General features: G+C 35.0%; 55 protein-coding genes and 2 pseudogenes (1 of these 57 running past the window's edge). 5 read left to right on the top strand and 52 right to left on the bottom strand.

What is annotated here, in order from left to right; genetic code table 11:
* The 3 genes in view from NC818_03115 to rlmN are tightly spaced (at most 4 nt apart) and all read right to left on the bottom strand, a layout consistent with a single transcriptional unit that may run on beyond the window.
* A protein-coding gene (locus NC818_03115; GenBank protein ID MCM8783754.1) for an insulinase family protein crosses the window boundary here: on the bottom strand, positions 1 to 202 show its 5' portion. 626 nt of this gene lie to the left of the window's left edge; 202 of the gene's 828 nt are visible here — the first part of the coding sequence; it begins with the start codon at positions 200 to 202; its stop codon lies off the left edge, out of view.
* A complete protein-coding gene (locus tag NC818_03110; protein ID MCM8783753.1) occupies positions 202 to 1,986 on the bottom strand; it encodes an insulinase family protein in 1,785 nt (594 codons plus the stop codon). Before NC818_03110 ends, NC818_03115 begins: the two co-directional genes overlap by 1 nt.
* A gap of 4 nt (positions 1,987 to 1,990) precedes the next feature.
* The gene (gene rlmN, locus NC818_03105; protein ID MCM8783752.1) at positions 1,991 to 3,046 is read right to left on the bottom strand and encodes a 23S rRNA (adenine(2503)-C(2))-methyltransferase RlmN; all 1,056 of its coding nucleotides are present in this window, start codon (positions 3,044 to 3,046) and stop codon (positions 1,991 to 1,993) included.
* A gap of 90 nt (positions 3,047 to 3,136) precedes the next feature.
* Here rlmN and NC818_03100 point away from each other — a divergent pair, with 90 nt between their 5' ends.
* The gene (locus NC818_03100; protein MCM8783751.1) at positions 3,137 to 4,546 is read left to right on the top strand and encodes a phosphatidylglycerol lysyltransferase domain-containing protein; all 1,410 of its coding nucleotides are present in this window, start codon (positions 3,137 to 3,139) and stop codon (positions 4,544 to 4,546) included.
* Here NC818_03100 and NC818_03095 read toward each other — a convergent pair.
* The 21 genes and pseudogenes from NC818_03095 to NC818_02995 all read right to left on the bottom strand — a co-directional run bounded on the left by NC818_03095 (position 4,540) and on the right by NC818_02995 (position 27,074).
* Positions 4,540 to 4,686, bottom strand: a pseudogene (locus tag NC818_03095) (peptidoglycan-binding protein). The gene NC818_03100 and the pseudogene NC818_03095 sit on opposite strands and share 7 nt — an antisense overlap.
* An 858-nt stretch (positions 4,687 to 5,544) precedes the next feature.
* The gene (locus tag NC818_03090; GenBank protein MCM8783750.1) at positions 5,545 to 6,471 is read right to left on the bottom strand and encodes an aminopeptidase; all 927 of its coding nucleotides are present in this window, start codon (positions 6,469 to 6,471) and stop codon (positions 5,545 to 5,547) included.
* 11 nt (positions 6,472 to 6,482) lie between these two features.
* Positions 6,483 to 6,956, bottom strand: a complete 474-nt coding sequence (locus NC818_03085; GenBank protein MCM8783749.1) for a BatD family protein — start codon at positions 6,954 to 6,956, stop codon at positions 6,483 to 6,485.
* The gene (locus tag NC818_03080; protein MCM8783748.1) at positions 6,956 to 8,023 is read right to left on the bottom strand and encodes a type IV pilus twitching motility protein PilT; all 1,068 of its coding nucleotides are present in this window, start codon (positions 8,021 to 8,023) and stop codon (positions 6,956 to 6,958) included. The genes NC818_03085 and NC818_03080 overlap by 1 nt, the downstream gene beginning before the upstream one ends.
* A gap of 41 nt (positions 8,024 to 8,064) precedes the next feature.
* Positions 8,065 to 9,837, bottom strand: coding sequence for a TIGR03960 family B12-binding radical SAM protein (locus NC818_03075; protein ID MCM8783747.1), 1,773 nt, complete (start codon positions 9,835 to 9,837; stop codon positions 8,065 to 8,067).
* 19 nt (positions 9,838 to 9,856) lie between these two features.
* A complete protein-coding gene (rodA, locus tag NC818_03070) occupies positions 9,857 to 10,933 on the bottom strand; it encodes a rod shape-determining protein RodA (protein MCM8783746.1) in 1,077 nt (358 codons plus the stop codon).
* Positions 10,930 to 12,648, bottom strand: coding sequence for a penicillin-binding protein 2 (gene mrdA, locus NC818_03065; GenBank protein ID MCM8783745.1), 1,719 nt, complete (start codon positions 12,646 to 12,648; stop codon positions 10,930 to 10,932). Before mrdA ends, rodA begins: the two co-directional genes overlap by 4 nt.
* Positions 12,645 to 13,118, bottom strand: a complete 474-nt coding sequence (gene mreD / locus NC818_03060) for a rod shape-determining protein MreD (GenBank protein ID MCM8783744.1) — start codon at positions 13,116 to 13,118, stop codon at positions 12,645 to 12,647. Before mreD ends, mrdA begins: the two co-directional genes overlap by 4 nt.
* Positions 13,115 to 13,735, bottom strand: a complete 621-nt coding sequence (mreC, locus tag NC818_03055; GenBank protein ID MCM8783743.1) for a rod shape-determining protein MreC — start codon at positions 13,733 to 13,735, stop codon at positions 13,115 to 13,117. Before mreC ends, mreD begins: the two co-directional genes overlap by 4 nt.
* Before the next feature lie 191 nt (positions 13,736 to 13,926).
* Positions 13,927 to 14,949 (bottom strand): rod shape-determining protein, encoded by a 1,023-nt coding sequence (locus NC818_03050; protein ID MCM8783742.1) that lies wholly within the window; start codon positions 14,947 to 14,949, stop codon positions 13,927 to 13,929.
* A 118-nt stretch (positions 14,950 to 15,067) separates the two neighbouring features.
* Positions 15,068 to 18,541 (bottom strand): DNA polymerase III subunit alpha, encoded by a 3,474-nt coding sequence (locus tag NC818_03045; GenBank protein MCM8783741.1) that lies wholly within the window; start codon positions 18,539 to 18,541, stop codon positions 15,068 to 15,070.
* Between the two features lie 43 nt (positions 18,542 to 18,584).
* On the bottom strand, positions 18,585 to 19,745 hold the full coding sequence (locus NC818_03040; protein MCM8783740.1) for a GuaB3 family IMP dehydrogenase-related protein: 1,161 nt from the start codon (positions 19,743 to 19,745) through the stop codon (positions 18,585 to 18,587).
* 3 nt (positions 19,746 to 19,748) lie between these two features.
* Complete coding sequence (locus NC818_03035) at positions 19,749 to 21,491, bottom strand: hypothetical protein (protein MCM8783739.1); 1,743 nt, start codon at positions 21,489 to 21,491, stop codon at positions 19,749 to 19,751.
* Positions 21,481 to 21,810: a hypothetical protein gene (locus tag NC818_03030; GenBank protein MCM8783738.1), complete on the bottom strand. Its 330-nt coding sequence runs from the start codon at positions 21,808 to 21,810 to the stop codon at positions 21,481 to 21,483. Before NC818_03030 ends, NC818_03035 begins: the two co-directional genes overlap by 11 nt.
* A 37-nt stretch (positions 21,811 to 21,847) precedes the next feature.
* On the bottom strand, positions 21,848 to 22,450 hold the full coding sequence (locus NC818_03025) for a type 4a pilus biogenesis protein PilO (protein MCM8783737.1): 603 nt from the start codon (positions 22,448 to 22,450) through the stop codon (positions 21,848 to 21,850).
* Position 22,451: 1 nt separating this feature from the next.
* Complete coding sequence (locus NC818_03020; protein ID MCM8783736.1) at positions 22,452 to 23,066, bottom strand: PilN domain-containing protein; 615 nt, start codon at positions 23,064 to 23,066, stop codon at positions 22,452 to 22,454.
* Entirely contained in the window at positions 23,067 to 24,158 is a 1,092-nt protein-coding gene (gene pilM, locus NC818_03015) for a type IV pilus assembly protein PilM (protein ID MCM8783735.1), read from the bottom strand. It lies immediately after the preceding gene.
* A 17-nt stretch (positions 24,159 to 24,175) separates the two neighbouring features.
* Positions 24,176 to 24,945, bottom strand: a pseudogene (locus NC818_03010) (undecaprenyl-diphosphate phosphatase).
* A complete protein-coding gene (locus NC818_03005; GenBank protein MCM8783734.1) occupies positions 24,946 to 25,461 on the bottom strand; it encodes a YbhB/YbcL family Raf kinase inhibitor-like protein in 516 nt (171 codons plus the stop codon).
* A 25-nt stretch (positions 25,462 to 25,486) separates the two neighbouring features.
* On the bottom strand, positions 25,487 to 26,104 hold the full coding sequence (locus NC818_03000) for an RluA family pseudouridine synthase (protein MCM8783733.1): 618 nt from the start codon (positions 26,102 to 26,104) through the stop codon (positions 25,487 to 25,489).
* Positions 26,091 to 27,074, bottom strand: coding sequence for a DNA recombination protein RmuC (locus NC818_02995; protein MCM8783732.1), 984 nt, complete (start codon positions 27,072 to 27,074; stop codon positions 26,091 to 26,093). Before NC818_02995 ends, NC818_03000 begins: the two co-directional genes overlap by 14 nt.
* A 162-nt stretch (positions 27,075 to 27,236) precedes the next feature.
* Between NC818_02995 and NC818_02990 the strand changes: the two genes are divergently transcribed.
* Genes NC818_02990 through NC818_02980 form a run of 3 tightly spaced genes read left to right on the top strand, consistent with a single transcriptional unit; the run spans position 27,237 to position 30,150 of the window.
* The gene (locus NC818_02990) at positions 27,237 to 27,962 is read left to right on the top strand and encodes a ComF family protein (GenBank protein ID MCM8783731.1); all 726 of its coding nucleotides are present in this window, start codon (positions 27,237 to 27,239) and stop codon (positions 27,960 to 27,962) included.
* A 13-nt stretch (positions 27,963 to 27,975) separates the two neighbouring features.
* The gene (locus NC818_02985) at positions 27,976 to 29,061 is read left to right on the top strand and encodes an LptF/LptG family permease (GenBank protein MCM8783730.1); all 1,086 of its coding nucleotides are present in this window, start codon (positions 27,976 to 27,978) and stop codon (positions 29,059 to 29,061) included.
* 6 nt (positions 29,062 to 29,067) lie between these two features.
* Entirely contained in the window at positions 29,068 to 30,150 is a 1,083-nt protein-coding gene (locus tag NC818_02980; GenBank protein ID MCM8783729.1) for an LptF/LptG family permease, read from the top strand.
* Between the two features lie 9 nt (positions 30,151 to 30,159).
* Here the strand turns inward: NC818_02980 and NC818_02975 are convergent, their stop codons facing one another.
* The 15 genes from NC818_02975 to NC818_02905 all read right to left on the bottom strand — a co-directional run bounded on the left by NC818_02975 (position 30,160) and on the right by NC818_02905 (position 47,297).
* A complete protein-coding gene (locus tag NC818_02975) occupies positions 30,160 to 31,428 on the bottom strand; it encodes an adenosylhomocysteinase (GenBank protein MCM8783728.1) in 1,269 nt (422 codons plus the stop codon).
* Positions 31,429 to 31,438: 10 nt separating this feature from the next.
* Positions 31,439 to 32,599 (bottom strand): methionine adenosyltransferase, encoded by a 1,161-nt coding sequence (metK, locus tag NC818_02970; protein MCM8783727.1) that lies wholly within the window; start codon positions 32,597 to 32,599, stop codon positions 31,439 to 31,441.
* A gap of 1 nt (position 32,600) precedes the next feature.
* On the bottom strand, positions 32,601 to 33,347 hold the full coding sequence (locus tag NC818_02965; GenBank protein MCM8783726.1) for a nucleotidyltransferase family protein: 747 nt from the start codon (positions 33,345 to 33,347) through the stop codon (positions 32,601 to 32,603).
* A gap of 1 nt (position 33,348) precedes the next feature.
* Complete coding sequence (locus tag NC818_02960; GenBank protein MCM8783725.1) at positions 33,349 to 34,413, bottom strand: bifunctional phosphoglucose/phosphomannose isomerase; 1,065 nt, start codon at positions 34,411 to 34,413, stop codon at positions 33,349 to 33,351.
* 9 nt (positions 34,414 to 34,422) lie between these two features.
* On the bottom strand, positions 34,423 to 36,159 hold the full coding sequence (gene ptsP, locus NC818_02955; protein MCM8783724.1) for a phosphoenolpyruvate--protein phosphotransferase: 1,737 nt from the start codon (positions 36,157 to 36,159) through the stop codon (positions 34,423 to 34,425).
* Between the two features lie 38 nt (positions 36,160 to 36,197).
* On the bottom strand, positions 36,198 to 36,476 hold the full coding sequence (locus NC818_02950) for an HPr family phosphocarrier protein (protein MCM8783723.1): 279 nt from the start codon (positions 36,474 to 36,476) through the stop codon (positions 36,198 to 36,200).
* A gap of 1 nt (position 36,477) precedes the next feature.
* On the bottom strand, positions 36,478 to 38,484 hold the full coding sequence (locus tag NC818_02945; protein ID MCM8783722.1) for a DUF1926 domain-containing protein: 2,007 nt from the start codon (positions 38,482 to 38,484) through the stop codon (positions 36,478 to 36,480).
* On the bottom strand, positions 38,481 to 39,719 hold the full coding sequence (locus tag NC818_02940; protein MCM8783721.1) for a YvcK family protein: 1,239 nt from the start codon (positions 39,717 to 39,719) through the stop codon (positions 38,481 to 38,483). The genes NC818_02945 and NC818_02940 overlap by 4 nt, the downstream gene beginning before the upstream one ends.
* 91 nt (positions 39,720 to 39,810) lie before the next feature.
* Complete coding sequence (locus NC818_02935; GenBank protein MCM8783720.1) at positions 39,811 to 40,731, bottom strand: cation diffusion facilitator family transporter; 921 nt, start codon at positions 40,729 to 40,731, stop codon at positions 39,811 to 39,813.
* The gene (locus NC818_02930) at positions 40,728 to 41,249 is read right to left on the bottom strand and encodes a chromate transporter (GenBank protein MCM8783719.1); all 522 of its coding nucleotides are present in this window, start codon (positions 41,247 to 41,249) and stop codon (positions 40,728 to 40,730) included. The genes NC818_02935 and NC818_02930 overlap by 4 nt, the downstream gene beginning before the upstream one ends.
* 1 nt (position 41,250) lies before the next feature.
* Positions 41,251 to 41,541, bottom strand: a complete 291-nt coding sequence (locus NC818_02925; GenBank protein MCM8783718.1) for a hypothetical protein — start codon at positions 41,539 to 41,541, stop codon at positions 41,251 to 41,253.
* Positions 41,538 to 44,666 carry an efflux RND transporter permease subunit gene (locus NC818_02920; GenBank protein MCM8783717.1) on the bottom strand — a complete coding sequence of 1,043 codons (3,129 nt, stop codon included), beginning with the start codon at positions 44,664 to 44,666 and terminating at the stop codon, positions 41,538 to 41,540. The genes NC818_02925 and NC818_02920 overlap by 4 nt, the downstream gene beginning before the upstream one ends.
* 41 nt (positions 44,667 to 44,707) lie before the next feature.
* Positions 44,708 to 45,592: an efflux RND transporter periplasmic adaptor subunit gene (locus NC818_02915; GenBank protein ID MCM8783716.1), complete on the bottom strand. Its 885-nt coding sequence runs from the start codon at positions 45,590 to 45,592 to the stop codon at positions 44,708 to 44,710.
* The gene (locus NC818_02910) at positions 45,589 to 46,851 is read right to left on the bottom strand and encodes a TolC family protein (GenBank protein MCM8783715.1); all 1,263 of its coding nucleotides are present in this window, start codon (positions 46,849 to 46,851) and stop codon (positions 45,589 to 45,591) included. Before NC818_02910 ends, NC818_02915 begins: the two co-directional genes overlap by 4 nt.
* Positions 46,848 to 47,297, bottom strand: coding sequence for a MarR family transcriptional regulator (locus tag NC818_02905; GenBank protein MCM8783714.1), 450 nt, complete (start codon positions 47,295 to 47,297; stop codon positions 46,848 to 46,850). The genes NC818_02910 and NC818_02905 overlap by 4 nt, the downstream gene beginning before the upstream one ends.
* A 157-nt stretch (positions 47,298 to 47,454) precedes the next feature.
* On the opposite strand from NC818_02905, the gene era reads away from it, so the two are divergent.
* Complete coding sequence (gene era, locus NC818_02900; protein MCM8783713.1) at positions 47,455 to 48,357, top strand: GTPase Era; 903 nt, start codon at positions 47,455 to 47,457, stop codon at positions 48,355 to 48,357.
* A gap of 58 nt (positions 48,358 to 48,415) precedes the next feature.
* Here era and NC818_02895 read toward each other — a convergent pair whose 3' ends face one another.
* From NC818_02895 to NC818_02835, 13 genes are all read right to left on the bottom strand, one after another.
* Positions 48,416 to 50,518: a sodium-translocating pyrophosphatase gene (locus tag NC818_02895; GenBank protein MCM8783712.1), complete on the bottom strand. Its 2,103-nt coding sequence runs from the start codon at positions 50,516 to 50,518 to the stop codon at positions 48,416 to 48,418.
* Positions 50,519 to 50,655: 137 nt separating this feature from the next.
* Positions 50,656 to 51,294, bottom strand: coding sequence for a DUF6062 family protein (locus tag NC818_02890; protein ID MCM8783711.1), 639 nt, complete (start codon positions 51,292 to 51,294; stop codon positions 50,656 to 50,658).
* Between the two features lie 125 nt (positions 51,295 to 51,419).
* Positions 51,420 to 52,259, bottom strand: a complete 840-nt coding sequence (ispH, locus tag NC818_02885) for a 4-hydroxy-3-methylbut-2-enyl diphosphate reductase (GenBank protein ID MCM8783710.1) — start codon at positions 52,257 to 52,259, stop codon at positions 51,420 to 51,422.
* Between the two features lie 3 nt (positions 52,260 to 52,262).
* The gene (locus tag NC818_02880; protein MCM8783709.1) at positions 52,263 to 53,072 is read right to left on the bottom strand and encodes a ZIP family metal transporter; all 810 of its coding nucleotides are present in this window, start codon (positions 53,070 to 53,072) and stop codon (positions 52,263 to 52,265) included.
* Between the two features lie 9 nt (positions 53,073 to 53,081).
* The gene (locus NC818_02875) at positions 53,082 to 53,507 is read right to left on the bottom strand and encodes a VOC family protein (GenBank protein ID MCM8783708.1); all 426 of its coding nucleotides are present in this window, start codon (positions 53,505 to 53,507) and stop codon (positions 53,082 to 53,084) included.
* 125 nt (positions 53,508 to 53,632) lie between these two features.
* Positions 53,633 to 54,454, bottom strand: coding sequence for a transporter (locus NC818_02870; GenBank protein MCM8783707.1), 822 nt, complete (start codon positions 54,452 to 54,454; stop codon positions 53,633 to 53,635).
* Positions 54,451 to 54,726 carry a hypothetical protein gene (locus NC818_02865; GenBank protein MCM8783706.1) on the bottom strand — a complete coding sequence of 92 codons (276 nt, stop codon included), beginning with the start codon at positions 54,724 to 54,726 and terminating at the stop codon, positions 54,451 to 54,453. The genes NC818_02870 and NC818_02865 overlap by 4 nt, the downstream gene beginning before the upstream one ends.
* Before the next feature lie 13 nt (positions 54,727 to 54,739).
* Positions 54,740 to 54,964 carry a 4Fe-4S binding protein gene (locus NC818_02860; protein ID MCM8783705.1) on the bottom strand — a complete coding sequence of 75 codons (225 nt, stop codon included), beginning with the start codon at positions 54,962 to 54,964 and terminating at the stop codon, positions 54,740 to 54,742.
* A 202-nt stretch (positions 54,965 to 55,166) separates the two neighbouring features.
* A complete protein-coding gene (locus NC818_02855; protein ID MCM8783704.1) occupies positions 55,167 to 55,838 on the bottom strand; it encodes a tetrahydromethanopterin S-methyltransferase subunit A in 672 nt (223 codons plus the stop codon).
* Position 55,839: 1 nt separating this feature from the next.
* Positions 55,840 to 56,109, bottom strand: coding sequence for a hypothetical protein (locus tag NC818_02850; protein ID MCM8783703.1), 270 nt, complete (start codon positions 56,107 to 56,109; stop codon positions 55,840 to 55,842).
* 238 nt (positions 56,110 to 56,347) lie between these two features.
* Complete coding sequence (locus NC818_02845) at positions 56,348 to 56,713, bottom strand: NifB/NifX family molybdenum-iron cluster-binding protein (GenBank protein ID MCM8783702.1); 366 nt, start codon at positions 56,711 to 56,713, stop codon at positions 56,348 to 56,350.
* Between the two features lie 2 nt (positions 56,714 to 56,715).
* The gene (locus NC818_02840; GenBank protein ID MCM8783701.1) at positions 56,716 to 57,186 is read right to left on the bottom strand and encodes a DUF134 domain-containing protein; all 471 of its coding nucleotides are present in this window, start codon (positions 57,184 to 57,186) and stop codon (positions 56,716 to 56,718) included.
* Positions 57,187 to 57,360: 174 nt separating this feature from the next.
* The gene (locus NC818_02835) at positions 57,361 to 57,582 is read right to left on the bottom strand and encodes a DUF167 domain-containing protein (protein MCM8783700.1); all 222 of its coding nucleotides are present in this window, start codon (positions 57,580 to 57,582) and stop codon (positions 57,361 to 57,363) included.
* Positions 57,583 to 57,671 lie beyond the last annotated feature (89 nt).

The raw sequence follows: 57,671 nt of genomic DNA, 5'->3' as shown, positions 1-57,671 counted from the left end.
TTTTAAGTTCTTTTAATACATCTTTTTTGTTAAAGTCTCCCCAGATAGCAATTACACAGTTTTTAGGATTAAATATTTTATGGTATAAGTTAACAATATCTTCTCTTTTAATCTTTTCGATGGTTTCTTTCTCTCCTAAGACATCCATGCCGTATGGATGAGTAGTGAAGAGAGTATGTTTAACAAGTTTAATTGCGTACATCACAGGGTCTTCTTCTCTCTCTCTTTTATTCTTGCTAGTATTTGTTTCTTTTCTTTTTCCAATTCCTTTTCTGGAAAATTTGCATATTTAATTATTTCTGAAAGCAAGCGAATTCCCTTGCGGATGTTTTTACTATTAATATTTATAGATATGCCTATACTATTTATCCCACTGAAGGTTTCTAAACTCCCCCCATTTTCTTCTATAAGGCGATTAATTTCTTCTGCAGTTTTATTATTTGTTCCTTTCAGAAGAAGATTTGCTAAAAGATTAAAAATTCCATTATTTTCTTTACTCTCTAATCTCAATCCTCCTAGAAAAACTGCGTTGATATAGATAGTGGGGGAAAAATGTTCTTCTTTAATCAACAGAGTTAATCCGTTCTTAAGATTAATTTTTTCTATATTTCCGATATCTTCGTTAGTTTTTTGATTTTTATCTCTATGTTCATAATTTCCTGAGGGTTTCAGAGAAACAACCACCAAACTATCTCTAAGTAGATATTTATATGTGATTATTTTTAACTCTTGTGGGCTAACTTTTTTAATTTTTTCTATGTAGAAAGAATAGAATTCCGGTTGGCCTGTAAATAATTCTCCAATTGCTAGCTGGTGTGCTTGATCCTCTACTGTTTCGTGGGCAAGATAAAATTGGTTTAATAATATGTTCTTCGCTTTATTAAGCTCACGGTAGGAAATGGTTTGTTTTTTAATCTTTTCTATTTCTTCCAACACATGTTCAATAATTTTTTCTTTGTTTTTGTATTCTCCAGTTACATATATTCCTAATATTCCTTTTTCCTTAGGAGTGTGATTAAAGCAAGAAATAGTATAGGCAAGATTTTCCTTAATTTTCATTCTGTCATATAAGCGCGAGCTTCTTCCTCCTCCAAGAATAGTAGCTAATAGGTCCAATGCGTAAAGGTCGGGATGATTAATTTCTATTCCGGGGAACCCCAGTATAAGATGCATTAGTTTTGTAGGGTATTCTTCCTCATAGTCGTAAGGAGATAGATGGAAATGTTCAGTTATATTTACAGGCTCTATTTCCTTAGCCCTTTCTATTTCGGAGAGTTTCCTTCTTACATTTTCAATAAAACTATTTTCAAAATCTCCAGCGATACTGAGAATAATGTTATTGGGGATATAATTTCTCTTGTGGTAAGTGACGATGTCTTCTAAAGTTAATTGTGAAAACAATTCTGGATAACCGATGATTGGATGTTTGTAGGGATGAGCTTGATAAAAGTTGTTCCAGAATAACCGATAGAGTTTCCGCTGAGGATCATCTTCTTCAATAAGCATTTCTTTTAATATTACTTGACGTTCTTTTTCAAAATCTTCTTCCTTCAGTTGTGGTTTTAAAACCGAATTGATTAAAATGTTTAGTGCTTCTTCTACATTGTTTTTGGGGACAGTTATACAAAAGGAAGTATAATCATGGCTGGTAAAACCATTTATTTCCCCTCCCAGAAGTTTTATCTTTCGGGCAATTTCTCCTGTCGTATAGTTTTCAGTTCCTTTAAAGATAAGATGTTCTAAGAAATGAGAAATTCCTGTGCCTAAATAGCCTCTTTCTCGTGCTGAGCCTGTTTTGACAAGTAGCTCTATGCTTATTAAATTATAATGGTGTGTTTTTTTAGCGACGATAGTTAATCCATTTTGTAGAATAAATTTATCTGCGGTATGGCACTTTTTTAACTCTTTGGTGGTTTTCTGATTTGGGAGACACCCTCCTAGTAATAGTAATGCGATTATAATAGGTATTATAATTTTTCTCTTCATGTTTTTATATTCTTAGAGCAAGTTGTCCGCAAGCCGCTCCTATGTCTTCTCCTTTAGACTGTCTTATGGTAGCGATTATGCCAGCGATTTTTAATCCCTTTTGGAACAAAATTGCTCTTTCCATAGAAGATGGTTGAAATTTCATTTTTCTAGAAGGATTATAGATTATCAGATTTACCTTCCATTTAAAACCTTGTAATAATTTTATCAATTCTTCTAAATTTTCTCTACTATCATTTACGTCTTTTATTAGCACATATTCAAAGGTAACTATGCGCTTCGTATCCAGAGAATATTTTCTACAGATAGGAATTAATTCCTTAAGGGAGAATTTTTTATTTATAGGCATTAATCTATTCCGTAGGCTATCGGTTGGTGCGTGAAGAGAAATAGATAGTTCCACCTGGATATTTTCCTGACTGAGTTTTTTTATTTCCTCAGGTAAACCGCATGTCGAAATAGTGATTTTTCTTGCGCCAATATTTAAACCATAAGGATGGTTGATAATTTTGATTGCTTTGATTACATTTTTATAGTTATCTAAAGGTTCTCCCATCCCCATAAACACTACATTATTAACCCTTTGATTTAGAATTCCTTTTTGTAAGTTATTGCTATTTTTTAAAATATAGATAATTGATTGTAGTTGATTTACAATTTCTCCGGTACAAAGATTACGGATAAAACCCCTTGCTCCGCTTAGACAAAATACACAACCAAATTTACACCCTATTTGTGTGGATATGCAGGCAGTGAGGCGGTTAATGTTAGGGATAAGTACGGATTCGATTAGACGGTTGTCTTTCAATTGAAAAAGAAATTTTCGCGTAGAGTCGATTTCCGAAATCTTTTCTTCGGTTAAGTTTATTTTCCCAATATAAAAATCGCTTATCAACTTCTCTCTTAGTTGTAGAGATATATCGGTCATCTTAGTGAAATCGTATAAATCCTTTTTGTATATCCAAGTAGCAATCTGTTTAGCATGGTAGGTTTTTTCTCCTTTTAAGGATAGATAGTTTACCAATTCCTCAATAGTTAAATTTTTTATATCCTGTTTCATATTTAAGCAATTTTTAGATGGAAAAACTTCTGTATTTAATTTTATAATATATAAAATATCTTGTAAAGAGTAAGTAATGAGACATATTATATGGAAACTTTCTTTATTCCTCAATTTATTCCCCAAGAAATCTGCCTAAAATGCGAAGTCTGCTGTCGTTTTATAGACGAATTTAGTCCATGGGCTCCTTTTATACTTAAAGGAGAGATTGATAAATATAAATGCTATAAATTTTTACCTTCTTTTATTAATTCTTATGGCATTAATTTAAGAGGTATCAAAAATAGAAACTTTTATGTCTGTCCATTTTTTAATTCTAATCAGAAAAAATGTTTAATCTATAATGAAAGACCATTAGATTGTAGGTTGTATCCTTTTGTTTTATTTTACAACGAAGATTATACAGAGGTTCACTTAGGGATAGATTTGCAATGTCCATATTTAAGAGATAAAGATATGAATATTTTTCTTAACTTTGCCAAAAGACTGAAATCTATTTTAGAAAATGAAGAAAATTTCGAAACAGTTTACCAAAATCCAGGATTAATAATGGATTATAATACAAATTTTTTTACTTTTGGTATCCTAGATAAAATTAGCTCTAAAATTTTTGGTAAAGAAACAAATTTAAAAATGATTTCTTTAAAAGACAAGGAACTCTTTAATAAATTCTTAACAGAAGATGGGAAAAATTTTAGTTACGCTTTTGAATATTTATATAGCTGGAGAAACATTGCTTATTTACTTTGGGAGGTAGTGGATAATAATCTTTTAGTATTTTGTAAGCAAGGAGAAAGTTCTTTTCTTATTTTGCCTCCTCTTGGTAAAACAATTTCTCCTCAAGCCATCAATTTTGGTAAAAGTTTTTTGGGAAAAAATATGAGAATAGATAACGTTACCGTTCATTATTCTGATTTCTTTAAACAGAATAATTTCAAATTAAAATGCGTGAATTTAGAATACATATATGAGAGTTTAAAAATTGCAGAGCTAAAAGGTGATGGTTTTAAATCCCAGCGTTGTGCTTATAATTATTTTCATAAGAACTACCCTGCGAAAATTAGAGAACTCACTTCTAAAGACGGTAGTGAGTGTCTTAAACTATATGAATTGTGGACAGGAGATAGGTTGAAGAAATATAAATCTGAACATTACCGTTTGCTTATCGAAGATAATTTCTTTGCCCAACGTCGATTATTATCTGATTATGAATTATTAGATTTGGAAGGTATTGTATTGGAAATAGGAGGTGAAATTAAAGGGTACAGCTTTGGGTACCCTTTAGATCAGGATAATTTTTGCATATTTGCGGAAGTGGTAGATTTTAGATTTAAGGGAATTGCTCAATATATGTTTTCTGAATTCTGCAGAAGGTTAAAGAATTTTAAGTTTATCAATACTATGGATGATTCGGGTTTAGAGAATATAAGAAAGACAAAATTATCTTATCGTCCCTCAATAACAAGAAAGTTTTATTCCTATGAACAGTTAGATTACTGAGAAGATGAGGGTTGAGAGACAAGAACCTTCTCTAATTCTTGCCATGTTTTAGGTCCAACTATACCATCTACCTTTAGTCCTCTCGCTGCTTGGAACTTACGAATAGCTTCACGTGTCTTAGGACCAATTTTCCCGTCAATTTCTCCAGTGTAGAAACCGCTGATTTTTAAGGCCCTCTGTATCTTTTGGTTATGTAATATTTTCTCCTCCTCAGGAGTAGGAGATGGTGAGGTGCTTATTTCGGGAGGAACTATTTTTATAGTTTCGATTTCTTTGGTTTCGGATTCAAATTCCTCAGGCTCAAAGATTCTAATTTCTTCTTTCTTCTTCGCGCATCCTGAAATAAAAATAAATGCGAACAAAAAACAAACGACTATCCCCTTTTTCTTCATATCTCGCTCCTTTCTTTTTTAATTGAATAGATTTTAGATATAATAATATTAATAAAGAGAATATTTGTCAAGGGAAAAAAGGAAATAAAAATTACATATAGGGAAACTTTTATTTACAATTTCCTTATTCTCTGTTTTAGGTTATTTATCTAATTATCATATAGTTACGGAAGGTATATGTAAATTATTTTTTTCGCTTGTTGATAATAGTAAAAAAAGTAACCAACTTTTTCTAACTCAGGTATAAGAGAAGAATTTAGCTTAAGAAAGTTCTTATTCTATAAGTATGTTTATTATCAATAACTTATATATATTAAACATTTGTTTATTTGATTTTCTTTATTTTGGTATGGAATTTGCTTAAAATATAATTAAAAAAATACCTGGGTGCCTTAAATATTGCCCGTGGCATTGTGCCTAATAAAAATAACGGGTGGCACCCGGTGAAAATATTGTAATAAAAATTGCAAAGAAAGTGTTATATAAAATAGAAAATGCACGGCGTCTTAAAAATGCCCGTGGCATTGTGCCCTAATAAAAAATAACGGGTGACGCCGTGGGAAAGTTTAATTTTTTATGGAGAAGAATAAAAAAGAAGAAAGATTATTATATTATTTTTTCTTCATCTACCCAGACCTCTGGGTTTAGAAATACTCCGTCTAAATGACATTTTGCTTTCGTCCTACCTCCAAAAGAAAGATTGTCGCCTAAAGCAATATGGGCAGTACCTGTAGCTTTTTCATCCTCAAGGATATTCCCAGAGATTATTGCCTTAGGATTTAAACCAATGCCAAATTCTGCAATATTTAAAGCAGATTTTCCCATTCTCGATAATAATCTTTTCAATCTCGTATCATTAATCTTCACAACAATTCCATTTTTAGCTTCTAATTCTATGGGCTTTCTCAATCTTCCTAACATAGCAAAACTCGCATCTATTAAAAGTATTCCTTGCGTAGTTCCTTCTAAAGGGGCAATGCACACTTCTCCAGCAGGTAAGTTGCCAAATGCACCCTTTTGTATATATAAACCATTATCTTCTAAAGTTTTTCTCCCCTTTATAGAAAAATTTACATCTGTCCCCTTTTTTGTCTTAACCCTGATATTCTTACCTCTGTTTATAACCACTGCTAATCTATTGGTTTTATTACTAAGTTCTTTGTAATCTAGATTCAAACTGCGTTTAAGAATATCGAGATTTATTCCTGGCATCGAAGCTATTCTTACGCCATATTTTTTTGAAGCAGACTGTCTTGCGTAGGTGTGGGATAGTGATCTAGAAGTGATTAATAATGCTACATTGGTAGCTTTCAATGCGAAAGTTACTTCTGGAGGAGGTTCTTCACCGTGAACCGAACGCGGGGGTATACACATAAGCGAAATTTCTATGCCGAGGTTTTTAATCCTTTCGTAAAAAATTTTAGCAATTTTTACCAATTTATCATCAGTAATAATCAGAATCCTTTCTCCTCTTTGGTAACCCATGCATTGATAAACTATCTTGTCCACTATTTTATTTAATTCTTTAAGCATGGGTTTCCTATTTAAATAATGATGCCTTTTTTATCCTTCCAAGGAATTTCTTTTTTAGGTAAAGGAGATTCTTCATATTCTTTAGATGGTAAAACTTCCAGCGTAAGAATCTGCGTTTTATATACCTGACGGGCGTAGTGTAATTCTATGGGACCGATAGAGAAAGTTCCTGGTTTTTTTGGTAAAAGATGAATCTCATATTTGGTCTTTGCTTCGTATTTCTTTTCTTTGATATTATAAGAGGAATATTGATTAGATGAGATGATAGTGAAATCTGAGAGATTGGGTAGTTTAATTTCCGGCGGAACTTTATACGCTCCTGAGATAGTTACAGTAAGGATAACGTTTTCTCCCATTTTTATCCTATTTTTACTTAGTTCACTGGTAAAATTTAATTCTGGATTTTCCTCTGCCAGGATATAAATAGGAGCAATGTAAAATGTTAGCAGAATAAATGCTGTAAAATTTTTCTTGAGTGTGAACATTATTTTTCTAATAGCCTCTTTAAATCATCGGGATCTAAGGTTCTTGAAAGGGCATCGTCCATGGTTATCATTTTGTTGATGTAGAGCTCATAAAGAGACTGGTTCATAGTTTTCATGCCTTCTTTCTGGCTAGTTTGGATTATAGAATATATCTGGTGTACTTTAGCATCTCTGATGAGGCTACGTACCGCATGGTTAGCAACTAACAATTCTATAGCAAGGATCCTTCCTTTTCCTCCTAAGCGGGGGATTAATTGTTGTGATAAAACTGCTAGTAGGACAAAGGATAATTGAATTCTTACCTGATTCTGTTGATACTGCGGAAAAACATCTATTACGCGGTTTATTGTCTGTACTGCGTCTGAGGTATGAAGAGTAGCTAATACAAGATGACCTGTTTCTGCTATATTTAGAGCTGCTTCTATCGTTTCCAGATCACGCATTTCACCAATAAGAATGACATTGGGATCTTGACGAAGAACATGTTTTAAAGCACTGGAGAAGGAATATGTATCGGAACCTACTTCCCGTTGATCAATGATGGATTTTTTATTTTTATAGACATATTCTATAGGATCTTCTATAGTTACAATGTGGCATGTTCTTTCTCGATTAATTTCTTCAATCATCGCCGCCAACGTCGTAGACTTTCCACTCCCCGTGGCTCCAGTAACCAACACCAACCCTTTTGGCTTAGTAATTAAATCTTTTATAATATCCGGCGGTAATCCACATTCTTCTATGCTCATAATATGATATGGTAATGCACGGATAGCAACTCCGATATCTCCCCGTTGATAGAAAAGATTGACTCTGAAACGGCTCCAGCCTTCGATTCCAAAAGACATATCGAGTTCCTTTTCTGCTTCAAACTGGGCTCTTTGTCTCTCGTCTATTAAACTATAGGCCATTTCTTTGACTGTTTCTCTATTAAGCGGTTCTTTTCCTACCGCAATAAGTTTTTCGTCTATACGAAGATACGGAGGCATACCAGTTCCTAAATGTAAATCTGAAGCCTTTTCTTCTACCGTCATCCTTAACAGTTCTTCCAGTCTTTTATCGAGCATTTCTCCTCCTTTTTATTATAAAGTTTGTAAAGATTTTAACTCTAAATTGTTATCCTGTCAATCTCTAAAGACTTTTCGAAATTTTTATAATCCGCAACCAACTCCTCTTTTTTAACCCCCGTTTCTATAAAATCCCACGGTAATATTTCTTCCAATGTTCTTTTACGGTGGATATAAAAATTTGGGTCTATTTTTGTTTCTTCCAATGCCTTTTGCCAGATAGGAAAATTAAATTGTTCTCTCCAACCATCAAATTTTGCCCCTCTTTCCCAAGCCTTGAATATAACCTTACTCAATTTTCTATCTCCTCTTGAAATTAAAGCTTCTAACCAACTTTCCTCCCAACTGCTTATATTATATTTTATTAATTTATTCCTTATTTTTTCTTTAAAATATTTTATTTTCTCTTTCAGTAAATGCTCTTCTTCCATAGGAAGCCATTGAAAAGTACTGTGAGGTTTAGGTATAAAAATATTGAAGCTTAGACGTATTTTCCCAGAATTATTTTGATTCCTTTTTTTGATCACTAATATTTTATCCACCATTTCTATAATTTCCTGAAGATCTTTTTCTTTCTCTTCGGGTAGTCCTATCATAAAATAAAGTTTCAAGCCTCTCCATCCAAGCTTAAAGATGTTTTCTACAATTTCATAAAATAGATTTATATCAATGTTTTTATTTATAATTCTGCGTAGTCTTTCACTTCCTACTTCAGGAGCGAAAGTAAGACCGCTACGGTAAGTTCCTTGGTATTCTTTTATTATTTTTTTCATCACAGCATTAATTCTTAATGAAGAAAGAGATATGCCTACGCCCTGACTTCTGAAGATACTATTTAAGGTAGAAAAAATATCGTCTATATCACGGTGGTCAAGGCTGGAAAGAGATAATAAAGCTATTTCCTCATAACCTGATGAGCGAAAATTTTGGTAAGCCAACTCCTTTATTTTCGCAGGATCTCTTTCGCGTTTCGGATAATATATGTTTCTTGCCTGACAGAATCTACAGCGATGGGGACACCCCCGCATAATTTCTATACCGATGCGATCATGGATAATTTCGATGTAGGGAAGGATTGTTCTTTTAGGATAGTAAGCATTATTTAAATCGTGGATGACTCTCCTTTTTATTTTTAGTGGGATGTTTGGAATAAGAGGATAAAATTCTTTTATTGTTCCTTGAGGGAAATATTCAACATTATAAAGAGAAGGGACATAAATTCCTTCTAAACGAGCAAGTTCTATAAGAATTTCTTTTTTTTCTTGTTTTAGATTTTTTATTCTATTTTTGCAAATATTTATTATCTCTAAAATTATCTCCTCCCCCTCCCCAACCACAAAAATATCTATGAATTCAGCCAATGGTTCAGGATTAAAACATGCACTACCCCCAGCTATAACCAAAGGAAACCCTTCTTTTCTTTCCGTGGCAAAAACAGGTATTTTACCTAAATTGAGCAAGTTTAAAACCCCTGTATAATTTAATTCTGTTTGTATGGATATTCCTAAGATGTCAAAATCGCATAAAGGTATTTCTGATTCTAGAGAGTAGAGTGTGATATTATTTTTCCTTAAAAAATCTTCCAAGTCTACCCAGGGTAGAAAAACGCGTTCACAGATAACTTCTGGTTCTTGATTAAGAATATCGTAAATTATTCTAAATCCCAGATTACTCATGCCTACTTCATATATATCCGGATAGGCCAGACAGAACTTCAAAGTCGCTTTTGTAGAGGTGCGGTGATAAGTATTTAATTCGTTATTGATATACCTTCCTGGTTTTGATAAACTTAGTAAAATATTTTTTGAGAGCATATTAAGTAATTAAATGACCTTAATGTTCTTTTTCAATGGATGCCACTATTCCTAAGGCCATCATATTTAATACTAAATTAGAACCACCATAGCTTATAAAAGGAAGAGGTATGCCCACTACAGGTAAGATTCCCAGACTCATTCCAATATTGATAAAAATATGAAGAAAAAGCATAGTAGCTATTCCCACCGTAATTGCTTTTCCCTCTAAATCAGCAGTTACAATTCCTATACTCAATATTTCCCTGAGAAGCAGGTAATAAATTAAGATTATCAAACTCGTTCCTAAAAAGCCTAGTTTTTCACCGATAGAAGCAAAGATAAAATCTGTATGGCTTTCGGGTAGGAAGCTAAATTGGGTAGTTTTTTTAAGCCAAATTTTACCAAATATTTTTCCTGAACCAATGGCAATTTTTGATTGGATTACCGTATAGCCTGCTCCTAATGGATCTACATTCGGATTTACAAACACCAGAATGCGCTGTTTTTGATAATCTTTTAATATATGCCATGATAAAGGAGAAAATAATAGTCCTAACAAAAATAAAACCAGAATGTTTTTCTTATTGACATTGCAAATAAAAGCAATAGAGATAAAAATAGGAATGAGTATGACCGCAGAACCAAGATCGGGTTGCAGAAAGATGAGCAGTATATAGAGTATAACCATTGTTAAGGCAACGATAAAGACCATCGTTTTTTTAATTTCATCCTTATGGGAGACAAAGTATCGCGTTACACTGAGTATCATAGCCAATTTAGCAAATTCAGCAGGTTGGAAGTTTAAACCGAATAATTTTAGCCACCTCTGTGCACCAGACCTAATGGGACCATAGGCCAAAACTAAAAGAAGCAGTCCTAGGACTACAAAGTAGAGGGGAATAGAAATATCAAGGAATCTTCTGTATCCCCAAAAATAACTGAATAAAAATATCAGTATGGCTATAAATGCCCACATTAGTTGCTTAAATACAAGATTATCTTTTAGCGGTGGTTCTTTTTTAAAACCCTCCTCACCAGTTAGAGAAAAAATTCCTATAGACAAAAGAATTATCACCGTAAGGAGAATTTTATAATAATTATTTTTATAACTCATTGATATTCAACAATTCCATTTTTCAGTGCAGAAAATAGATTGTGGCATAACTCGGCAGCTTCTACTCCTCCACTGCCGCCATGTTCGAGAAAAATAATGAAGCATAATTTTGGATTTGAATAAGGTAAAAAACCAGTAATAAGTGCGTGGGAGTTGCCCCTGGTTGTTTGTACTGTGGCAGTTTTGGCGGCAATTTCCAATTTTTCTACATTTGCTCGACTCCCAGTTCCATTCGGTTCATTTACTACTTTAAACATTCCTTCCCGAATTATTTTCAAAATCCTCGGGTTAATACCGGTATATTCTTTTGTTGTATCCTGTATGGGGATTCCTTCTATACTTTTTACAAGATGTGGTTTGATAAGAAATCCTCCATTAGCGATGGCAGCTACCAAGCGTAATATTTGTAGTGGAGTTACTAAAATGTATCCCTGTCCAATAGAAATATTTGCGGTATCTCCCTCGAACCATCTTTCTTTAAATTTCGTTTGTTTCCATTTAGGAGTGGGAATGAATCCGTTTTTTTCTTCTATTTCTATGCCCGTTTTTTTTCCTAATTCAAATAAATCAGCAAAATTTTTTATTCTTTCTATGCCTAATTCTAACCCCAGTTTGTAGAAGAATATATTACATGAGTGTTTAATTGCCTCAACTACTGTTTCATAGCCATGGCCATTTTCTAACCAACAGCGGAACTCACCCGAACCCAAATAAAATTTCCCTTCACATTTATATTGTGTATAGGCAGTTATTTTACCGCTGGTTAGACCTGCAATAGCAACAATTAATTTAAATATAGAACCGGGTGGTATGTTTACCTTGGTAGCTCTATTTAAAAAAATTGCCCTATGAGAAGTTAGGACCGACTGTATTTTCTGTTCTTCTTCAGCAAGGAATATATTTGGGTCGAATGTAGGTGAACTTTCCATGGTTAGAATTTCTCCATTGTTAACATCCATAATAATAATAGCTCCATTAAGTCCTTTTAATAAAGAATGGGCTTTTTTCTGCCAGTCCGCTTCAATGGTTAAGTGAATATCTTTACCGCGTAAAGCTTTCTTCTCTCCAATGGTCCGAACTATGTTTCCAAAATTGTCTACTTCAACTTGCAAACCACCATTCTCTCCTCGTAAATATACATCTAGGGTTTTTTCTATTCCCATTTTCCCGACAAGGTTTTTTATCCTATATCCATAGGGTTTTAATTCAGAAAGTTCTTCTGAACTGATTTCGCCCAGATAACCGAGGAGATGAGATGCTACTGGGCCAAAAGGATAAAACCGTAGTGGATACACTTCTATATCTATACCCATCAGTTCTGGTTTTTTCTCTTCTATAATAAATACTTTATCTAAAGAGATGTTTTTAACAAGAACAACCGGCATAAAAGGAAAATACAAATTTCTTTCATATTTATTATTCAACTCCTCAGTTGGTATTCCCAGTATGTTGCTTAATTCTTCAAAAACCATTTTTTTATCTTTTAAGATATGGGGAATAGCTACAATGTTTAATATGGGTATATATGTAGCAAGTTCTTTGGCGTTTCTATCTAAAATTTTTCCTCTTTCTGAGAGAAAAGGTATAATTCTTATACGTCCTTTTTCGCTAAGGGAAAAGAAATATTCTCCCTTTATTATTTGATAATACCAAAGGATAATAATAAGAAACAAGAAACATATTAAGAATAATTTTTCTAAACGATATATATTCATTTTAATATCTTCATGAGTAAACCATACCAGAAGGTAACAAAGATATTATTTATAATTATTTTTTTGGCAATGGTTTCTTTCGCAATAATGTTCCCAGAAGCGTAGGGATTAAAACTATAATCCCATATATTCGGTATTAAGGATACGAGTATTAAAGCAACTGTTGTATATAAAAATTTTGTATACATATTATCCTTTACTATCCATCTTGATAAAATAGCGATTATATAAGCAGTAATGATAAAAGACAGTGTATAAATTCCAAAGGGATAAGAGCTCAAAATATCTTTGAATAATCCGGCAATAACAGCATAATAAAGAATTATTTTAGAGTTAGTTATGATGATAGGAACAAAACTTAATATTGCAAATCTCAAATTATTTAAAGGCGGAGGAATTATGGGAATAAGAGTGTAGTCTATGAAGATGGAAAAGAATGTGATTAAAACGATGAAAATTAATTTTTTCATTTTTGCTTTAGCAGAATTACGGTTCTGGGTTTTAAAAAATTTACCTTGGGTTTAATTATTGCAGTTTTATAAAAACCATAATTTATAATATCTTTGATTTCTCCAATAACAATACCTTTGGGATAGATATTCCCTAATCCTGAGGTAACTACAACTGCCCCTATTTTTGTTTTACTCTCTGAAGAGATAAATTTCATTTGTAACTTATCTCCTTCCATGGTTCCATATACTAAACCAATTTCTTGTGTATCTTCCGTCATTGCAGGTACTCGTGAATTGGGGTCGTTTATACACATTATTTTGGATATACTCTCTCCTACCTCTATTACCTTTCCGATAAGACCAGCGGAATTCAAGCAGACCATCTCTTTATATACTCCTTCTTTAAAACCAAGATCGACAAAAATTATCTTCCTATTCTCTGAATAATCGAAACCAATCACTTCCCCCGTGATGGCGGAATAAAGCGCATTTTTTTTAAACTCCAGAAGGCTGCGTAGTTGTTGGTTTTCTAAACGGAGATGATTAAGTTGCCAATTTTCTAATCTCAATTTTATGTTTTCTTCCGTTAGCTTCTTATTCTCACTAATTATCTGTTTATAATCATAATGATGCATCAGGAAATAGGCAGTATTTGTTAAAACGGTGAGAGGAAGCTTAAAGAATTTTATGAAGGAGTTTCTTAATTTCTCGGTGTTTTTACGGGGTATACTTAGAAGGACGATACATAATATTAATAAAAAATAGTATTTAGAAGAAGATTTTTTCTTCACATCTTAAAAAGAAATACAACCCTCCGTACTTTTCTCTATGATTCAAGTTTTGTGGAAACTGTTACTCTTTTTAGATACTTCAATTCATTGAGGACCTTACCTGTTCCTAAAGCCACTGCGGTCAATGGTTCATCTGCTACATGGACAGGAAGCCCCGTTTCTTCTGATATTAATTTGTCTATACCACGTAAAAGTGAACCTCCTCCTGCCAGCACAATTCCTCTTTCTATAAGGTCGGCAGACAATTCTGGTGGGGTTTTTTCTAAAGCAAAACGAGTTAGTTCTACGATGGCTCTAATAGGTTCTTGCATTGCTTCTCTAATTTCTTCAGAGTTAATGGTGATTGTTTTGGGTAATCCTGCTACGAGGTCTCTTCCTTTTACTTCCATATTCATTTCTTCTTCCAAAGGATAGGCAGAACCAATCTTAATTTTAATTTCTTCTGCAGTGCGTTCACCAATCATCAGATTATAAGTCTTTTTTAAATACTCAATAATTGCCTCATCCATTTCATCTCCACCTACCCTAATACTTCTCGAGAGGACAATTCCTGCGAGAGAAATTACCGCTATTTCCGTGGTTCCTCCACCGATATCTATGATCATATTCCCAGCAGGTTCTTGAATAGGCAAACCCACTCCAATAGCAGCAGCCATGGGTTCCTCAACGAGATAAACCTGTCTTGCACCGGCATGAAGCGCAGAATCTTTAACCGCACGTTTTTCTACCTCGGTAATTCCTGAGGGTATGGCGATTACAATGCGTGGCCTTACAAGAACTCTTCGTTCATGGACTTTATTGATAAAATAACGCAACATTCTTTCAGCTATCTCAAAATCCGCAATGACACCGTCTTTCATGGGTCTAAGAGCGATGATATTACCAGGGGTTCTTCCTAACATTCTTTTAGCTTCTTCTCCAACCGCTAAGACGTTATTTGTTCCGCGTTCAATGGCTACTACCGATGGTTCACAGAGTACTATCCCCTTTCCCTTCACGTAGACCAAAGTAGTTGCTGTGCCTAAATCAATTCCCATATCATTTGAAAAAAGCCCCATTAAATAATTAAGCCCCCGTGGGATATAATCAAATATCTTCATTTTCCCCTCTCTATATTTTAAAGGTTATTCTTGTATTGTTTTATTTGTATATATTTTATCACAGTAATAATCCATGTCAAACTATTTTCTTAATATAATTATTAACAAAAACAGGAACATAATCTATATTTTCATTTCCGATAATATTTTTTATACTTTGCATAAGGTCGTTATTGGGCTCCACTTCCAATTCTTTGCCTAAATCTAGCCAAGACTTATTCGTAGAGTCATTATGAAACTCAAATATTATTCGAGTTTTTCCTGGATGGTTAGCGAATAAATTTTTCAATTCCTTCAAATCTTCTTCAAGTAAACTCTGTCCAATCTTTAAAATTATTGCTTTTGTGAATCTTTTCTTGACTTCTTCTAAAGGGAATATCTCGGTTGTAATGATACGGGGAGAATCTTCACGTAAAGAAAGTTTACCGTGTAGTAATATGCAACTATTATTGTAAATAAACTTTTCGAATTTTCTATATATTTCTGGAAAAACAATTACCTCGACCTCTCCCGAAAGGTCTTCTACCATCATAACCGCCATAAGTTCGTTTTGTCTTCGGGTGGTAGTTTTTTTAAATCTGGATATCATTCCACATAGAAATATCTCATCGCCATCTTTAAGGGTATTTAATTCTGCAATTTTTACATTGGAGTATTTTTTTATCAATTCTTCAAACTTTGCCAAAGGATGTCCAGTAATATAGAATCCTAATAATTCTTTTTCAAAATTTAAGAGTTGATTTTCCGGCCATTCCTTGATGTTTGGTATAGGTTTGTAGCTCCTGCGAAATACAGAAGTACTAAAGGGATCAAAAAAGGTGTTTTGTTTTACTACTCTATCTTTTTGTAGACTATTTGCTACTTCAATAGCATCATCTAATATAGCCATAAGTTGGGCTCTTTTTAGACCAAACCTATCAAACACTCCACATTTTATCATGCTTTCGATTACTTTGTGGTTAACGGTTCTTAAATCAACTCTTTCACAAAAGTCGTAAAGACTCCTAAAAGGTCCATTATTATTCCTTGCCTTTATTATTTCGTTTACTGCTGTCTCACCAACATTTTTTATTGCTGTAAGTCCAAAACGAATAGTATCGTAAGAAATCAAGGTAAAATTAGCGAAACTTTCATTTATGTCCGGAGGCAAGACTTTTATATTTAATCTTAAACACTCGTTGATATATTGAACCACCTTTTCTGTATTATCTTTTTCACTTGTGAGTAATGCAGTCATAAACTCAGGAGTAAAATTTGCCTTCAGATATGCAGTCCGATAGGAAATTAAAGCATAGGCCGCAGAGTGCGACTTATTAAAACCATATCCTGCAAAGAATTCTATTTGGTTAAAGATTTTATTTGCTGTATCTATATTTATGCCGTTTCGTGAAGCTCCTTCTATAAAAGACTTTCTTGCACGGTCCATTACTTCTGGATTCTTTTTACTCATAGCGCGACGAAGCACGTCCGCTTGAGCCATACTGAATCCTCCTATTTCAGAAGCGATACGCATAACCTGTTCTTGATACAGAATTGTTCCATAGGTTTCTTTCAGAATCGGTTCTAACTTCTTATGATCATATCTTACAGAAACCTCTCCCCTTTTTCGTTTGATAAAATCTTCTACCATACCCGCTCCCAGTGGACCGGGGCGAAAAAGCGCTAAGATGGCAATAATGTCTTCAAATTTCTCTGGTTTTATCCTTTTTAGTAGTTCCCTCATTCCCACACTCTCTAATTGAAATATGCCAGAAGTTTCACCTTTCTGTAGGACTCTAAAAGTTTTTTTATCATCCATTGGGATATTATTAATGTCCAAAGATATATTCCTTGCCCGCTGAATTATTTTTATTGTTTCATTGATTACCGTAAGGGTTCTTAAGCCAAGGAAGTCTATTTTGAGAAGTCCCATCTTTTCCAGAGCATCCATAGAATATCCAGTAATAATCTGGCCGTCTCCCATCTTGCATAATGGGATGTATTCGGTGAGAGGCTTTTCTGCAATTACTACTCCAGCAGCATGGGTAGAAATATGACGTGTTAAACCCTCTAAAGAAAGTGCGATATCAATAAGTTTATGAACTTGAGAGTCATTTTTATACAAGTAGTGTAACTGTGGTTCTATTTTGAGAGCCTGTTGAAGATTTATATTAGGATCATGGGGAATTAATTTTGCAATTTTGTCTACTTCCCCATAAGGCATATTAAGAGCTCTACCCACATCTCTTACTACTGCTCGTGCCATCATCGTTCCAAAAGTAACTATCTGAGCGACGCATTCTTTACCGTATTTTCTTACCACATAGTCAATTACTTCCTGTCTTCTTTCATAACAAAAATCTATATCCATATCGGGCATACTGATTCTTTCAGGGTTGAGAAATCTTTCAAAGAGTAACCCATATTTTAAAGGATCAATATCGGTGATACCGAGCAGATAGCTTACTAAACTACCTGCTGCCGAACCACGTCCTGGTCCTACAGGTATTTTTTGTGATTTTGCGTAGTGGACAAAATTCCATACAATTAGAAAATAGCCTACAAAACCAGAGTCTTTTATTATTTTTAGTTCGTGGTCCAAGCGTTTTAGAACCTCTTCACTTGGATTTTTATATTTTTTATACAGTTCCTCTTCACATAATTCCTTTAGATACTCAAACTTTGATTTTCCTTCGGGAGGAGAAAAATGTGGTAAGTGTATCTGATTGAAGTCTAATTCCAGATTGCACTGTTCAGTGATGGCTATGGTATTGGTAATTGCTTCGGGTATTTCGCTGAATTTCCTTTGCATTTCTTCCGGCGTTTTGAAATAAAATTCATTTGAACCAAAACGCATATGGTTAGGGTCTTCTATATTGGTTTGTGTCTGAATGCAGAGGAGAATTTCGTGAGCGGCTGCGTCTTTTTCATAAAGATAATGCACATCGTTAGTAGCCACCGTAGGTAGACTAAGTTCTTTAGCACAGTTTATGGCCATTTTGTTTATTCTATTCTGTTCTTTCAAATTCTGGTCTTGTATTTCAATATAAAAATTATCTTTTCCAAAAATCTGTTTAAACTCTTCAAGAGTTTCCAGGGCAATCTTAATTTGTTCAGTGTTGAGAAGATAAGAAAGTTCTGATTTCAGACAACCGCTTAAACCAATCAAACCATGTGAGTATTGGCTAAGCAGTTCCTTGTCAATACGAGGTTTATAATAAAAACCTTCAAGATATCCTTTGGAAACAAGATTTATTAAATTCTTATATCCCTCTTCATCTTTTACCAGAAGCGTAAGATGATGAGCTGCATCTTGAATGCCATGAGAGGTTTTTTCAAAACGGTTATTGGGAGCCACATAGACTTCGCATCCGATAATCGGTTTGATTCCTTTCTCCATACACGCTTGATAAAATTCTATGGCTCCAAATATATTTCCATGGTCGGTTATGGCTAAGGCTGGCATGCGAAATTGGTTAGCAAGGTCAATCAGTTCCAAAATTCGGCAAGCACCGTCTAGGAGACTATACTGGGTGTGTGTATGTAAATGGACAAAATTGGCATGTTTCATTTTGGTGTAATGTCATCTTTTATGTTGTTTAATCTGTAGTAGTTTATTTTCCCATACCTACACGTTGGATGCGTTGAAGGAGTTTTCCTTCGGTTTGTATAGAGGGTGCAATAATTATTTCTGCCCGATGCATTTCTTTTATATTCTTTGCTCCCAATGAACCCATAGCAGTTGCTAGAGCTCCTACAAGGTTCTGTGAACCGTCGTCTATCTTAGCCGGGCCAAAGAGAATTTCTTCAAGATTTCCCGCTGTACCTACATAGATTCTCGTTCCTCGCGGAAGATTGAGATGAGGAGTCGCCATGCCCCAATGGTAACCTCGCCCGGGAGCTTCTTTCGCCCGAGCAAAAGCAGAACCAACCATCACTGCATCTGCTCCGCAGGCAAATGCTTTACAAATATCTCCTCCAGTACGCATACCCCCGTCTGTGATAATGGGGATATATTTTTTTGTTTTCTTATAATAAAAGTCTCTCGCCGCTGCGCAGTCTATTGTGGCGGTAACTTGAGGGACACCAATTCCCAAAACTCCTCTTGTAGTGCATGCTGCACCGGGACCAATTCCTACAAGGATGGCAGCTGCTCCCGCCATCATTAATTCTAAGGTAGTCTCATAGGTAACACAGTTTCCTATGACTACCGGAATTCTCATTTTTCTACAGAAGTCTGCATAATCAAGAATTTCATATTGATTAGCAATGTGTTTTAAGGTTGCTACTGTAGACTGAACTACAAATATATCTACTCCTGAATCATAAGCAATTTTCCCAAATTTCTTGGCCCTTTGAGGAATACTCGATACCGCACAGGGGACTCTTGCTTTTTTTATCTCTTTAATTCTTTTTTCAATCAGTTTTTCTTTAATCGGTTCACGATAAATACTCTGTACCAGATGAGTAGCTTCTTCAGGACTTGCTTCGGCAATTCTTTTTAATACACGGTCGGGATTATTGTAACGCGTCTGTACTCCTTCAAGATTAAGAACTGCTAACCCTCCCAATTTACCCATGGTGATACTAAATTTTACATCTACTACTCCATCCATGGCAGCAGCAATTATGGGAACTTTAAAGCACATAGAACCTAATCGCCAAGAAGTGTCAACTTCTTCAGGATTTATAGTTATCTTTCCTGGCACCAACGCTACTTCGTCAAAGCCGTAACAACGCCGCGCTTTTTTACCAATACCAATCCATTCTCCCATGATTTATCCTTTCGGTTTCACCTCCTCCTCTGAAGGCACTATGTGGGGTGTAATGAAAATTATTAGCTCCGTATTTTTTAACTCTTTACTCCTTTTTTGAAAGGGTATGCCCAGTAAGGGAATGTCGCTTAAGATGGGGATACCTGTCTTTGTATCTCTCAACTCTTGAGTGATCAACCCTCCAATGACTAAGGTCTCTCCGTCTTTAACCATTACCTGGGTAGTAGCGGAACGTGACATAATCAACGGATAGCGAGTCGCAGGGTCATCGGAAGTATATCCTTGTAATAAACTTGCCGTAGGCTCAATTTTCATAATAATATCTCCCGTTTCGCAGATATAAGGAGTAACTGAGAGAGTTACGCCCACTTCTTTTTCTTCCCAACTAACCGTTGTAGTAGTTACCCCTCCGGTGGTCTCAGTAGTAGTCGTTCCGGTTTGATAAGGAATCTTTGAAGTAACATTTATTTTGGCCTCTTCATTATTTAAAGTGGTAATGGTAGGTTTAGAAAGGATATTAGCGTGTTCACGCTTCATAAGTGCTTCTAAAACCATGGCAATCTCTTCCGCATTTAAGGTTCCATATTTAAAAAATCCTTTTCCTATTCCCGAAGTGGAATCAATAGTAAATCCCGAGGTAAGCTTATCACTTGTAGAAGCTCCGCTTCTTGGCTTTACCCAGGTCCATTCTATTCCCAAAGTTTCGGTATCCGTTAAAGAAACATCTAAGATCTTTGCCTCAATGTTAACTTGTCTCGGTTTTACATCTACCTGTGTAACGAGTTCTTCAATCTTATTTAGATTGGAGATGACATCTATGACTACCATCTTATTTGAACGGCTGTCGACTACTACTTTTCCCTCAGAAGAAAGTAAACCACCATCACTGATTAAAGTCTTTAACTTATCTACTTGAATATAAAGGGGGGTAAAAGTTTTAGAGGTGGTTTTCTTTTCTGCTAATTCTACTTTAACAACTTTATAGAGGTTATCTTCTTTTATAAACGTATAATCAACCATACGGAGGATAGTATCCAGCGCACTCTCCATATCTACATCTTTAAGATTTATCGTAATGGGAAGAGAAGGTAAATCTGGTGGTGTTACAATATTTACATCTGCCTCGCGGGCAATACTTTTGATGATATTTCTTATATCTACATCTCTAAAATCAAAAGAAATTATTCTCTTTGCTTTTTTCTTTTCTTCGATTACTTCTTTGACAATTGTTTCTGCTTCTTCTTTGATCTTCTGTAATTCTTTTTCTGATTTTACTACCTCTGCAATCCCTCGTGCTTTTTCTTTAAGCAACACTTCTTCTATTTCCCTTTTTTTTGCCTCTTCATTAGCTAGTTCTTGTGCACTAAGCCTCTGTTGATTCTCTAATGTTGAAACGCTTGATACTCTTTCTTTATCCAGCTGTACTTTTTCTTGAGGATTGAGTAAGGTTAACGTATCATTGACTTTAAAATCTATTCCTTTTTCTAGGCTTCTAATTTCGCAAATAGCTACCTGGCGAGAGGTTTTAAAAATGATAAGTTCTCCTACAAACTTGTTTTGACGATAGGCATAGAAAAAAGTCTTCTCTTCTAAACCATCGATACTTCCCCTATCTATCGCAATCAGTTTATTCTGGATATCTACGAGAATTATCTTAGTTTCTAAAGAAGCGTTTGTGTTTCTTAGAAAACCAAAGATTAAAACTGAAATAAAAACCGCTGATATTTTTATATATCTAAAATTCATCGGCTAACTCCAGAATAACCTCTTCTTTTTCCTGTATTCCTTGGAGAACAACTTTTTTCTTTTCTATTCTTAATACTTTTTTACCCTCGATAATTTCTCCTTCTCCCAGAATCTCTTCGTTAATTATAGCTAAATTACGCTTACCCGTTAAAATACCCTTAAGCTGCAGTTTGATGTCTCTGCGTTGCTTAAATGGTTCTTGGATAGCCATTTCTTTTTCTTTGAGTTTTCTTTCTTCTCTTTCCTTTATAAAAAACCACGATTCAAAGGGGTTTCGTAACGTCGTTATTTCTTCGGATAGAACTTTTTTAAGAGACAATAAATAATAAAAAAGTAGAAATATAAATAAAATTCTTCTATTTACTAACATACATGACAAGTTCGGTTTCTGCAAGTATAAATCCATTCGCCTTAGGTGAACTGACAGTTAACCTTTTAATATCTAATAGAAAAGGAAGCGATTCTAAACTTTTTATATAAGACATAAGGTTAGAATATCTTGCATTTATTTTCATCTTGATTGACAACGCGTCATATTTTTCATATTTTACCATAGGGGCCGTAGTTATCAAAATAAATTCTATATCACCGGATTTTGTAATGGAAGTAAGCTCATTTAGAATCTCTGCCACCTTTTCTTTGGCTACCAAAGCATTTTTAGATTCGGCTATTTGCTTGTCTAAAGATTCTGAAACTTTTGATATCTGGTTGTATTCTTCTTCGTATCTCTGCTGGTCTTTAAGCAGACTCTCGATAGAAAAAAATTCAGTCTTTTTACGGTTTAGTTCTTCTTGTTTTGCTAAATTTTCCAGATTAGCGTTTTTAATCTTTTTGAGATCCCCCGGCACAAAGAGTCGTAAGAAAATTATAAAGATAAACAATGCTAATAGATACATTTCTCGCTTAGATTTTAATAAACCACTACCTCTACTGATATTATTGATGTTTATTTTAAACATTTTATAAATTCAATTTACCAATTATTTCGAAACGGACTATATCCTTTTCAAATTTTTCATCAAATATTCTCTCGGATTGCTTTAGGTATAGTTCTTTAAAATAGGGCAATTGGTTTATTTTGGATAAAAACACTGCGATTTTATTATGGGATAATCCACATCCTTTTAAAAAACAGTTGTTTTCTTCTCGTTCGAAACCAAACTCCTCTAACCATACTTCCTCAGGAATATAATCTGCAATTGCTTTCAGTAAATTATAAACAAATTTTTCTTTTTGTGAGATGAGTTGCCTAATTGGCTCCAAATTCTTAACCTCCTCTTCTTTAATAGCAAGCTGGTCTTTTAACAGATTTAGTTTGTCCTCTTTGGTTTTTAGCTCAGCCTCTGCAGACATCTTTAGGGTAGCAATTTTTTGGTCTAGTTTCACGATTTCTTTTGTTTTTCTATTGGTGGTTGATTTGATCTTCAATAGGATACCAAAGGCGAGTGATTTCCAGGAAAGAAGAAGTATGAAAATTACAATAATAATCTTAAATTGGTTTAAATTTAGTCTTTCTTGTTCTTTTCTTTCTTTCTTTATTAAGTCCTTAGGCAAGAGATTCAGTTTTGTTTTCATTTATAAAATCGCCTCCAAAGCTAAGCCCATTGCCGTTACAAAACGCAATGAATTATTCTGTGCGTATTTTATATCTTTAATCTTTTCAGAGAATACCACATCTTTAAAGGGGTCTAGTTTCTCTACTTTAATGCCCAATTGTTGTTTAAGATAAAGGTCGAGATGGCCAAGGAGAGCTCCTCCACCAGTAAGGAATATACATTCCACACTCTTTTGCGGGGAGATATCAATATAATAATCTAATGAACGTTTTATTTCAATTATTGCATCTTCTATAACCTTCTTTATTATACCTTTAACTTTATCTTCTCCATTGTTTTCCATTTCTAGAGAACTTAAAGAAAATTCTCTTTTTATTTTTTCTGCATCTTCCCAACTGACTTTAAGAGTTTCTTTGATCGCTTTGTTGATTTCTGAAGCCCCAATGTTTATGCATTCTCTTCTAAAACGTGGAATACCATTGTCTATAATCTGTATTACTGCATTTTTAGCTCCAATATCTAAGATGCATACGCTATCAGTAGTATTAAGGATTCCTTTTTCTCTTGCTAAATAAAACTGTGCTAAACAATCCACATCTATAGCCACAGGTTCAATATTTGCTTCTTTCAATATCTCTAATTGATTGATTATTGTTTCTTTCATTGTTGCAGCTAAAACTAAACTGATTTTTTTTACGCCCATTTCCTCAAACGTGTTTAATATAGCATAATCTATAATCATTTTTTCTAAATCGTATATGATATGTTTTTGCGCCTGCCATCTTATAGTCTTATTAAGCTCATCTTCAGGCATATGGGGGAGGGTGAGAAATTTTATTACAGGTTCTGTTCCGTAAAGATTGACTACCGCTTTTATTCTTTCTGTTTCTACTTCCAGTTTGCTTATTGCTTCGCGAATTGTTTGGACGACGGTCGTGTTTTTCAAAGAATCTATGTATATTGGAAAATCTTGGTAAGTTAAATTCTCTAACATAATGTTTTTTTCTTGATTCTTGAAAAGAAGAGCAATTTTTACTCCACTCTTTCCGATATCCACTCCGTAAATTTTTTCCCGATGTATGATTTTATTCTTACGAGAAGAATTTTTCATAATTTTTTTGTTATTAATTATATCAAAATTATGCTCATAATTAAAAGAGAAAACAGGATACGATAGGCTATAAATATCTTAAAAGTGTGATGTTTCACGAATCTAATTAGAAAATCTATTGCTAATATACTAGAAATGCAGGAGGAGATAAACGCTAAACCATGTTGGTTAGATAAATAGCAAGAGAAATCATGTAGAATATCGTGCGATTTTAATATGACCGAACCAAGAATTATAGGAAAGGAAAGAAAAAAAGAAAACTTTACAGCGTTTTCTCTGTTCATGCCCATAAGAAGGCCACCTACTATAGTTATACCTGAGCGAGAAATACCTGGAATAATTGCAAATGTCTGTGTTATCCCAATGAACAATACTTGGGAAATATTAAGCTCAGCGATATTTTTATTTTTTTTGCTAAATTTATCAATAAAATAGAATAGAACCGCAAAACCACCGATATTTAATGCCACTAGTAAAGGTTTATAGAATATTTTTTCTACTTCTGTTTCAAATAATTTTCCAAAGATTGCTGCGGGAATTGTAGCCAGTATAATTAGCCAGAATATCTTCCCTTCCTCTGATTTGTTAATGTTTTTATTTCTTAAAAAAGATATTCCTCCTTTAATCACAGAAGAGCTAGCAAAGTTCCTGCATGGAAAAATACCACTGAACTTAAAGAAATTTTTTCTTTAAATAACCATGAGAAAATAATTAAATGTCCAGAACTGCTGATGGGTAGAAACTCGGTTATACCCTGAATAACTCCCAAAAGGATTATTTTATACATCTATCTCTTATATTTACCTACCAATTCTGCTTCTTCAATAATATTCCCTTCCATCGCTTTAAGAACACTTTCCTTGTCTAAACCAGGAGGAAGATTGAGCCTTTTTTTCAAGGCAAAGATTTTAAAAAAATAACGATGAGGTTTTCCAGGGGGAGGACATGGCCCACCATAGCCAATGTTACCAAAATCATTTATTCCTTGTTTTGCTCCAAAATCTAATATTTCTTTAGGAGGAATTCCTGCATCAAGCTTATTAGTTTCCTTAGGAATGTCATATATTACCCAGTGAACCCATGTTTTAAATGGGGCATCGGGGTCATCACAGATAATCACGAAACTTTCTGTCTCTTCGGGAAAATATTTCCAAGCAAGGTGTGGCGATATGTTCTCACCTTGGCAGGTAAATTTTGGTGGAATAAACTCATTAGATTCGAAAGAGCTACTGGTTATTTCTATGGCAAAGGCATTTTTTAACATGGCAAAAATAATGATTAAAAATAAATTTAATTTATTCATCATCCTCCCTTACTTTATTATAAAATTATTGAAAAAATTTTTTAATTTCTTCTGGTATAGGAGAAGATAACTTTAGTTCTTTTCCATTTATGGGATGGGGAAATTTTAATTCCACAGCATGTAAAAGTAATTTTTTTGTCCTTAGGTCATAATCTCGAGCAAACACAAACTTTCGTTCTCCAACTATAGGATGTCCAATTTGTTTAAAATGAAGACGAATCTGATTCTTTCTTCCGGTAAAAGGTTCAATTTCTAATATCGTGTACTCTGGCTTTCGCAATATTATTCTGTAGTTTGTAATGGCGATTTTTTTATCTGAACCGTCGAATAGATAGTTTTTAATTGTTCCATTATCCTTCTCTATCCAACCATGGACAACACCTATATATTTTTTATTAATTTTTCTTGATCGGAATAGCCCCATAATTTTCTTTTGTATTGTTTTACTCTTAGCAAAGATAACCAGCCCTGAGGTATCTTTATCTAAGCGATGGCAGGGGAATAAAGGTTTTTCGTATTCCTTATTAAGTAATTGAAGTAGAGAATCTTTATCTTGCGGATTGAAAGGGGCGGTTAATATTCCTTGAGGTTTATTAACTATCAGTAACCATCTGTCTTCATAAATTTTTCTATATTCTTGCATGAGGAAGGGTTCTATCTGAATTAGAGATTGGAGATTCAACCTGTTTAAATTTATCGTCAAATTTCTCCAGATTTATCACTGCACGTTCATAGCTTTTGTTTGCGTCTTTTAGATGCGCACCAGTTTTTTCAAACTCTTCACAAAACTTTCCAAACTCATTCCTTAAACGGGCAAGATTGTCTAAAACTTCCTGAGCTTGTTTCTCAATGGTTAGCCCTTTTAGGCCTCGTAAAATTATCATCAGGTAGGCATAGAAACTATTGGGAGACACCGGTATTACCTTTTTACTCAGAGCATAATCCCGAATACTCTTTTCATTATCTAAATTATCTTTTATAATCGTTTCGTAATAGACATTTTCTGCAGGAATGTAAAGTAAGGCAAAGTCATAGGTTCCTTCATCAGGAAGGATATATTTATTCGAAATATCTTCTATATGTTTATTCACCGCCCGAATAAAATCTTTACGAGCACGCATTTTTTCTGATTCTTCTTTTGCTTCCACTATTCTTTTGAAACTCTCCAAAGGAAATTTTGCATCTACAACCACCAAATTACCTCCAATTTTTATCACTGCGTCTGCTATCTCTCCGTTTCTAAACCGATGTTGCAAGATATAATACTCTTTAGGTATAATCTGCTCTAAAACGTTTTCTAACATAAACTGCCCAAACTCTCCTCTAAACTTAGGCTGACGGAGTAATTCTTGGAAACTGGCTATATCTTTACCTACTTCAAATATCTGTTTTGTCCCTTCTTCTAATTTACCCAATGTCTTATGTACGTTAGTTACTACGTTTGAAGTGTTTATTAAATTTTGGGTTACTTGATTTTGGAGATTGTTTAACTGGGAAGTGATTAGTTGGGTATTTCGGTCTAAAACCTCACTCCATTGACGAGCGAGGAGATTCAATTTCTCATCGGTATCTTTTTTTATAAATTCTGTTTCTTTATTTAGGTAACGTCTCAAAAAGAAAAATAAATAAAACAATAAACATAAGATTAATGTAGCTATTATAAATAATAAGATACCCATATAACCTATTTTATTCTATAAATATATATTAGTCAAATAAAAATAAACCAAATTTATTTACAAAATGAGACAGAAATTGTATAATCATTATTAACAATGATTAAGGTTTTGAAGGATTTATTTATAGGGACGGTTGACCTAATTTATCCTTTTCGTTGTGTTATTTGCCAGAACAAAATAAATATTAAAGAATTGGGTCCCTTATGTTTTAGCTGTTTTTATAGTATACAGTGGAATCACCCTCCTTTTTGCAGCGTCTGTGGTAGAAGTATTGCGGTAGAGTTGATTCCCGAGAATATTTGTGTTGATTGTAAGACAAAAAAACACTTCTTTAATCGGGCTTGGTCGGTTGCTCTGTATGAGGGGGTAATGCGTGAATGCATTCGTAAATTTAAATACGAACGTTACACTGGTCTGGTCTATTTTTTTGGAAAAATATTAAATGATTTTATTGCTAAGTTTATTAATATAGATAAATTTGATTATGTCCTTCCTATTCCTTTACACCCTACAAAATTAAGGGAAAGAGAATTTAATCAGGCACTTTTGCTTGCTTATCCTATTTCAAAGAAGTTTAGCAAGGCCTTGCTTAAGAATATCTATCGTGTTAAATTTACCCTACCGCAGAGTGAACTGAATGCAGAGGACCGTTTGTCAAACATTAAAGGGGCGTTTAAGATTAAAAAGCCAGAACATATTAGAGGAAAGAACATTCTTATTATTGACGATATTCTTACTACCGGTTCAACAGTCGATGAGTGTGCGAAGCTTTTGAAATCAAATGGTGCAAATCTTATAGAGGTATTGACCTTGGCCTGTTAGAAAAATGAGAATTTTGAGAAATTACATATTTGGTGAAGTTGCTAAACCTTTCTGGCTGTATATGTTCATCTTTACTTTTGTTCTTGTGAGCGGAAATATTATAAGATTAATAGAACTCATAATTATTAAAGGGATTTCTTTATTAGATGTAATGAGATTATTCCTTTGGCAGATTCCTTCTCTTATAAGTTATATATTACCTATGGCCATCCTTACTGCTCTTCTCCTTGGTTTAGGGAGGTTGTCTTCGGATTTAGAGATAACTGCTATCAAAGCCAGTGGTATAAATATTTTTCATTTAGAATTACCTTTAGTGCTTACAGGAGTGATTTTTAGCCTTTTCTCACTTATTCTTAATAATGAGATAATTCCCTATGCCCGTTTTGCATCTCGTAAAATTATAAAACAGGTAGGGATTAAAAATCCGACCGCTTATTTTGAGCCCGGCACTTTTATCAGGAATTTTGAGAATTATATTTTGTTCTTTTATGGTATTAATGGAAATATGCTCTACAATATAAGAATATATGAGTTAAAAGAAGATGGATTGCCGAGGACAATTATTGCACAACAGGGTAAGATAACGACTTTAACCGATAAAAAAACAGTTAAGCTGGAGCTGTTCGTAGGAACTTCTGATGAACCTAGCCCCAACGATCCCAGACGATTTTATAAACTTAATTTTAAGACTTATACCATAAACTTGAAAATACCTGTTGAGTTTATGGAAGAAACCATAAATAAGAAACCCAAGGAGATGAATATACAAGAATTGATAAGTGAGAAAGAAAAACTTTCTATCAAGAATATAGACATATCACCTATTGAGACAGAGATACATAAAAAGATTGCCTTATCTTTTGCCTGTCTTGTTTTTGTATTTGTTGGTTTTCCGTTAGGTGTTCTTACAAAAAGAAGAACGGGCGCGGTTGCCTTTGGTTTGAGTTTAGTAGTTTTAGGATTGTATTATCTTATAATGATTGGTGGAGAAGCACTGGCTATTCAAAGATTGGTAAAACCGCCTTTGGCAATGTGGTTGGCTAATATTATATTAGGGATTATGGGGGTAATTTTAAATATTTATGTATATAAAAATTAATAAATAATGAGAATAATTGAAAAATATATCTTAAAAAATTTTCTTCTTCCCCTTATTTACATCAGTGCCTCTTTTGTTTTGCTTTTTGTTATCATCGATATATTCGGACACCTCGATGAATTTATTCGGGCTAAAGTAGAATTAAGGTTTATTCTGAACTATTATTTTAACTATCTTCCCATTATCTTTGTTCAGGTATTACCTTTTTCAGGATTATTGGCAAGTATATATTCACTGGGTAACCTGCAGAGATACAATGAAATAACTGCAATGCATTCCTGTGGAATTGGTCTATTTAAGATTATAAGGCCATATTTTGTAATCGGCCTTATGTTAAGTATTCTTACCTATATTCTGAACGAAAAAGTAAATCCTCATGCATTTAGAATTACCTATAACCTAAAGGAAAATTTCGAAAAAAATAAACTACAAAGAGGTTATATTGAAAATGTTACACTTTATGGAAAAGATAATAGAATTATTTATGCACGTCGATATGATATGGAGAAGAAAATTCTCTATGACCTTGTTATCTTGGAACACGATAGAAAACAAATACTTACTACCAAAATTACTGCAAGGTTAGCAATATGGGAAGAGAAAACATGGAAACTCTATGGTATTGTGATCTATCGTTTAGACCCAGAAGGGCATTTTTTGGGTGAACCTGATTTTCGTGAAGACCGAGAGATGCAATTGACCGAATCACCCCAGGATATCATTCGCAACGATATCATTGCCGAAGCAATGAGCAGTGATCAACTTCGAGATTATGTGGAGAGATTTAAGGGTAGCTCGGATAAGATAGTGCGTCGTTTCTTAGTAGAATTGGAACAAAAAAGAGTTTTTCCATTTTATGTATTTATACTTATTCTTTTAGGTATACCTTATGGACTCGTCCGCCAGAGTATTGGCAAATTTATGTGTGTGGGGATAGCGTTTGCTACAGGAATTTTATTCTATGGAATGAACGCCGTAAGTCTTGGGCTCGCTAAGGCAGGAATGCTTCCTCCTTGTATTTCTGCATGGCTGGTTCCTTTTGTTTTTATAGTTTTTAGCATAATTCTTATAAAAAAGAGTCCCCATTAATATTTTAAATCAAGTTCCTAATTTCCAAGAAGAAAGATATTTTTTTTGTTCGTAAGTAAGACTATCTATTTTTACTCCAATAGTTCTTAATTTAAGTAAAGCTATAGAATCATCAATGTCCTCAGGTACAGGATAGACTTTCTTTTTTAATCTTTTACCATAATTCTTAATGTATTCCACCGCTAACGCCTGATTGGCAAAACTCAGGTCCATAACCTGGGCAGGATGACCTTCAGCAGAAACAAGATTTATCAACCGGCCCTCGCCTAAAAGATAAATTTTTCTATTATTCTTAAGAGTATATTCTTCTACAAATTCCCTAATTTTCTTCTTTTTTATACTTAGTTTATTAAGGGTAGGGATATCGATTTCTACATTGAAGTGTCCAGCGTTAGCCAAGATGACGCCCTCTTTCATCGATAGAAAATAATCTTTACTTAACACTTTGACATTTCCTGTTACTGTAACCAATATATCTGCTATTCTGACTGCTTCTTTTAAGGGCATTACCTGGTATCCATCCAAACACGCTTCTAGTGCTTTCAAGGGTTTAGTTTCGCATATAATTACATTAGCCCCCATACCTTTAGCACGCATCGCTACACCTTTTCCACACCACCCATAACCACAGACGACGAAATTTGTCCCAGCGATTAACCGATTGGTTGCCCGGATTATTCCATCGAGTGTAGATTGTCCGGTTCCATAGCGGTTATCAAAAAGATGTTTGGTTTGGGCATCATTTACGGCAATAATCGGGTATTTTAATTTTCCTTCTTTCTCTAATGCCCTTAATCTAATTACTCCGGTAGTAGTTTCTTCCGTTCCTCCCCAGGGTAAGCTGGTGCGTGGGTGCGCCGATATTCTCGTGTGCTTATGAATGGTAGAAACCAAATCTGCTCCATCGTCCATGGTAATTTGAGGCTCTATGGCTAAACAAGAGTTTATATGGCGATAATAAGTTTTTTTATCCTCTCCTTTTATAGCAAATACGGATATTTTAGAATTTTTGATTAAACTGGCTGCGACATCATCCTGGGTGGATGAAGGATTAGAGGCGCATAAAGCTATTTCTGCTCCTCCTTTCTTTAGAATCTCCATCAACACGGCAGTTTCTGTGGTAACATGCAGACAGGCAGAAATTCTAATTCCTCTAAGCGTTTTTTCTTTAGCAAATCTCTCGCCGATTAATCTTAATACCGGCATATTATTTCTTGCCCATTCAATCCTTAAAGAACCTTTCTTTGCTAAATTGATATCTTTTATCTCGTACCGCATCTTATTTCTCCTATGTAGATTTTTGAATTTCCTTTACCTTGTCCAATTTCTCCCAGCTGAATTCCGGTTCATTTCTGCCAAAATGTCCATAACAGGCGGTTTTAAGATAGATGGGTCTTAAAAGGTTAAGTGTTTCAATTATACCTTGAGGAGTTAAAGAAAAGTGTTTTTTAATAATTTTAATGATTTTTTCTTCAGGGATTTTACCTGTTCCATAGGTATCCACATAGATTGCTAAAGGTTCTGCTTGTCCAATGACATAGGCAAGTTGTACACAACACTTTTCTGCAATTTCTGCGGCAACGATATTTTTAGCAAGGTATCTTGCCATATAACTAGCAGAACGGTCTACTTTTGTGGGATCTTTTCCAGAAAATGCTCCTCCCCCATGGGAAATTATTCCTCCGTATGTATCTACAACAATCTTTCTTCCCGTCATTCCTGTGTCGGACTGAGGACCACCGATAACGAATTTTCCCGTTTCATTTACGTAAAATTTTGTTTTTTTATCAACGAATTTTCCTAAAACTGGGAAGGCTATAGTATTAATAATTTCTTTTCTCGCCTCTTTAGTTATCTGCTGTTTCGTTTTATCCAAAATATCTTCAGTATGTTGACAGGCCAAAACTACCGAATCCACACGTAAAGGTTTACCATTATCATACTCTACCGTTATTTGAGATTTTCCGTCCGGACCTAAATATCCTAAAATTTTCTTTCTTCTCACTTCGGCCATTCTCCTTACTAAACGATGGGCCAAAACTATAGGCAGAGGCATAAATTCTTCAGTTTCTCGACAGGCGTAGCCAACCATAATTCCTTGGTCTCCCGCGCCTCCTCGATTCACTCCTTGGGCAATGTCGGGTGATTGAGTATGAATAGCATTTAGGATAGCACAGGTATTGTAATCCAGGCCATAGCAAGGATGGGTATAACCGATATTATATAAAAGTTTCCGCACGAGTTTATGCGTATCTACATACCCCGAGGTAGTAATCTCTCCTCCTACAATAATTAATCCCATCGTAACATAGGTTTCACAAGCAACACGACCATTCTTATCCTGTCTCAAAACTTCATCAAGAACAGCATCCGAAATCTGGTCGCAAAGTTTATCGGGATGCCCTTCTGTCACGGATTCAGAGGTAAGTAAATATCTTTTTCTTTCCATATTAAGTCCTTTCTTTACCAAAATATTTCTGTGCTTCTTCGTAAGCTTCGACGTCTCCGATATCAAACCATTTCCCTGCAAATTTATGACCCAGAATTTCTATTTTATTTTTAAGCAGATATTCTAAAAAGTGACCCAAGGCGTCTTGAGGGTTATTCTGGGCCAGATACGCCTTTACAAAATTGATAGCAAATTTGGGAAGAAAATAGATCCCTATTCCAATAAGTGTAGAGAAAGGTTTATTTGGTTTTTCTACGAATTTAGTAACTCGATTAGAGGTATCTATTTCCACTACCCCAAATTTTTTAGCACAATCAACACATTTTATATCAAAAATTCCTATATTTATACTATGATTTCTTTGAGAGAATTTAATAAAGTTCTCTAAATCAAAGTCAAAAATATTATCTCCGGCAATAACCAGAATATCGGTATCTATATTAGATTTTTTAATTGCGAAGTCAAGATCTCCTAAGGCTCCTAAACGGTTTTCCTCGGCATTGGTTAAATCGTTAATGAGACTGGTTTTTTTACTAAAATTTATTTTCTTGAGCCATTCTTCGAATAAAGCATAAAATCTATTGTTGCTTACGATGACAAGTTCATCTATCTCTTTAATTTTCTCTAATTTGTTTACTATAAATTCAACAATGGGTTTGTTATCTATTTTAAGTAATGCCTTGGGCAAATTTATAGTAAGGGGATAAAGTCTTGTAGCATATCCTGCTGCTAAGATTATTGCTTTCATCTTATTTACCTTTATGACTAATTTTTGCTAATCTTTTCTTTAAATAAGCAATTGGCTTTACAGGTGTAGGGTCTATCTGGTTCAAAATAGCTAAATAGTAACTAACAAAGTCTCCGATATAGATAAGAGATAAAATCCTTGCCATCAGCGACCTGCCTTCTGCACGAACCTCTTTAATTAGGAAACCGTCCTTTTTGAGAAGCTCCTTGGTTATCTCTATTCTCAGTCTTATCCGTGCTTGTTCAGTGTTATCCCTTAGTAAGAAGATTATGAAATTTTTAAGCACAGATTTTGGAAATCGCCAGCCCACTATTTCATTATGATTTAACTCAGGTAAGAAATTTATAGAAGAAAGCACCTTGGAGTTCTCTGCTAATTGTGCTCGCCAACGCATAGAAACAACATCTAAGTAATCTATTTGGCTATAAATTACTGGAAACCTGTTTAACATAAGCAAGGCGGTGTCAAAAGCAATGTTTTCTTTCTTGATTTCTGGACTAAGTTTTTTATCGCGCATCCTTTCCAAAAGATAGAAGGTCTCTTCTAATTCTGGCTCTAAGTTATTTAATATCTTAATCTTTTGTAAGAGGTAAAGAGGAACAAATACAAAATATCCTAATGATTGACGTGGTGGGTATCCGGAGGGAATTTTTATAAAAGGGATGTTTTTCCTCTGGGCTAAAGTAATGAGTTCTCCGCCAGAAGAAATAACGACTATTTTTGCTTTTTTTCTTCTTGCTTCTTGGAAAGAAGCAATGGTCTCTTCGGTATTTCCGGAATAACTGCAGGCAAAAAATAAGGTATCTTCATTAATAAAACTGGGAAGATTATAGTTGCGGAATACAAAGATAGGTAGATTTAATTTGTACAAGCAGTAAGTGCGGATGATGTCTCCTCCAATAGCTGAACCTCCCATACCTGAGAAAACTATATTATTGAATTGATGGTATGAGGAAGGAAGTTCTATTCCTTTGCCCAACATGAAAGCATCCCTGCATTGCTGGGGGAAGTTTTGTAGCATAGTGAGCATATCTGCAGAGTCAAATTTCTTAATTAAATCAAGCATAGTTTATCTTTAGATGATTATTTCTGGGATAATTTCTTTCAATTTTAGCTTTAAAAATCTCAGGATGTCTTCACTGGTGGACAAGGAAAGGCACTCTTGGGCAATCTCTTTGGCTTGGGTAAGAGTTATTGCGCGGATAACCTGTTTGACTTCCGGAACACTTACGGGACTGACACTGAATTCATCTAACCCCAGCCCTAAAAGAACGGGGATAAAGAGTATTTCACCAGCCATCTCCCCACACATTCCTACCCAGATTCCTTCTGCATGGGCAGAATTAATAATATTTCTGATTATTCTTATGATTGCAGGGTGAGCAGGTTCATAAAGATAAGCAATTTTTTCATTTACCCTATCCACTGCTAATGAATATTGAATAAGGTCGTTTGTGCCCACACTGAAGAAGTCTACTTCTTTTGCCAAAATATCGCTTGTAACTGCGGCAGAAGGAACCTCTATCATTACACCCACTTCCAAATTTTTATCAAAAGGAATATTTTTTTCATTTAATTCTTTTTTAACTTCTTCTAAAATAGCATTAGCCTGATGTAGTTCTTCTATTCCCGAAATTAAAGGATACATCAGTCGAAGTTTTCCATCTACCGAAGCCCTTAAGATTGCTTTAAGTTGCGTTTTAAATATATCTGGTTTTGCTAAACAGAATCTTATTGCCCTCCACCCCATAAAAGGATTTATCTCGTAAGGTATTTCTAATTGAGAAATAAATTTATCTCCTCCCAAGTCTAGAGTCCTTATCGTAACCGGATTAGGAGCCATCTGAATTGCTACTCGGCGGTATGCCTCGTATTGTTCTTCTTCCGATGGCAAATCTTTTCGGTTCATATAGAAATACTCTGTTCTATAAAGTCCTATTCCAAAAGCACCATGCGCAAGCACAGAAGGAATTTCTTGGGGAGATTCAATATTTGCTGCTATTTTTACTCTGTAACCATCTAAAGTTTCTGCGGGGAGGTCCTTCAGGCCTTCTAATCTACGTGTAAATTCTTTAAATCTTAATAATTCTTCTTCGTATTTACTTAAGGTTTCTTCTTGGGGATTGATAATTACTATTCCTTCATTACCGTTAACAATAAGATAATCACCGTTTTTAACCCAACGGCTAACTTTTTCTAAACCTACCACCGCAGGAATCTCTAAAGATTTTGCCATGATTGCGGTATGAGAAGTGCGTCCTCCTATGTCGGTAACAAAACCGAGCACATTCTCTTTATGCATCAAAGCGGTATCTGAAGGAGAAAGATTATATGCGACGACTACTACTTTATCTTTTAATTTACTCAAATCCTGTCGTTGTTGTCCGATAAGGTTGCGCAGTATCCTCTTGCCAACGTCATCTATATCACTGATTCTTTCCCTGAGATATTCGTCATCCATTTTGGAGAAAACCTTTATATATTTTTTTATTACATCTACTAAGATGTATTCTACAGTGAATTTTTCTTTTCTTAACCGTGAGATGACCTCTTCTAAAAACATTTTATCTTCCAGGACAAGCAAATGAGCGTTAAATATCTCAGCATGGTCTGAACTCATTTCTTCCGCAATTTTTTTCTGTATCTCTAAAATCTCTTTTCTTGTCTGAATCAATGCTTCCTCAAATCTGGCTATTTCGCTGGGTAGTTCTTTATCTGAAATCTCTCTTCGAGGAATAGTAGGTTCTTCAGTATCAATAAGAAAAGCACGTCCAATAGCTATTCCGGGGGAAGCAGGAATGCCTTTTAAAATCCTCTCTTCTTTGTCTTTTAATATTTCCTCTTCCATATTCATTTGATTAGTTGCGTTTCTTCCTCTAAAATGATTTTCTCTAAGGCGGTAACTGCTTTTTCCGCATCTTCTCCTTCTGCCTCAATCCAAATTTCTGTTCCCGGTCCTATTTCTAACATAAGAATCCCCATAATTGATTTACCATTGGCGGTGAGTTTATCTTTACGCACCACAATATTTGCTTCGAATTTATTAGCCAATTGCACAAAAAGAGCAGCAGGTCGGGCGTGTAACCCTTGCTTATTTCTGACTAATATTTTTTTCTTTATTTTTTTCATACTATTTAAGTTCAAAATCACCTGAGATTCTAAATTCTTTCTCTGGGATGGAGTTTAGTTCCCAAACAAGAACAATCCCCAATTCTTGGTAGGTTTTCTCAAAACCACTTTCTGTTTCATAGATTGTTTCTACCGGAAAGTGCCAGAGCTTGCCCTGTTTGTTAAAATTCATTTCTATCTCTATACCAAACCAAGTATCTTTAATTAATAAATTATTTATATTGTCTCTTTCTCCTAAAGATGAGAGAAGGTTATCCCATAGGGAAAAATTGAATTCCACTGCAAATTTTCCATTCCAAAATGTTTTTGATTTATTTAAGATTGAATAAGCATAGGATATCCTCTTCATATTTGATTCCAGTATTAAAGTTTTTTGTATTTCAAAAGGTAGCCCATCACAAAAAAATTCCCTTTTTAAATTTACTCTGATTAAACTACTCTTTTGGTCTACAGAATCCAATATATATCTATTAAGAAGAGATTCCTTTTCTTCGTAATTATTCTTTAAAAAATTTTCTTTGGTAACATCAGCGTTAAGAAAGTGTTCCAGGAGACATCCTTTACGATAACGGTCATAGACCAGGAACTCTTCCCATTCTCGCGGTATGTGTTTTTCTATGTCATGAATACTGGCTGTGTTCTCGCGATGGGTAGAACATTCGGTGTTTGCAAGAATTTTTTCTCTTATTTTATCGTGATATTTCTCCTTTCTTCGGGCGATAGTATTTACAATGTTAATTTCTTTATCTTTATGGTCAATCTCGTAGATGCCAGCTTTTTCTTCTAAGTCTATATAGATTTTGAGTAGTTTGTTTGACAGCATAAGCTCATTTGCCCCATCGCAATCGAAATCATCTGTCTTGTAATCTAACCAATCATTTTTATTGTAGCAGGATTTCTCCACGATATTTTCTGCTCGGATAAGATTAGAGTAGGCACTGCATCTTAAATGGTTTAGATACAATCCCCCAAATACACCGTGCCAATAACTGTCATTGTTCTGGGACATGTAGAGATAACGTCTGGCCTCTTCAAATTCTAAACTTTGCATTTTGCATTTTGCATTTTGTACTTTCCTGCTTACTTCCAGCATCCTTTTGTGCATATGGTTTGCTTCAGGATATTTTGCCAAAAAATTCCTAAAATATCCGTTTGACCAATCGAGCATCTCGTCATAACTTGCACAGGGTAAATAGATTCTTCCCGTAGGAGGAAATTTTGCTAAATATTCACTAAAAGTTACTGTTTCCAACCATTCGCCGTTATTTTCAATAATTTGAAAGAACCTTTCTAACCAGTGCTCTTCATATACCCATTTGTAGGTTCCTGGCCAGAGACCAAATTTTTCTCCATCATCAGCAAAGGTTATAGCCTTTCTTCCTATGTTAAAAGATTGTTTTAAATAACCTATCGTCTCATCAGGAAGCTTAAAAGGTAATGCGTAGCGTAAAAACTTCGAACCGGGGAATATTTTGGTAATCTTGTTATCGTATTCGGTAAGGTAATACCCCCAGAGCTCTTCGCGCATTTTTCCTGTTTTTTCAAAATGTGTATCATCCACGATTGTATAAGCTATATCTGCTTCTTTGAAAGTCTTGGGCAAATCAGGTTCCCAAACTCTCTCCGTAAGCCAGGCACCCTGTGGCTTAACTGACCAGAGATGGAATATTTTTTCATTTAAAAGCTTTATCTGCCCAATTCTATCCTCTTCGTTCAAAAGAACGAGGATTGGTTCATAATATCCCGCAGAGAGGATCTCTATCTGTTTTTTCTCGGTTAATCTCTTGATACGTTGAATAAACTCTGGTTTTTTATGCTCTAACCAATCCAAGAGACTTCCGGAGTAATGCAGAGCTATTTTAATCTGAGGATGTTTTTCTAAAACATCCAGAAAAGGAAGATAGGCCTTATTAAATGCGGTTTCAAAAACGTGGTCAAAATTCCCCACAGGTTGATGCGAATGAATTGCTATCAAAAGTTTCATCTTTTCCATATTTACTGAATTCATTTTCTAAGGGAGTTTAGCAAGTCCATAATACAACGTGCAAGTTTTTCGGGACTATGCCGAACAAAGTTGGTTGTAGAAATTACATCCTCTTCTATAACTTTATATCCCCATTCTCTGATTTTTGCAGAATCGTTTGTTACAGGATAAGCATTTTCTTCTTTGTATTTCTCCCGTAGTGAATAGGGAATGGGGGCAGTGTTTACGATGCAATAATCAATAATACGGGGATGAGTGTGTTCAATAATTGTCTTAACATGGTCAGAGGCGGTAAAATTATCAGTTTCTCCGGGCTGAGTCATTACATTGCAGATATATATTTTTATTGCACTTGTTCTTAAAATTGCTTCTGTCATACCCCGGACAAGTAGATTAGGTAAAACTGATGTATATAAACTTCCCGGTCCCAATATTATTGCCTCTGTTTCATAAATTGCCTCTAGTGCTTCATCAGTAGGGTTGCATTCCAGAGGATTAAGGTAAAGTTTTTTGATGGGCATTCCGCGGTTGGGAATCTTGGATTCCCCTATTGTTTTTGTTCCATCTGTATGTTCGGCAATCAGTTTTACCTTATTTAGGGTAGAGGGAACTACCTGCCCTCTTATAGCCAATACTTTACTTGACTCTTTGATGGCTTTTTCAAAATCTCCAGTAACCTTAGAGAGTGCGGTTATAAAAAGATTGCCAAAATTGTGCCCCTTTAATTCGGAATCATTATCAAAACGAAATTGAAACAACTCACGCATTAAAGGTTCGGCATCCGCAAGGGCTACTAAGCAGTTTCTAATATCTCCTGGCGGCAACATGTCAAACTGTTCCCGTATTCTTCCCGAGCTACCACCGTCATCTGCTACTGTAACAATCGCTGTAATGTTGGAAGTGTATTCTTTTATTCCATGCAGAAGCACAGACAGTCCTGTTCCTCCTCCAATTGCTGCGATACGCGGGCCTTTTTGTAAGTGTCTTTTCTGATATACAATATCTACCAATTCTTTATCTTTTTCAGGCAATATTATATTGATAAATGATTTAACCATATATTTTATACCTAACGTTAATAAAATTATTCCCAATAAAAGCAGTAAAGAACCGCTAAGGATAAACAACGGGTCTCTCTGGGAGACAACCTTTGCCGAACCAATACTCACGCAGAATATACCCAAGGCACAGAGAAATATCCAGCGCTTAATCCGCATGCCGGGGTATAACCATTTGAAGAAACGGAATATATTTTCCATAACTGTCCTTTTTTTGAACATTAATTATAGCATTATAAGATAAAAAAAGAAATCAAAAAATTTAAGGAAGAATGTCTACTCTAACTTACGATTATAGGGGGTCGACGTGGACTACTGCAGAAATTCCCAAGTTCTCTTTCAACCTTTGCTCTACTGCTTCTGCTATTTGGTGGGCAGAGTCTACACGGAGTCGGGATTTTACTTTGATATGTAAGGATATTCTTAATTCTTCTCCATATTCATGAATCTCTATGTCATGGATGTTCTTTACCCCTTTAATTTTATATGCCTCACTTTGAATTTTATATAAAATTTCTTTATTGGGAGCATGACCTATTAATTTATTTGAAGATTTATGAACAAATTTTATTCCCAGCCAAATTATTACTAAAGAGATTATTAACCCTAAAAAAGCGTCAACAATGAAGTAACCAAATTTTGAGGCGATGATCGATAAAATTATCAATAAAGAAGCGATGGCATCAGTGCGATGATGCCAGGCATCAGCAAGTAAGGAATCACCTTTTATCTTCTCCCCTAATTCTGTAGCAAATACTGCCAATTCTTCTTTTAGATACGCAGAAATAACAAGAAAAATAATGGTTCCAAGGCCTGCTTTTACTGCTTGGGGATTTAATATACGCAGGAAAGAGTCTTTTAAGAAATTAAATCCTGCAAATAACAGTAAAACTCCGATGATTAAGGTAGAAATAAATTCTATTCTCCCATGACCAAAAGGGTGTTCACTATCTGCAGGGCGTTGCGAAGCTTTGAATCCTACCCATACAATAACCGAGGTGATCACATCGGAAAAGGTATGGAAAGAATCGGCGATAAGGGCGATACTGTTAGAAAGGATACCAAGTAAGAATTTGGCCAGCGAAAGAATTAGATTAACGATGATACTCGTTACTGATTCCAGATAGCCATATTTTGCCCTTACTCCCGGATTATGAAAATCTCCGTAATCTTTTACAAATAATTTCAAGAGTAGGCGTGTTAGTATCCTCATACTTTAAAAATAAGGGAAATAATTAATCCTCCAATTACTATAAATATAGGATTAACTTTAAAAAATTGCAAGAGGACAATCGCTATGATTGCAATTAAGAAAGTTTTGAGGTTGGTAATTGATGTTTTAAAAAGATTTATGATGGCAATGGTAATAAGCGCTATGGCAATGGGCCTAATGACATTAAGAAAATTTTGCATAAAAGGAAAGTTTTTAAGCTGTAAATACTTGCTGGCAATAATAAATAAAAATCCAAAAGGGATGATAATAAGTCCGACGGTGGAAAGAATGGCTCCTTTCAACCCGGCAACCCTTGTTCCTACAAAGGTAGCTAAATTTATGATAATTGGGCCGGGGGTTAATTCGGCAATAGCCACTAAGTCTGTAAATTCCTCCATCGTCAACCATTGGTAGGTGTCTACTATATATTTCTGCGCAAGCACAAGCATTGAATAGCCACTTCCAATAGTAAATAGTCCAATTTTAAGAAAAGTAAAAAATAGTTTTATAAGAATCATTTTAAGTTATTTCCTCTACCGGAAGAACAAATGCCTTTACCCCTTCGTATCCAAATCTCTTTCTCAATTCTTTAATGCAACAAACCATTTCATTCTTTTCTTTTTCTTCACAGGCGACGTATAAAAGATTATTTCTTCCTGGCCAGATATCGTTTCCTAAGTGCGTTCCTGAAGATGTTCCCTTTCCATATACCCCGGCAATTTTTGTGTAATTTTTTAAGCCACATTTTACCATAATTTCCATCACCATTTCCTCTATTGCTTCATTATAGACAATCATTACCATTTTCATAAGCGCCTTTCTCTCCTTTGCTTAACCCTCGTTTCTAGGGCTGTATAGAGTGTAGGTACAAAAATAAGGGTGATAAAAGTGGAAACAGTTAATCCGCTAATCATGGTTATACCCAGAGGTTGCCATACTTCTGAACCTTCTCCTTTTAGAAAAGCCATAGGAAAAAGACCAGCCAGCGTAGTAAAAGTAGTCATAAACACTGGCCTTAATCTTTCTTTTCCTGCTTGCGCTACTGCTTCATACATAACCAGTCCCCTGGCGCGCAATATATTTATATAACTGATTAAAACTATAGCATTATTTACTACTATTCCCATAAGCATTATTATACCCATGAAGGAAATAACATTAAGGGTTGTTTTGGTAAGAAAAAGCCCTAAGAACACCCCCGAGAAAGTAAAAGGAACACTAAACATTACTACAAAGGGATCGAGGAGAGACTCAAATTGTCCCGCCATAATCATATAGACAAGAATAATGCCTAAGATTAGCAGAATTGTTAAATCTTTAAAGGCCTTCATCTGCTCCTCAGCTTCTCCTCCAAAGTTAATTCTTATATCTGAAGGTATAACCAACTGTTTCAAGTTTTGTTCGATATCTTCCCTAACCTTTCCTACTGGTCTTCCAAAGACGTTACATTCAACTTTTACTACCCTCTCTCGGTTGGTTCTTTCAATATCTACAGGTCCTGTGGTTTCGTAAACCTTTGCAAAATTAGCCAGCTTTACGAGGTTTCCGGTTAGAGGAGCAACAACAGATAGATTCTCAATGTCTTCTATCTTTGTGCGTGAAGCTTCTTCCAATCTCACATAGATATCGTAAGTCTCACCCTTTTCGCGATACTTTGTTGCAGTAGAACCTTCAATGTAAGCCTTTAACGAAGAAGCAATCGTCTGCATATTTAAACCTAAAATAGAGGCTTTTTCTCTATCTACGGCAATCCTCAATTCAGGTTGGCTTATTTCACGCGAAATACTGATATCCACTGCTCCGGGAATTTTCTCAATTATATTTTTCAATTTCTCCGCTAAGGTATTTGTCGTTTCAAAAGAGTGTCCTACAATTTCTACCTGAATTGCCTTTCCCCCCATTCCGGTAATCATTCTTCCCATGGGATTACCAGTAGAAATATCTATTCTTAACACGCCGGGGATTTTACCAATTTCTTTTCTCAAAACCTGTCCAATTTCAAAAACCGAGCGTGTTCTTTCTGTTTTGGGAACGAGTTTTGCTCCGGCAACGATTATATTTTCTCCTGATTCCCCCGACGCTCTAAAAGCTCTCCCCATACTCGTGGTTGTTCCTGGTCTTACAAACATAACTCTTTTTTCGGGGACATTTTTTTCTAAGATTTCTTCTATCCTTAAAGCAATTTTTCTTGTTTCCTCAAAACGTGTGCCTAGTGGAAGACGAATGGTAGCCCGCACATCTCCTGTGTCCTGTTCAGGGATGAATTCATTACCTAAAAAGCGCAGAAGAAAAAGGCTTGAAATGAATAAGAAAGAGAAACAAAAAATAATTAATTTTTTATGTCTGAGACTTGATAAAAGTATTTGAGAATATAAATTTTCTAAAGATTTGAGGCCTTTCTCTGAGAATTCGTAGAGTTTACTTAACCCTTTCTTTTGTGTTCCGGTTGTTTGTTTTTCTTTTAATAATTTTGAACATAACATGGGGCTAAAGGTAGAAGCAGTAAACAGCGAGGCAAATAAAGTTATAGTAACCACCATTGCCAATTCCCCAAACATAATTCCGATTATTCCGCGTATAAAAAAGAAAGGTAAAAATACGGCGATGGTAGTAAAGGTGGAAGCAATGATTGCCAGAAACATTTCCTGGGTACCAAAAATTGCTGCCTCACGCAAACGTTCACCTCTTTCTATATGTCTCCAAATATTGTCCACAACCACAATGGCGTTATCCACTACCATCCCAGAAGCAATAGCTAAGGAAGATAGACTTATGATATTGATAGTTCTTCCCTGCAAAAAAAGATAGATGAAAGAAATTAGTAAGGAGAAGGGAATAGTCAAAGCAATAATCAAACTGGTTCTGAACTGTCTTAAAAAAAACCAGACTACCAAAATTACAAAAAATATGCCCCTCAAAAGAGAACTTTTTAGGGAATTTAGAGAATTTATGATATCCTGAGAACTGTCAAAAACCGTATTTATCTTTATATCCTTAGGCAATTTCTTTTCTAATTCGCTCAAGAGATTTTTCGCCCTCTTCGCCACTTCTACAGTGTTGGTCCCTGTTTGTTTCTGGACCATCATCATCATACCCCGATTCTTATTTATTCTTGCCTCAAGGGTTATTTCTTTAAAGCTGTCTTCCACTCTTGCCACATCTCTTAAGTATATTGTTCTATTTCCCCTTTTTCCTAAAATTACAGAGTTTAACTCCTCGGGAGAAGAAAATTCTCCGGGGAGTCTTACGAGATAACTGGTTAAACCTGATTTTAAATTTCCTACGGGTTGAGTTATGTTTTCCTTCCTTAATGCATCTAAAATATGCAAAATAGAAAACCCATATCCTTCTAAACGACCTCTATCTATCCAGACATTAATCTGTCTTTCCAAACCTCCAAATAATTGTACCGTTCCTATACCCGGAATTTGCCTAATGGGGTCAGCAATCTGTTTATCGATTAAATCAAAAAGTTCAGCATAATTTTGCTGAGCGGTAATTCCTACAAACAGAATAGGCATCATTGCAGTATTGAACTTAAAGATAAAAGGGTTTTCCATCTCGTCTGGTATATCCGGTAGGGAACGTTTCGCTAATTCAATACGGTCGCGAATGTCATTTGAAGCGTTATCAAGATTAGTTCCCCAGGCAAATTTAAGAGTAATTACAGAAACTCCTTCTGCAGAAATGGAAGTGATTTTTTCTATTCCTGGGGTTGTAGCCAGTTGATTTTCTAAAGGTTCAGTTACTTTTATTTCTACATCCTCAGGACTTGCCCCCGGATAAGCAGAAATTACACTAATTACTGGCGGTTCAATCTCCGGCATCTGGTCTACTCCCAAACGTGATAAGCTGTAGATTGCCAGAATAATTATTCCTGCAAAAATCATTAAGTTTGTAACCGGTCTTTTAACTCCAAATTCAGGTAATTTCATGTTTAAAGACTTTCTAGACTTTTGATATTATAATTTTTAACTCAATCACTATTTTCCTCGACTGTTACTTCTACTCCCTCATACAATCTTTGTTGTCCCATAACTACTACTAAATCGCCTTCTTTTAACCCTTCAATGACCTCATAATACTGACCTTGGCGGATTCCTAATTTAATTTTCTTTAAAAACGCTTTATTTTCCTCTACTGTGAAAACATATAAATCGGGTTCTTTACCGATAATTGCTTCTCTTAGAATAACCGGAACATTTTTATGCTCCGAAATGATTAGACTTACACGAGCAAAGAGACCAGATTTAAGAAGATGTTTGAGATTGGCTACAGTTATTTCAATAGGAAACGTTCGAGTATCACTATCTAATACCGGACTGATTTTAGTTATTTCTCCACTAAATTCTTGGGCGGGATAGGCATCTACATATATTTTTGCTCTTTGACCTAAAGAGATGCGGGGAAGATGCTTCTCGGGTATTTCTAATTTAATTTTTACCTTATCTAAATCTAGGACTTTAGCAACCGGAGTCTGAGGACCAACGTTTTCTCCTAAATCTACATAAACCCTTCCGATTACTCCATTCAAAGGACTTTCTACAGGTGCCTTTTCGAACTTAAATCCTACTTCATCGCGGTCAATATATAATATTGTTTCTCCTTTCGTTACAAAACTACCGTCCTCTTTTACCTTTTCGATAACTTTTCCTGTTACTTTGGGATAAACTAAAACTTCATCCTTGGCTTTGATATCCCCAACGTACTCTATAGTCTCTAATAGGTCTCTTGGTTTTATCCTAATTACCCTTACAGGAATTGTTTCTGGAAGAACCTCTTTCTTTACTTCTAATTTCTTCTGACAACCACTGAGCATTAAAAATCCACAAAAGGCTAGAACAACATTTCGGATTCTCATTTTATCTCCCCTATTGCCCTCTCCATTCTTGCTTTTGCAAGTAGATAGTCATAGATTGCTTCTTTAAGATTAAAATTAGAGATTTCAAATCCCAATTTTGCATCTTCTAAATCCAAACTGCTTGCAATCCCCATTTTATACTTATCGTTAATTATGCGTAGATTATCTTCGTAGAATTTTATTTCTGTATCTTTTGCCTTTAATTTTGTAAGAGCGTTATTTAACTCTAAATAAGCATCTTTTAATTCTGAGGCTATATCCATAATGGTCTTTTCTTTAAGCAGTTGAGTTTCTTTTAAATCAATTTCTGCCTGACTTATTTTTGCCTGAGTAGCAAAACCGTCAAATATTGGCCAGGTTAAGACAATCCCAATGGTCTGATGACTTTCCCAATCTTTTGAAATCGCTTGCGGAGCATTAGAACGATTAATATAATAGTCCCATGAGGCATATACGCTAGGAAGGATTTCTGCTCTGGCAGTTTCTTTTTGTAATTTATCTATTTTTTCTTGTGCTTCGTAGAACGATAATTCAGGTCTTTCTTTAAGTGCTTTAATATAAACTTCATCAAAAGCTATCTCTTTCGGCTCATAGATGAATTTGCCTTCAGGTTCGATATCTATGCTTTTTTCCAAATTAAGTAAATTTCTCAAGTTCATTTTTGCCCCTTCTATTTGATTAAGAGATGTAAGAAAAATGTGCTCTACACTTGCCATCGCCTGTTGTAATTTAATAAGCTCTGATTCAGATGCTTGGCCGTTATTATAGCGTTCGCTAACGACCTTAAAATGATTTTTGGTATTTGCAAGAATTAATTCATTTAGTTTAGCATATTCTCCCGCTAAGAGGAGAGTAAAAAATGCCTTTTTAACAGTATAAACTGTTTCTAAAATAGTTTTATTGAGTGAAGCCTGATTCATTTCTATTCTATATTTAGTCTCTTTAATATTACCTAAAGTTTTACCGCCGGTGTAAAGAGATTGTTTTAGAGATAGCTGGTTAGAGAAATTGGTAGTATTTTTATCGTAATAATCGAGTGTCTCCGATATTGAACTTCCTAAACTGATTTTGGGGAAAATTCCTGCCCTTGCTTCTCTTAATTTCTCTTTTGCCTTCTTCAAATCTTCCTCTTTAATAAGAATCTCCCGATTATCCCGCAAGGCAATAGTTATTGCTTCCTCAAGGGTAAGCTTTATAGGTTCTTTTGCCCAGGATAAAGAAATGCCTATCAGATAGATAAATAAAATAAATTTTCTCATACTGTGCCTTTGTGATTATTCTGAAGAACCTTATAAATTTTATTCAAGATGTATAAATATTGCTGGCGTTCTTTTTCTTCAAGTTTACCAAAAATATCCTTGATTAAGATTTGCCTTTGTTTAACTGTTCTTTCAACCAATTTCTTGCCTTTTTTAGTAAGCTTTATCAATATGATTCTTCTGCTTTCCGGTGCGCTTTCCCGTATTAAATATGCATCTCTGACTAACTTATCCACAATCCCTGTTGCCGCAGGTGCACTTACCGATAGAATTTCTGCTATTTTTGACATCATAGCAGGTCCCTCTCTATATAAAAACTCCATAACTATAAACTGTGGTAAGGTAATTTTTCCTTTAAATAATTCATTAGATTGCCTTTTGGTCATTAATCTCATTACCTTGGGCAAGATAATCACCATTTTCTTGCTAAATTGGTTAATTGACATAGGAATAATTGTTATACTTAAGTTAATTAAATATTAATGTAACTAAATATAGCAAAAATTGAGATATCTGTCAACGAAAAACATAATAACAGCATAAGTATTTGGTATAATTTATATTGATATTGAATATCTATCTCAAAACTGTTATATTTAAAACATGGATAAAAAATGTGGATTTGTAGCAATTATCGGAAGACCAAATGTAGGAAAGTCTACTCTTCTCAATAATATTTTAAAGGAGAAAGTAAGCATTACTTCTTCGAAACCACAAACCACTCGATTTCAGATCCGAGGCATTCTCAATGAAGAAAGAGGTCAAATTGTCTTTGTAGATACCCCGGGTTTGCATATTCCTAAAAGTGAATTGGGAAAATATTTAAATACTACTGCCTTAAGGGCAAAAACCGACTGCGACCTTATTTTATATGTTGTGGATTTAACTCGTCCACCAGGTGAAGAAGAAAAGAATATTATAAACAACTTGAAAAATATAAATAAACCGGTTATTATGGTGCTCAATAAGCAGGATAAAGGAACAGGTTTTGTTAATGAATACATAAAACTTTGGCAGGAAAATATAGGGAACGAAAAAAACATTCTTAGATATTACATTCCTTTATCCGCCTTGGAAGGTAAAAATGTTGCGGAACTTTTAGATATAATATTCTCTCTACTTCCCGAAAGTCCTCCATTCTATCCCATGGACATGCTTTCTGATTTTCCTCTTAAATTAAACATCTCAGAAATTATTCGCGAAAAGATTCTCAATATTTTAAAAGATGAACTTCCCTACTCTACTGCGGTTCTGGTAGAAGACATTGTGACACGTAAGGAGAATATCATTTATATCAAGGCAATTATTTTAGTGGAAAGAGATTCGCAAAAAGGAATTGTTATTGGAAGAAATGGACAGATGATTAAGAAAATTGGGGAGCTGTCAAGGAAAGAAATAGAACTTATTTTAGAGAAGAAAGTATTCTTAGACCTACATGTTAAAGTGGAGAGAAACTGGCAAGAAAATCCCCTTATCTTAAAGAAGCTCGGCTACTATACTATCTAAAAACCATAAACTCTAAAACCAAAATGAAACTGGAAAGGTTTTAAATCTTATTTAGAGTTTATTTACACATTGTGTTGGTAATTATGAATGAAGCAAAAACGATAGAGACCATCGACATGAGTTTTATGAGAATATTCAATGATGGTCCTGAAGTATCTTTAAAGGGATCCCCCACAGTGTCTCCTACTATACTGGCCTTATGAGCCAAGGAGCCTTTTCCTCCTAAATTACCTGCCTCGATATATTTCTTTGCGTTATCCCAGGTACAACCGGTATTTGCCATCATTACCGCTAAAACAAAACCAGAAACAAGTGCGCCCATTAATAGTCCTACTTCTGCTTCCAATCCCATAAAGATACCTACTAAAAGAGGAGATATTATGGCCAATAGAGATGGCAAAATCATTTCCCGCTGGGCACCGGCGGTGACAATGCTTACGCATCTACCATACTCTGCTTTTGCTCTTCCTTCTACCAAACCTTTTATCTCCCGAAATTGCCTCCTTACTTCTTCTACAACTTTACCTGCTGCTCTTCCTACCGCTCCCATCGTTAAAGAGCAGAAGAAGAAGGGAAGCATTCCTCCTACAAAAATACCTCCTACAAGACGCGGATTTAAGAAATTTAAGTCTAGGGATTTTCCTAAACATTCAATTCGCTCTTTATAAGCAACAATTAAAGCCAAAGCGGTTAAAGCGGCAGAACCAATAGCGAATCCTTTCCCCGTAGCCGCGGTAGTATTTCCCAACGCATCAAGGGCATCGGTGCGTTTTCTTACCTCTTCTCCCAAGCCAGCCATTTGTGCATTGCCTCCAGCGTTATCGGCAATTGGGCCATATGCATCGCTGGCTAAAGTTATTCCTAAAGTAGAAAGCATACCCACAGCAGAGATTCCTATTCCATAAAGCCCCAAATTAAAATTATGTGCTCCTCCAGCAAAATAGAAACTTGCTAAAATGGCTATTGCTACAATAACCACAGGAATTGTGGTAGAAAGCATTCCCACCGATAGACCACCAATAATTACGGTAGCCGGACCGGTTAATGCAGTGCGAGAAACAAACCGCGTTGGTGGATATTTATCGGACGTAAAGAATTCTGTGGAAAGTCCCAAGAAAATTCCTCCCAAAAGTCCGGAAAGAACTGCTCCGTATACGCCGATAAGCTCATTTCCAAGTAGAATCTTTATTACAAAATAGGAAAAAATGGCGATTAAAACTGCACTGGAAAAAATTCCTTTACGTAACGCTTTAAGCAATACTCCTTGCTCTGCTTTTTCTCCAGCTCTTACAAAAAATGTTCCCAGCATAGAGGCAATCACACCTACTCCTGCCATCACTAGGGGAATAGTTACGCCTTTTATTCCCAAATTTGCAGAAACAGCCAGAGCCATAGTGGCTACAATTGAACCTACATAGGACTCATAGAGGTCTGCTCCCATTCCTGCCACATCTCCCACATTGTCTCCTACATTATCCGCAATTACTGCTGGATTTCGAGGGTCATCTTCAGGTATTCCTGCTTCCATTTTTCCTACAAGGTCTGCTCCGACGTCTGCTGCTTTGGTGAAAATTCCTCCTCCAACACGTGCAAAAAGTGCCTGAGAACTTGCACCCATCCCAAAACAAAGCATGGTAGAAGTAATTGCGGCAATTTTATCCATTCCCCCTGGCAAGGGATGAGTGGAATAATACCAGTTTAGTAACCAATACCAAATACTTAAGTCTAAAAGCCCCAGTCCTACAACAACAAAGCCCATTATTGCTCCACCTGAGAAAGCCACTCTCAAAGCACTGTTTAAGCTTGTTCGTGCGGCGTTAGCGGTCCTGTCAATGGAACTGGTGGCCATACTCATTCCGATATATCCTGCCAAGCCAGAAAAAAAACCTCCGCTCAGAAAAGCAAAAGGGACAAAAATTACCAAGTATCCTTTTAAACTTAACCAGAGTAAGACAAAAAAAACTATCACAAAGAATAAGGAAACCACCGAATATTGTCTTCTCAAGTAAGCTCGGGCCCCTTCTTTAACCGCATCTGCAATTTCACGCATTTTCTCTGTTCCGCGGTCTTGTCTTAAAACCTTCCAAGCCAAAAATCCCGCAAAGATAAGGGCTAAAATTGACCCCAAAGGAGCAATTAACAAAAAATTAAAGTTTGACATAAAACCTCCTTCCTTTTAATAGTTATTTCTGTTTATTTTTCTAAATCCGTTGGTTTGTTGTGTTTGTTATTTACCTTTTACGGATTATGGATATATTGCTTAGCGGTATTATATGCAAAATCGCCATAAAGTTCAAACTATAAAAAGATTCCTTCTTTACCGGTTATTTTTTCAATTGCCTTAATCCAAGCGTCCTTCTCTTTACCAAGCTCTTCCTTAGAAAAACGCCAATCGCATTTTCTTATAAACTCCTTTAAATTCCTGTTTAATTCTGATATTTTTTCTCGTTCTAAAGATAATAGCTCTGCAATCTGTTTTGAATTTTTATTCTTCTTAATCAATAAAGTTAAGTGAGGGAAACAAACTCCAAATGACTTTTTATATTGAGAAATAAATTCAGGCTCATTAAAATTTCTCCAGAATATCTGTGTATAATGCTCGAGAGTATCATTTTCTTCTTTACAAAATAAGCATAATTCCTTTCTCTCTACTAATTTCCGACTATCTATTTTTATTTTTCCTAAGATTAATTCTAAAAGGTCTTGGTAAATAATCGCCTGCCCTGAACTACTCCCTATTTTCTGTAGTTGCCAGGCATGACGATTACAGAAACCCAATGATCTTCTTAGTTTCTGTCTCAATAGAGAATCGTTTACCCTTTCATATAAAAAATCACGCATAGATTTATCTATGTTTTTTCTTAGCAAGAAGCAGATGGGACAATTCTCTTTTAGGGCTTCCAGAAGATTGAAAAAAGCTATATGTTTTGTTTCCATTTTATCTTATAAAATAAAACCTCTACTTTCACGTAGAGGTTATCAATCCCTGCAGGGATAACAAAAGCGAACCTCATCGCTTTTATTTAAGATATCATTTATAGCTTAAAAAGTCAAAGAAAAAACTAATTTAACTTTCTAACAAAATCCACAACTTCCCTGATAGTTTCTTCAGGAGTAGAGGCTCCGGCAGTAACCCCAATAGAATTTATTCCTTGAAACCATTCGGGTTTTATATCCTTTTTGTTATTTATCCAAAAGGTATTTTTATTTATCTTTTTGGCAATCTCATACAACCTTTTAGTATTGGCACTTGTACTAGAACCAATAATAAGCACCAAATCATTTTCCCGAGGTAAAGTCTTTATCTCTTCTTGTTTTATACGGGTAGGTTTGCAGACGGTATTAAAGAACTTTAAATCTTTAATATATTTTTCCATTATTCCTCTTATCTTTTCAATCTGTTCTATATCCTGAGTAGATTGCACTACTACCGATGCTCTGTTTATCTTTCTAATCTTTCTTATGCCTATTTTCTCTTTCGGATCAATTACTATAGGAGCGGTTTTTAATTGTCCAATGATACCTAAAACCTCATCATGGTTTTTATCTCCCACAACGATAATTTTTCTTTCCCTTTTCTCCTCTTCCTTAGCAATCTTATGAATCTCTTTTACCATCGGGCAAGTTGCGTCTACAATCTTATATCCCTCCTCCCTTGCTCTTTTAAGAATATTTTTTCCTACACCATGAGCACGGATAAGCAAAATTTTTTCTTTTCCGTTCTTTAACCTTTCTAATTTTCTTATACCTAATTTATAAAGCTTTTGGGAAACCTGCTCATTATGTACAATTTCTCCGAAAATAAAAACCTTTTTATTGTTTGAAGCCACCTTTTTAGCAATTTCAATTGCTCTCTTTACCCCAAAACAAAATCCTGCTGATTTAGCTAAATTCACCTTCATATTCTATATGCCGAAAGCATTATCCAAAATCATCATTAAGATAAATCCTAAAATCGTTCCTAAGGTGGCTAAGTCGGTATTTCCATTGCGTTGTGCTTCTGGAATAACTTCCTCTACCACCACAAAAATCATTGCTCCCGCAGCAAAACCCAGGGCATAAGGAAGTAGATAACGCATATGGATTGTGGCTAAACAACCGATTACTGCAAAAATAGGCTCAACAATTCCCGAAAGTTGCCCGTACCAGAAACTTCTGAAACGTGAAAGTTTTTCTCTGCGTAAGGCAATAGATACCGCAAATCCCTCAGGTATGTTTTGAATACCAATACCCAAAGCTAAAACCAAGGCTTTTATAAGATTTTCTTTAGGAAAATTTAAAACAGTCGCTCCTATGGCTACGCCTACTGCCAAGCCTTCAGGAATATTATGTAAAGTAATGGCAAGTACTAAAAGAAGACTCCTTTGCCATGAGGTTTTAAATCCTTCTGCTTGAGCAAAACCAATATGCAAATGAGGTAAGATTTTATCAATAATTCTTAAAAACATTGTCCCTATTAAAAAACCTAAACTGGGAGCTAACCAGGGAACCATTTCCATTTCTTTTGACAATTCAATCGCGGGCAGAAGTAGAGACCAGAAACTTGCAGAAATCATTATTCCACCAGCAAAACCCAGTAAAGCATCAAATGTTTTCTGGCCGAACTCTTTTCTCAGAAAAACCAAAAAAGCACCAAAAGCAGTAAGCATCCAAGTAAAAAAACCCGCAATGAGTGCTTGGATTAAAGGGGTTAAATTTTGAAAAAAAATATACATATTAAATAGTTACAAATCTTCCACAAGCTCTACCCAATTTTTATCGGGGTCATAACAGAAACAAACTTTAGTATTGTTGTAAGGCGTTTTGGTGGGAGAGGAGATAAATTTCACTCCCAGTCTCTTTAGCCGTTTATATTCATCATCCAAATTCTTAACTGTAAAAGAAATGTGATTATATCCAGATTTTATGTTTATTTTTGGTTTTTTCCAATAATGAAGTTCAAAAATGGGAGGACTGTTTTGGGTTTGATTTCTACTGCGCATCTTTACATAAATTAATCTTATCCCCTTAACACCAAGAATTCTTTCTGGATACTTCCCTTCTAACTCTATAATCCTTTCTATTCTAAGCCCTAAAATATCGCGATAGAATTTTAGAGATTTCTCTAAATCTTTTACCAAGATACAAGTGTGTCTAAAGCCTTTTATCATATCTTTATAATTATAATATATTTTAAACAAATTCAAGAGAAATATTATGATGTAAAGCTAAAAAACATTGCCATTAATTCGTTTTTTTAGCAGGTTTGAGGATTTATATTCTAGGTTAAACTTTTTCAAAATTTATAACAGGTCTTGATTTGAAAGAAATCTCCTTGGATGGTATTTTTTGCATATACATCGTGGAGATAAGTAAAAGTTAGACTAAAGGGCTTAAGACGAAAATAAATATCTCCTCCCACCGAAAATGTTTCCCTTCGGCTATCAGCAACTTTAATTCCATCAAGTTTACGGTTTGAGCTTTTCATCCAACTTAGCGATGGTCCAGCTTTACATGTTTTGGACAATTGCCAACCTAAAAGACTTTCCAATCTTAGTTCATCTCCTGGTGAGACTTTAGTATCAGGGTTTTCCAACCTTAATCGATACTGAATTGCCCCATCAAAACTTAACTTATCAATGGCTTTATAAATAAAAAGTGTGGTTCTAATATCATATTGATTGCTTCCGTAATTGACACTCTTGCGGGAATCGTATTCTCCTGTGGGTAATTTTATAGTGAACATAGGTAGAACATCAAATTCGTTAAAGGGAAGAAAATATCCTCCTCCTGTAATAATATCGCCTAAGCCATAAGAAGAAACATCATAAAAACCGCTGTGCACATAACCTAGCGGTACTAGCGCGGTAAGAACCCAACTCTTCTTATAATAAGAAAGGCGAAATATCTCTTCTATTTTATGATATTCGTAATTTTTTATAGCGGTTTTACCCTCGTCATTGGTGGTTTTATCTCCGCAATATACAGAGGAATAAGTAAGGAAATATAATCCTTCTACAGCACGATAACCATCGTAAAAATTGACTGCTGAACTTTGGTCTATAGTAAAAAAGAGAAACGCCGTAATTGTAGATATAATAACAGCAAGACGAATCATTTTTCTTTTTCCTTTCCTGAGGAATCTGCAAGGGTTACCGGTTTATTTCTTTTATTAAAACTCCTAATTTTTACCTGCAAATTACCCATCGGACAAATCAGACACCAGGTTCTCTGATGAATAGGAATTCCCAAAAATATAGATAAAATGGTGGTAATTAGGCACACCCTTACAAAAATAAAACCTACTGCATTTAGGTTCTTTGCTGAAATTATAAATTGCAGTATAAATAATCCCACGAAAATAAAAAATATAATCCATCTTACCTTCAAAAGATAAAAGAATTTAGGAATTTTCCTTTTTTAAACTGACTCTACTTAATACCAAATCCAAAAATGCACCTCTTGGACACAAAAATCTACACCAGAATCTTCCCTTAAAATAAGAAAGCGTAAAGAAGAAAGCCATCATTGCTAAAACCAGATATCCTAATATAGGAATGAGTAATCCTCCAATCAAGATGAGAGGAAGAATCCAGATCATTATTGATTGACTAACTATCTTTTTCATCAGAGGTAAACTAAAAGTCCACCTACGAGGTGGAATGAAGTTGGGAAAGATATTTTTCTCTTATTGCTGACTCTAAAATTTTAATTAAGTAGATATTCAAAATTGGTATAGGTTATATAAGTCTGTTTCTTTAGGATCATTTCGGAAAATGAAATTTAAGATTTCATAGATTATCCAGCAAGTATTTATCAAGAATGGATTTTTATTTTTGTCGCGCTTTGAGTTTTTTTATCAATTCTTGCATCTTCTGAAACGCCTCTTGTTCTTTTTTATCTTTTGGCGCATAAGCAGGATTAGTAACCTTCCAAGTAATCCTACCGCAAATAGGCTCTGCTTCATAAGCGCCCATATCCCAAAGTTCGTATCCTCTAAGCTTTGTGGGTGTCTCCTGATAACAAGCCCAAACCACCTCTTTAATTACTTCTGGCGAGCCCTCATTAACCAAATCTATTAATTTGGTTTGGGTTATAAATCTATCTATCCATTCTTTAGGTATGTTAAAAAGAAAAGGGGCGGGCGCTTTCGTCCCGATGATTCTTCTATTTTCATCAACTCCATTTTTATAAAGGGCACTTATGGTTTCGCCGACCAAATGGCCCGGAGACTCCGGACCACAAACGATAATATACCTGATATTTGGATTGGCTATGACATTACAGATTACCTTTTCTAATCCTACATTTTCTGTCTGCAGGGTACCGGATAAAGCCGCTCCAGTCTCAACAGCCGTTCTTACCAACAGTTCTATCGATTCGGGCGTCTGTTCTCTTCTCCACTTTAAAATCACAATAACCGCAACGGGAGAATTATCGTTACCTCTTAAATAACATCCCTCCTCTGGGGGATAAGAAGGCGGGGGGGTAATTTTCAACATTTCAAATTTTTTCTTCTATAAACTCAATGCTTGCCGGCGCAGGCAAAAATAACCCGGCAGTAACTTCAATCGCCTTAAATATCGCCGCGGGCACAATACAGCTATTTCTACAAAGATGTTTTGTGGCTAATTTATAAACCGTTGATTCATTCATTGGACAAGACACCTCTTCGCCGAGGTTGATTACTTTTAACTCCTCGAATAAAGCCCTAACATGCTCACAGGCAGTATCAAAGTTTAATTCTATTTTTATGGGAGTTTTTTTTGGCATTAATCATCACTTCATTTCCGCGTATACCTGCCTTTACCCATAAAGAAGCCATAGAATTCCCTCTCTAAATTTCATAAGATGCTAATGTTTTTTATTTGGTATATGTTTATTTTACCATACAGTACAGATTTTAAAAATAAAAATAAATATGGTGGGAAGAGTATATCTGGGGTGTGTCTGAAATTAATTATAGCTGCTTTCTGTCATCACTCTAACTAGCCAGTTATTTACCTTTAGTTTAATGACATCTATGCTGGCTGCAGGCGCTTTCCACGGTAATTTCCTCTAACAAGCCTTGCTTGAATTGGTTAATGACCTCTTCCACTGTGCCCTGACTAATACGATACGCCTTTATCCCTGAAGCATTCAATCCTTGAACCGCGCGCGCTCCCATTCCCAAACAAACAACCGCGCCAATCTTTTTTGCGCTAAGCGTCTTTGTTGGCTGACAAGCGCCATGAATATGGCGCATATCCGTATTATTTATTATTTCGATGCTATCTTTCTCAGCATCATAAATAGTAAAATAAGGAGCGCTTCCGAAATGTGCATAGACAACTGCTTTTAGACCTTCATCTGTTTCTGTAGGAATACATATTCTCATCTTTAATACCTCCTGCATCTTCCTCTGCCATAACCCGGACCACCTCCTCGGGCATAACCCCTATCGTCTGGGTGGCGATGGATATTCGTACTTTTACATTGAGGACATTCTTGGGGCCTTCCTGTTCCATAAGGAATCTCCCAAGTATGATTACAACCATAACAAATGAATTTTCTCATTCCTGCCATCTTATATACACCTCCTTCTATTTTTAGCGCCTTTGCATTTAAAAGGGCGTCTGCTATCTTTTTGTGGGCACTATCTATAATATTGCCAAAGGTCTGGCGTGAAATACCCATCTTTACTGCCGCATCTTCCTGATACAACCCTTCTAAATCTGCAAGCCGTATAGCTTCTAATTCATCAAGGGTTAGGTTAATTTCCTCAAGATTATCTAAAGAAATGCCTCTTGGCTTAAAATAATTTACTTGGGGCCTACATCTTATAAATCTACATTTAAATGGCCTTGGCATATTCTAGTTCCTCATTATTAGCATATGCTAATAATATACATTGCCTTTTTTATTTTGTCAAGATAATTTTTATCTAAAAAGAATAACATCATATAATTTTTTGGATACTGGGGATCTTGATAGAGATATCTCTTGTGGATAGACTATTATGGGAGTATCTGTGGATAAGATATGTTAGAAAACAACTTCTATATACTTTTGTTTTGAATAAAAATCCCAGATAATTCTTATCTGGGATTTTGAGACACTGAAATAATTAGATAGAACTTCTATCACTGCCCTGTTGGCTTTATGATCTTTAGGTGGTTCTTTTACCCATACCTGAAATTTATTCTCAGAAATCTTTTCTATTTTTTCTTGCTTTGCATTAGGTTTTACTTTTACAGAGATTTTCATCAAGAGTCCTCTTAAAGCGCCAGGCCATAAGCGGTATTGCAGAGGTCAAGAAGGTTGAATAATATTTTAGATGTTTCTTGATTGTTGCC

The sequence above is a fragment of the Candidatus Omnitrophota bacterium genome, assembly GCA_023819145.1.
Taxonomy (GTDB): Bacteria; Omnitrophota; Gorgyraeia; order DTHP01; family DTHP01; genus JBFWKV01.
This window is presented reverse-complemented; position numbering and strand designations above follow the sequence as displayed.

Bases quoted from the DNA above. Each gene is read 5' to 3' on its own strand.
- NC818_03110 (MCM8783753.1), bottom strand. From the start codon at position 1,986: ATGAAGAGAAAAATTATAATACCTATTATAATCGCATTACTATTACTA.
- rlmN (MCM8783752.1), bottom strand. From the start codon at position 3,046: ATGAAACAGGATATAAAAAATTTAACTATTGAGGAATTGGTAAACTAT.
- NC818_03100 (MCM8783751.1), top strand. From the start codon at position 3,137: ATGGAAACTTTCTTTATTCCTCAATTTATTCCCCAAGAAATCTGCCTA.
- NC818_03090 (MCM8783750.1), bottom strand. From the start codon at position 6,471: ATGCTTAAAGAATTAAATAAAATAGTGGACAAGATAGTTTATCAATGC.
- NC818_03085 (MCM8783749.1), bottom strand. From the start codon at position 6,956: ATGTTCACACTCAAGAAAAATTTTACAGCATTTATTCTGCTAACATTT.
- NC818_03080 (MCM8783748.1), bottom strand. From the start codon at position 8,023: ATGCTCGATAAAAGACTGGAAGAACTGTTAAGGATGACGGTAGAAGAA.
- NC818_03075 (MCM8783747.1), bottom strand. From the start codon at position 9,837: ATGCTCTCAAAAAATATTTTACTAAGTTTATCAAAACCAGGAAGGTAT.
- rodA (MCM8783746.1), bottom strand. From the start codon at position 10,933: ATGAGTTATAAAAATAATTATTATAAAATTCTCCTTACGGTGATAATT.
- mrdA (MCM8783745.1), bottom strand. From the start codon at position 12,648: ATGAATATATATCGTTTAGAAAAATTATTCTTAATATGTTTCTTGTTT.
- mreD (MCM8783744.1), bottom strand. From the start codon at position 13,118: ATGAAAAAATTAATTTTCATCGTTTTAATCACATTCTTTTCCATCTTC.
- mreC (MCM8783743.1), bottom strand. From the start codon at position 13,735: ATGCATCATTATGATTATAAACAGATAATTAGTGAGAATAAGAAGCTA.
- NC818_03050 (MCM8783742.1), bottom strand. From the start codon at position 14,949: ATGGGGCTTTTTTCAAATGATATGGGAATTGATTTAGGCACAGCAACT.
- NC818_03045 (MCM8783741.1), bottom strand. From the start codon at position 18,541: ATGAAACATGCCAATTTTGTCCATTTACATACACACACCCAGTATAGT.
- NC818_03040 (MCM8783740.1), bottom strand. From the start codon at position 19,745: ATGGGAGAATGGATTGGTATTGGTAAAAAAGCGCGGCGTTGTTACGGC.
- NC818_03035 (MCM8783739.1), bottom strand. From the start codon at position 21,491: ATGAATTTTAGATATATAAAAATATCAGCGGTTTTTATTTCAGTTTTA.
- NC818_03025 (MCM8783737.1), bottom strand. From the start codon at position 22,450: ATGTTTAAAATAAACATCAATAATATCAGTAGAGGTAGTGGTTTATTA.
- NC818_03020 (MCM8783736.1), bottom strand. From the start codon at position 23,066: ATGAAAACAAAACTGAATCTCTTGCCTAAGGACTTAATAAAGAAAGAA.
- pilM (MCM8783735.1), bottom strand. From the start codon at position 24,158: ATGAAAAATTCTTCTCGTAAGAATAAAATCATACATCGGGAAAAAATT.
- NC818_03005 (MCM8783734.1), bottom strand. From the start codon at position 25,461: ATGAATAAATTAAATTTATTTTTAATCATTATTTTTGCCATGTTAAAA.
- NC818_03000 (MCM8783733.1), bottom strand. From the start codon at position 26,104: ATGCAAGAATATAGAAAAATTTATGAAGACAGATGGTTACTGATAGTT.
- NC818_02990 (MCM8783731.1), top strand. From the start codon at position 27,237: ATGATTAAGGTTTTGAAGGATTTATTTATAGGGACGGTTGACCTAATT.
- NC818_02980 (MCM8783729.1), top strand. From the start codon at position 29,068: ATGAGAATAATTGAAAAATATATCTTAAAAAATTTTCTTCTTCCCCTT.
- NC818_02975 (MCM8783728.1), bottom strand. From the start codon at position 31,428: ATGCGGTACGAGATAAAAGATATCAATTTAGCAAAGAAAGGTTCTTTA.
- metK (MCM8783727.1), bottom strand. From the start codon at position 32,599: ATGGAAAGAAAAAGATATTTACTTACCTCTGAATCCGTGACAGAAGGG.
- NC818_02965 (MCM8783726.1), bottom strand. From the start codon at position 33,347: ATGAAAGCAATAATCTTAGCAGCAGGATATGCTACAAGACTTTATCCC.
- NC818_02960 (MCM8783725.1), bottom strand. From the start codon at position 34,413: ATGCTTGATTTAATTAAGAAATTTGACTCTGCAGATATGCTCACTATG.
- NC818_02950 (MCM8783723.1), bottom strand. From the start codon at position 36,476: ATGAAAAAAATAAAGAAAAAAATATTAGTCAGAAATAAGCAAGGGTTA.
- NC818_02945 (MCM8783722.1), bottom strand. From the start codon at position 38,484: ATGAATTCAGTAAATATGGAAAAGATGAAACTTTTGATAGCAATTCAT.
- NC818_02940 (MCM8783721.1), bottom strand. From the start codon at position 39,719: ATGGAAAATATATTCCGTTTCTTCAAATGGTTATACCCCGGCATGCGG.
- NC818_02935 (MCM8783720.1), bottom strand. From the start codon at position 40,731: ATGAGGATACTAACACGCCTACTCTTGAAATTATTTGTAAAAGATTAC.
- NC818_02930 (MCM8783719.1), bottom strand. From the start codon at position 41,249: ATGATTCTTATAAAACTATTTTTTACTTTTCTTAAAATTGGACTATTT.
- NC818_02925 (MCM8783718.1), bottom strand. From the start codon at position 41,541: ATGAAAATGGTAATGATTGTCTATAATGAAGCAATAGAGGAAATGGTG.
- NC818_02920 (MCM8783717.1), bottom strand. From the start codon at position 44,666: ATGAAATTACCTGAATTTGGAGTTAAAAGACCGGTTACAAACTTAATG.
- NC818_02915 (MCM8783716.1), bottom strand. From the start codon at position 45,592: ATGAGAATCCGAAATGTTGTTCTAGCCTTTTGTGGATTTTTAATGCTC.
- NC818_02910 (MCM8783715.1), bottom strand. From the start codon at position 46,851: ATGAGAAAATTTATTTTATTTATCTATCTGATAGGCATTTCTTTATCC.
- NC818_02905 (MCM8783714.1), bottom strand. From the start codon at position 47,297: ATGTCAATTAACCAATTTAGCAAGAAAATGGTGATTATCTTGCCCAAG.
- era (MCM8783713.1), top strand. From the start codon at position 47,455: ATGGATAAAAAATGTGGATTTGTAGCAATTATCGGAAGACCAAATGTA.
- NC818_02895 (MCM8783712.1), bottom strand. From the start codon at position 50,518: ATGTCAAACTTTAATTTTTTGTTAATTGCTCCTTTGGGGTCAATTTTA.
- NC818_02890 (MCM8783711.1), bottom strand. From the start codon at position 51,294: ATGGAAACAAAACATATAGCTTTTTTCAATCTTCTGGAAGCCCTAAAA.
- ispH (MCM8783710.1), bottom strand. From the start codon at position 52,259: ATGAAGGTGAATTTAGCTAAATCAGCAGGATTTTGTTTTGGGGTAAAG.
- NC818_02880 (MCM8783709.1), bottom strand. From the start codon at position 53,072: ATGTATATTTTTTTTCAAAATTTAACCCCTTTAATCCAAGCACTCATT.
- NC818_02875 (MCM8783708.1), bottom strand. From the start codon at position 53,507: ATGATAAAAGGCTTTAGACACACTTGTATCTTGGTAAAAGATTTAGAG.
- NC818_02870 (MCM8783707.1), bottom strand. From the start codon at position 54,454: ATGATTCGTCTTGCTGTTATTATATCTACAATTACGGCGTTTCTCTTT.
- NC818_02860 (MCM8783705.1), bottom strand. From the start codon at position 54,964: ATGAAAAAGATAGTTAGTCAATCAATAATGATCTGGATTCTTCCTCTC.
- NC818_02855 (MCM8783704.1), bottom strand. From the start codon at position 55,838: ATGTTGAAAATTACCCCCCCGCCTTCTTATCCCCCAGAGGAGGGATGT.
- NC818_02850 (MCM8783703.1), bottom strand. From the start codon at position 56,109: ATGCCAAAAAAAACTCCCATAAAAATAGAATTAAACTTTGATACTGCC.
- NC818_02845 (MCM8783702.1), bottom strand. From the start codon at position 56,713: ATGAGAATATGTATTCCTACAGAAACAGATGAAGGTCTAAAAGCAGTT.
- NC818_02840 (MCM8783701.1), bottom strand. From the start codon at position 57,186: ATGCCAAGGCCATTTAAATGTAGATTTATAAGATGTAGGCCCCAAGTA.
- NC818_02835 (MCM8783700.1), bottom strand. From the start codon at position 57,582: ATGAAAATCTCTGTAAAAGTAAAACCTAATGCAAAGCAAGAAAAAATA.